Source organism: uncultured Sunxiuqinia sp. (assembly GCF_947495665.1).
Taxonomy (GTDB): Bacteria; Bacteroidota; Bacteroidia; order Bacteroidales; family Prolixibacteraceae; genus Sunxiuqinia; species Sunxiuqinia rutila.
In genome coordinates this window covers 1-57,671 of sequence record NZ_CANLZV010000016.1, presented here as the reverse complement: position 1 = coordinate 57,671, position 57,671 = coordinate 1, and the positions used below count along the sequence as shown (strand labels likewise).

Here is a 57,671-nt window from a genome sequence, read left to right as displayed (position 1 = left end):
TCGAAGGAAAGGTTACGTTGAGTAACAACCATCCGAGTTCAGTTTCTGATGTCAGCATGATTGGTTCCATTGCTCGTCAGAGCGGTTACATCGATTATGTTTTGACTTCGCAGGCTGCGATTGATCAATTTACACCCGCCAAGGATACCATTGGTAACCTGACCATCCGAGGAATTGATATTGGTTACATCGGCTCGATTGCACAAAAAGTGAAGGTGGTTAAGGGAACAATTACCATTCAAAATACTTCGGTACCAACAACAGAAGGCTTCTTTGATGTTGTTCGGGCAGATAGTAGTGTTTACCTGTTGGACAACCCGGAACTGAACAACCCGAATGGCTTTAAAAATACCACGCGAATTAATGGAGATTTGGTGGTGGATAATTGTCCTAAACTGCCGTTTGCATGGGCTCCTGATGCCTTTACAAAAATCGATTCAGTTTACGGAGACCTGATTATCCGCGACTGTCCTCAGTTTATTTCCGGAGCTATTGGTTTGCAAAGCTTGGTTTATGTGGCTGGCGATTTTGAAATTTCTGGCAGTGGGGGTGATCTTTGGAACTTAGGCTCCATGAATCCTGGAATTAAATACATTGGTGGCGACCTGACTTTCTCAGGAAACCAAGTGGTGAATAGCCTTGATGGATTCCAAAATCTGGAGTATTTGGGCGGTGATAGCATTACCATTGTGGACAATGGCGGTATTCCTAATTACTCCGGTGATGATGGCCCCGGTTTCTGCCTGTTGCGAGAAAAGTGGGCTGAAGGCAAGATTGCGGCTTCGGTTATTCAACTGAAACGCTCGGGTGAAGAGAATTACATCGATTTTAATGCCTTGCAAATGTGTGATGGGAGTGATGTGCCTCAGTTTACTTCGTATAGTTTGAGTAGTCAGGGAGAAGTTGATCTGTTTCAGCCAGCCAACGATACCATTCAGGATTTGTTCATCCAGGGAGGAAGCATTGACTACATTGGCTCAATCGCCGAGAAAGTAAAAGTGGTGATGGGGGATGTTCGGATTGAGAATACCGCACTCACAACCACTGAAAATTTCTTTGAGTTAATAGAATTTAAAGGGAATATTAAATTGCGTAACAATGCAAGTATGAATAATCCCAATGGTTTTAAACACATGGAAGTGATCCATGGTGACCTGGTTCTTGAAAATTTACCACAAATGCCTTTCAACTGGGCACCTGATGCCTTGACTAAAATTGATTCCGTTTACGGAAGTGTCGTTGTCAAGGACTGTCCTCAGTTTATTGACGGGGGAATTGGTTTGCAAAGCCTGGTTTATGTCGGTGGTGATTTTCATGTTGAAAACAGCGGAAGTGAAGGCAATAAGCTGTGGAATTTTACGACAATGAATCCGGGACTGGATTACATTGGAGGAAACTTGATAATCAAGTACAATCCGTTTGTCAATAGCCTTGGAGGATTGGATCAGCTGAGCTTTATTGGAGGCGACCGGATTGAGATTGTAGAGAATGGATGGATTGCCAATGAAACAAATGGCAATGGGCCTGGAATGTGTAGAATAAGAGAATACTATGATGATGGCGTAATTCAGAATGACGAAGTGGTAATTGTATTAAAACGAAGCAACGAAGATGCCGTTGATTTCGAAAGCTTAGTTCGTTGTAACTGATGAAGTCATTTTCTTTCGATTTTAATGAAAGAGTAGCGTAGTCGATTATGCACCAACACATCTGGTTTGGTGCATAATCTTTAACAAAGACTTGTGGCAGAAGCAAGTCTCAAATGAAAGGTATTTATGAAAAAACATTGGAAATATTTACTGTTGCTGTTATTGGTTCCTGGATTCCTGGCTTGTGGTGACGATCCAAGTCCGCTGCCCGATGATCCGGATGATGAAAATCCAACAACTTTTGAACGAAGCTATGCCTTTTCCGAAAGTATGCCCGAGAATGTGCTTCGAAGTTATTTAAGTCGTTCGATCACCATGGCGGAGTTCCTCACAGCTGATGAGTTTATCTACGACTCTGCAATTCCCCAGCGGGAAGACGATGAACGCATGCTTATTGACATGGGCGCTAAGTTTGTTGGGCGGTCAATATTTATGTGGGGCTCGGAGGATAAAGCAGCCAATCCGGATTTTTTTGCGAAAGCCAAACAGCGTTTGGAGCAGATGCATGCATTGGATGGTGATTTGATTTTCCAGGCTTGTATCTTCGAAATTATTACCACAAAGGTGAATGAAATTGCCATTCCGGCGTGGGTTTTTGAAGCCTTCAATTTGGATGTTGAGGATCGCATGTTTGATTATTCAAAGATGATCAACACATCGGGCAAGTTTGTGAATCAATGGGCTGATGGGGCTAGCGTCCCGGATGTGAGTCGGTTGGAAACCCGGATGTGGTTCTATTTTTTAGCGAAAAATTACATCGATATCGGAATAGAAGCCATTCACTGGGGGCAAGTTGAACTGGATGCCATGGCTGACAAAAATAACAACTATGAAGGTTGGAACGATGTGCTGACCCGAGTGCGTGATTACGCATCGGAAAATGCACGTCGAAAGTTTATTCTTTCTGATGGGCATGTGCCGAGTGGTGGGCTTGTTGTAGATGGAAACTTGCTGTTGGACTTTCACAGTTTCCCACTTCGGATGCGGGAGATCTACGGAAAGCCGCAGGAGGCCGAGCTGGTGCTTTACTACGAAGATGCTTTTTATCGCCGAAGCAAAGGAGGAACAACTCCAAGTGGTTGGGAGAGTGAAAACTTGCCCTATTTGGTGGAGTTCGATAATTTTGGAATTTCCAGCTTTCCGGGAGAGGCAAAGTTAAGTTCTACCTGGGTGTGGGGCTACGATGAAATTACCTGGTTTAGCCTCCAGCCAGAAGATTACCGAAATGAATTCTTAAAGTATGCCTGGGATTGGATTGAAGAATATGATCCCATCGGCAACCTGCAAATGCCTGGAAACCGAAAGGTGGTTCCTTATGCCGGTTCATGGAATGAACGTTATCGTGCCAATAGGAAGACGGCCGGTTTTGAGCATGGTTACAGTCAGGAGGAAACAATCAAACAAATTTGGAGTGACGATGAATAAGTTGGTAGGATTGCTGGCGATTTTGCTGTTGATGGGCTGCGCAGGAGCTGAAAAACAGGCTGATCCCTATTTTTTTGAAGGAAGTATTTCTGAACCTGTTCTGCGAAACTACTTAGCCAAAGCAGTAACCATGTCTGAATTTTGTGTAAAAGCAGAACTGGCACAAGATGGTTACAATCCCTGTAAAAACGATGATGTCCGGTTTTTGGAGAGTATTGGCGCGAAGTTCGTCGGACGGGCTGCTTTTCGCTGGGGAAACGAGGATCAACTAAACAAGTCCGAGTTTCAGAATTACATGAAGGAGACGATTGAGCGGGTTCACGAGAAGGATGGTGATGTCATTTTTCAGGCAGCTATTTTTGAGGCTGTATCCAGGCAAGTGAACCAGGTGCCAATTCCAGCCCGTGTGTTTGAAGCTTTTGGGCATGAAGTTGTGCATCGAAATTTCAACTATGGTGCAATGTTGGACGATTCCGGACGTTATGTCGATTTATGGGGAGCAGGCTGCAGTGTCCCTGATTTAACCAAATTGGAAACTCAATATTGGTTTTACTTTTTAGCAACCATGTATATCGATGCCGGATTTGAAGCGATTCATTGGGGGCAGATTGCCTTGATTGGAATGAATGATACGAATCATGCTCAGTTTCAGCAATTGTTGGATCAGGTTCGAACCTATGCGTCGACCCATGCCCGAAGAAAATACCTGTTGTTTGATGCGCACACTCCCAATAAGGGGGTAGTGGTTGATGGTCATTTGTTATTGGACTTCCATTCTTTTCCGTTACGGGTGAAGGAGCTTGCAGGAAAGCCCATGGAAGGCATTTTGGAAGTAGGGCATTTAGATGCTTTGTACACCAAAAGCAAAGGGGGAATAGCGCCCAGTGGTTGGCACTCTGAGAGCTTGCCTTACCTGGTTGAGTTCGATAATTTTGGAATTAGCCAGGCGCCCGGAATTGCCGATACCACGTCGCACTTTGTGTGGGGCTACGACGAAATTACCTGGTTTAGCATGCTGCCGCCTGAAGATCAGTCAGCGTGGATGGCTTATGCTTATCAGTGGCTTCAGGAGAATGCTCCCAATGGTTATTTACAGATGCCCGGCGTTCGAGTGTTGACGCCAGGAGATGGTTCCCGACGAATTTTTAAAGCAAATGATCGGGAGTTTTGCCCAAAAGGTGCTAATTTGGAAGCTTCAATCAAGCAAGTCTGGAATAACTAAGCCAAAAAATTAAACCGATGAGAAAAATTTTTAACCTTATAGCCTTGGCCGTTTTGGCCCTTGGAGTGTCGTGTTCAATTCCGAACAATGGGGATGAGTCAGAAAATTCCCCCGTTGACTATGTCAATCCGTACATGGGGAATATCAGTCACCTGTTGGTGCCTACCTTCCCAACCATTCATTTGCCCAACAGTATGCTGTGTGTGTATCCTGAACGTCGTGATTACACCGAAATCAGGCTGAAGGGATTGCCTTTGGTGGTGACCAGCCATCGGGGCAGTTCGGCGTTTAACCTGAGCCCTTTTCAGGGAGAGGAGAAGGATTTAGCTCCGGTGATCAACTTTAGTTACGATCAGGAAAAGCTGACTCCTTATTCTTATTCAGTTTTTTTGGATGAACAGCAAGTACAAGTTGACTTTGGCTTGTCACATCAGTCGGCGGCCTACGAGTTCAAGTTTATGCAGGATGCACCGGCTTACCTGATTCTGAACTCGGGCAATGGAGTCATGAGCTGGGATGGAAAAGCTTTAAGCGGCTATCAGCTTATCGAGAATAATACAAAAGTGTATCTCTATTTAGAGCCGGAGGTTATGCCTCAAATAGTGGGATCGTTGGTTGATGGCAGCTTGCATGCCGGGAAAGAGGTGGAAGGCCGGGATGCTTGTTTGGTGCTGAAGTACCCTCGAGGAACCAAGCAGCTTCGAATGCATTATGGAATTTCGTTTATTGATGAAGCGCAGGCTAAGGCCAATTTAACCCGTGAGGTGGCCGGCAAAACGGTTGCTCAATTGCAGGAGCAAGGACGCGACGTTTGGAACAAAGCTCTAGGTAAAATACAGGTTTCCGGAGGCACAGAAGATGACCGGACTGTCTTTTACACGTCGTTGTATCGTTGCTACGAGCGTCCGGTGTGTATTTCAGAAGATGGCCGTTACTACAGTGCTTTTGATGGAGAGGTGCATGCTGATGCCGGTCGGCCATTTTATACTGACGACTGGATTTGGGACTCGTATCGGGCACACCATCCTTTGCGGATCTTGCTTGATCCGAAAGTGGAAGAAGATATTTTGCATTCTTTTGTGTTGATGTCGGAGCAGATGGATAATTTTTGGTGGCCTACTTTCCCTGAGATTACGGGTGATAGCCGTCGGATGAATTCAAATCATGGCGTTGCTTCGGTAATTGATGCCTATCAAAAGGGATTGCGGAACTTCGATTTAGAGAAAGCTTACCAGGCCTGCAAAGGAGCAATAACCGAGAAGACCTTGGCTCCGTGGTCGGGCATGCCGGGCGGAGAACTCGACCAATTTTATAAAGATCATGGCTATATTCCAGCCTTGTACGAAGGGGAGGAGGAAACAATTCCGGAGGTACATGACTTTGAGAGTCGTCAGCCGGTTGCGGTTACCCTGGGAACTTCGTATGATGAATGGTGTTTGTCTGAGATCGCCCGGATCCTGGGAAAAGAAGAAGATGCCCAAAAGTTTAAAGCAGCTTCCTTCAACTACCGTAACCTGTTCAATTCTCAAACTGACTTCTTTCACCCGAAAGACAAGGATGGGAAGTTTATTGAGCCATTTGATTATAAATTTTCGGGGGGTATGGGAGCCCGGAAGTATTATGGCGAGAATAATGCCTGGGTTTATCGCTGGGATGTTCAGCACAATATCCCCGACTTGATTGAGTTGATGGGCGGAAAGACGAATTTCATCAATCGTTTGGATGAAATGTTTACTGAGCCTTTAGGACGAAGTAAGTATGCATTTTATGCGCAATTGCCCGATCATACCGGGAATGTTGGACAGTTTTCGATGGCGAATGAGCCTTCGCTGCATGTTCCTTACCTGTACAACTATGCCGGTCAACCTTGGAAAACCCAAAAGCGCTTGCGTAAGCTGTTGCACGAGTGGTTTCGCAACGACCTAATGGGCGTTCCGGGCGATGAAGATGGGGGAGGCATGTCGGCCTTTGTTGTATTCTCAGCCATGGGCTTTTATCCGGTAACCCCCGGATTGACTACTTACTCGATTGGCAGCCCGGTGTTTGAGCAGGTGACAATTGATTTAGGAAATGGAAAAACATTTGAGATAAGTGCTCCTCAAGCATCATCGGAGAATAAGTATATTCAGTCAGCCAGTTTGGACGGACAGCCCTTGGTGAAGCCCGAAATTTTACACGAGGCTATTTTGAATGGAGGGAAGTTGGTCTTTGAAATGGGCCCCAAAGCGAACCGTTCGTGGAGAGTTGAATAAACGATTTTATGTCCTTCTGAAGTGTTTTAAATGATAATGCTTTTTAAAGTGGCATGCTTTAAATTTTAAAGAGACCGCCTTTCGCGGTCTTTTTACATTTTATGCCTTCCTGCTATTCCGGAACCATCCAGGAGTCGGTTAGGCCAGGCTTTTGGATCCAGGAAGTTGGTATTGGAATATTAACCGAATATAATTAGTTGCTGGCGAGGAGAAGTCATATTCGGTTAATATTTGTTTTAAAATGAGTAAAATACATGGAGTTTTTTTGGGTCGTATATCCTTGTTTTGTTAGTATGAGTGATAAAGACATTTGACACGATTAAAAACTAACGACACCATCTATGAAAAGGCTTAACTCTTTTTTTGGGCATCTTCTTATTGCCGGACTTATAACTTGGGGATTGTTTTCTTGTTCCAGTCCGGACCATCCCCTTACTTCCAAAGTTGAAAACCTCAATGCTAACTGGACCATGCAGTCTAGCGAAAAGTTGACAGAAGCAGATGAAAGCCTGATTTCTCAAAACAACTACGATGACGACAATTGGCTGGAAGCTATTGTGCCAGGAACGGTTTTAGGAAGCATGGCCACAATCGGGAAAATTAAAGATCCTTATTTTGGAATTAATATGCAACAGGTTGATCCGGCGCAGTTTCAAAAACCGTGGTGGTTTCGAACTTCCTTTGAACTGAACGGCGATGATTTGGAAAAGCAGGTTTCACTTCGGTTTAACGGAATCAATTACCGGGCTGATCTTTGGGTGAACGGGCAGAAGGTGGCTGGGAAGGATGAATTTGCTGGCACTTACCGCATGTTTACTTTCAACATAAATGACTATGTGCAGCCGGGAAAAAATACGCTTGCCTTGAAAATGTGGCAACATGCTGATGGTGAATATTCAATTGGCTTTGTTGATTGGAATCCTTTGCCACGCGATCGGAACCTGGGAATTTTTCGCGAGGTTTTTCTGGAAGTAAATGAAGGCGTGAAAATTCGCAGTCCTTTTGTGTATGCCAAGGTTGATAAGAAAAGCTTGGATGCAGCCGATCTTTTCATCCAAGTGGAGCTGGAAAATGGCTCGGAGAAGGATCAGCAAGGCGTTTTGCGGGTTGATTATGAGCTGGGAGTCGTTGAGCAGGCGGTCACGGTTAAGGCGGGTGAAAGTCGTTCGTGTCGTTTTAGCCCGGGAGACTTTCAGCAGCTGGCTGTTCAAGATGTAAAGTTGTGGTGGCCCAATGGCATGGGCGATCCCAATTTGTATCGGTTGAAAGTTGATTTTATCTCCGACAAGTCCTTGATGGATCAAGTGAGCAGCCGTTACGGCATTCGGGAAATTGAGAGCTATTTGAATGATGATCAGAACCGGGTGTTTGAGGTGAACGGAAAGTTTGTGTTGCCCAAAGGGGGCGGTTGGGTCGATGACCTTCTGCTGCAAGATACGAAAGAGTCGGTGGAAGCTCAGCTTAAGTATGTTCACCATATGAACCTGAACAGCATTCGTTGCGAAGGTTTCTGGGGAAAGACCGAAGGGCTTTATGACCTATGTGATGAGTATGGTATTTTGGTGATGATTGGCTGGAATTGCCATTGGGAGTGGGAGGAGTACTTGCTTAAACCAACACACGAGAAGTATGGCGGAGCAGTGTCGGATGAGGATATTGAATTGATGGCGGCCATGTGGAAAGATCAACTACTGTGGTTGCGCAATCATCCAAGTATATACGTGTGGATGTTGGGAAGCGACAAGCTACCAGCGCCTAAACTGGAGCATAAATACATTGAGTTATTCAAGAAATATGATCCTTCGCGGACGTATGTCACTTCGGCTGGAGGGGCCGGAACCGAGGACAACAACATTGTTGCTGAAGTCCCCTTGGTGAGTGACATCAGCGGTCCCACAGGCATGAAGATGTTGGGCCCCTATGCGTATACGCCTCCTGTTTACTGGTTTACCGATAGCTTGCTGGGTGGTGGTTACGGGTTCAATACCGAAACCTGCCCCGGGCCAAGTATTCCGCCTTTGTCTTCTTTAAAAAGAATGTTGCCAGAGGAAAGTTTGTGGCCCATTGACACAACGTATTGGGAATACCATACCGGACGAAATGCGTTTAAAACGCTGGATCGTTTCCGCAAGGCCATGAACGAGCGCTATGGCGAGTCGCACAGTGTTGAGGAATTCGCATTTAAATCGCAGGTAAGTAACTATGAATTGATGCGGCCGATGTTTGAAGCTTTTATTGCGCACAAACCTAAAAGTACCGGCTTGGTACAGTGGATGTTGAATTCGGCCTGGCCGGAGCTGTACTGGCAATTGTATGATACCTATTTGCAGCCAAATGGTTCGTTTTATGGTGTGCGGAAAGCTTGTAATCCGCTGCATGCCATTTACCGCTATGGTTTCGACGATATTTACCTGGCAAACGAGCAGCTGAATGCCGCTGAAGAGGTGACCGTAAAAATACGCGCCTTTGATATTCAGTCGAAGGAGATTTTCTCCGATAGCTGGACCGGATCCATTGCGACCAATACGTCGAAGCAGATTTACCAGTTGCCGGAAATTAAAAGCCGGACGGACGTTTGGTTCCTTGATCTGCGAGTTTACAACAAGGATCAGGAGGAAGTGGATAACAACTTGTATTGGTTGTCGCTCAAAGAAGATGAGCTGGATTATGAGGCGGCCAAAAAGTTGGAATGGCCTTACTACACGCCTCCCAAAGGCTACGCCGACTTCACTGCGCTTGACCAGCTGGGAAAGGTGCAGCTGAAGTACGATTACCTGTACACTAAAGAGGGTGAAAACGGTGTGGTGAAGCTAACCCTTAAAAATCCGGGCAACACAATTGCTTTCTTTACTTATTTCGATCTGTTGGATCCGCAGTCGGAGCAACCAATATTGCCTGTGTACTGGAGCGACAATTATTGCACCTTGCTTCCGGGAGAAGAACGTACCTACACGGCTCGCTATTCACTGAGCAATTCCAATGCGGGCAAGCCCAATTTAAAGGTGAAGGCGTGGAATGTCGATGAAGTAAGTCTCTAACGCCTTCGGTCTGGAAAGAATGTAAATGGATGAAAATCGAATGTTCGACAAGCTGATAGCTGAAATTCTAACAATCCAATAATAAATGGTAAAACCCAAATATTGAAAGATCATGGAACAAAATAGAGCGTATAAAAAGTGGATGTTTATTCTATTGCCGGCCTTGGCCATGTCGCTGGGATGGGGCCTGCGCGGACATATTGGTGGTGGCCCTTATGGAGCAATGATTCCCGGGGCTATGGTAGCCCTCAGCATTTGTTTGCTGCTTGAACTGCCCAGAACCTTTTCGGCGTTGGTGGTCGTGTTTGGCGTGGCTGGCGTGGGGATTGGTGGCGAGATGACTTATGGTCAAACACTCGGTTTTTTGCGAAACATGGACACGGTTTGGTGGGGGACCTTCGGCACCACGGTGAAAGGGGCTACCTGGGGATTCCTTGGCGGTATGATCCTTTCCTTGGGGTTTTTACACCGGCAAATTCCCTTGAAAACTCTGCTTTATGCCTACCTGTGGCTGTTTGTCGGAATGGTAATTGGCTTTAAACTGATTAACGATCCCATGGTTTTGTATTTCTCTTATCCGGAGAAACCACGCCCCGAGTCGTGGGCTGCCCTGTTGGTGGGTGGAATCGCCATGCTTACCTACCTGCGTTTCAAGTTACCAACGGTAAGCCGTCAGTTAGTGACCCGCTTTAGTTTGTGGGGACTCCTGGGTGGTGGTTTAGGTTTTGGCCTTGGAGGTTTCTGGTTTGTTGTTGGTGGCAAATTGGGAGACGCTGTGATTTACCGCGATTGGTGGAAAGCCATGGAGTTTTCGTTTGGCGCTTTGCTTGGGGCAGCTTTGGGCTTTGCAGCTTGGCTAAGCCGCACGACGATTCAGGAGCTTGCCCAGGGAAAGTCAACCTTTGAAAACCAACATGGACGGGTTTACCAGGAGCTGTTGATTGGCTTGGGGGCTGGTTTGCTAATTTATTGGCTGGTGCCTTATTCCCTGGAACCTTTTGCAGATGGAGCTTCCAGCACAGATTCTTTTGTGATGGTTGGTTTGAGAACCATCGCCACGATTTTGGTCAACTATGCTTTCTTTGGATTGATTCTGATTCTTATTGCTTTAAAGTTCCCGTGGGCAGCTTGGCAACTCGGAATTACCTTGACCTTTTGCCATGCCGCAATCGACTTGATACGGGACTTTTACCCGGATACCAATAGGTGGACGCCATTCACCATGTACTTCTTGTTTGTATTTTTACTGACTGCCAATGTTGGTTTGTTGGTGAGCTATTACAAGCAAAACGAACGGCTTGTTCGCAACCTGTTGCTGCTGTTGATCTGGGCGTGTATGCTGATTTCATTTGGACGGTGGGCACTTCATCCTGAACGCTTAAATATTGACGGATTATCCTTTATGCAGGTTGTATTTGGGCGATTTGCCGTTGACCTGATTTTCTTTTCGGAGGCCGTGATTCTGACCCTTTTATTGAAAAGGTGGTTTCGTGATACCAAGCCTGAGCACGCCAAGGTAGCGAGCTATTCCTAGCGATGACTTTGCTTTTAATTCTTCTTTAATGATTACGCCAAAAACAGGGGTTAACCCTCGCTTTTTATTATTCGTATATCGAATTGGTGTTTAATCGACTCCTTTTTTGGCATGAAGAATTTTTGGGTAAAACGGATGTTTAAGGTGGTACTTACGCTGGTGCTGCTGTTTGTTTTCATGATGAGTTCACCGCGTTTGTTGGGCTGGCTGTATCCTGATAGAGCGCCGGTTGGTTATCATTTTGAACGACTCGACTACCTGGCCGTAGGAGTTGGTTTGGAAAGTTTGGTTGAACGAAAACCGACGGTGCCCCATGCCGTTCACGAAATCAAAAACATTGAATACAAGCGGGTGGGAGAGCGCTCATTGCAACTCGACCTGTACTTGCCCAAACAGCTGAACGAGCAAGCTCCGCTCTTGGTGTTTATTCATGGCGGGGGATGGCGCACCGGAAAACGAGCCGATTATTTGCCTTACCTGATCGACTTCGCCGAGAAAGGTTACGCCACGGCAAGCGTTTCTTACCGCTTGGTGAAAGACAGCATTTATCCGGCCTGCGTTGAAGATATTCAGGATGCCATGCAGTGGGTTTTTCAGAATGGGGAAAGCTACGGGTACGATACTTCGCGGGTGGCCTTGATTGGCGGATCGGCTGGTGCCCACCTGGCTATGCTGGCGGCTTATGGCTGGCATCGGGAAGGGGACAAGCCGGCTAAATTTCCGATCAAAGCAGTGGTTGACATCTATGGGCCTGTCGACTTCCGGATTGAGTATGCCCAAACGCAGCCCTTAGTAACCGGTTTTATCGGGCACGCTTATGCCGACAAGCCCGAACTGTATTGGGAGGCATCGCCAGCACGCTACCTGAGTGCCGACGACCCGCCAACGCTAATTTTGCAAGGAACCTCTGATCAGTTGTTACCACCCAGCCAGTCAGACATGCTGAAAGAAGAGCTTGATCGCTTGGGGGTGCCTTGCGAGTACTACCGCTTTCCGCTTTGGCCGCACGCCATGGATGTGGTCCAACGCGTGAATGACTATGCGCAACTAAAAATGGACACCTTCTTTGAGAAATACTTGCTTTGAAAAGTTAATGATCTGGCTATTGAGCCTCCAGTCCAGCTGTTTGAATGACTTTAGATTATGCCATCAGTGGATGGATGGATGGATGGATGGATGGATGGATGGATGGATGGAAAATACGGCTGTTAACCTCTTCCAATTTTCGTGTTGAAATTACCACAGCCTTCTCCTCGTTTCCGCTGCGCCTAAACAAAAGGTAGGCCGGGGGCTGATTTTTATCGGCACAGGCACAAACAACAAAAGCACCCAGCCCGAAGGAAGGATGCTTCTGTTAACCTTTTAAAACAAAATTTAGAAATGAAATCATTTTCAATCCACTTCTGATGAGATCGGTTCTTCTTTTTCGCTATCGGCTCTACCTTCACGGGTAGCCAAAGTATGCTCCATGGTTTTAATTTTTTGGTTAAGCTCTTTAATGAAATTCTCAATTTCAGGCGTTTGCATGTTCAAGCTTACCAAGGCGTTTACCCGTTCAACCATCAGTTTATACAGCGGATCAATTTCGAGACGAATTAACTTGGCGCTTCCACTGCTTTTATAGGCCAGCTCCGTATCGCGTTCATTTTGTTTCGCCTTAAAAGCTCCATTTAATTCGTTTAAGCGTGTCACCCAAGTGTCGAGCCCACAGGTGGTCACAAAACCGGCATTTCCCGGCTTGGCCAAATCGCCCAGCAAATTGGTTAAACCTGCTGTTTCTTCGTTATACGAAATGCGGCGAAGGTCGCCATACAGATCAAACAGGCGCCTTAGGCGCTTGGCAGCCTCCACTTCCTCAGCAATGGTGCACAACAAGGTCGCATTGATGCGCATATCGATGGCCCGCCAGATATTGTCGCGGTCCTGATCTATGTTTTGTAATTCTTTGGTTAAAACGCTGCCCTGGTCCACCCGCAATTCTTCGTCGAGTTTGGTAAAGGCCGTGTTAAAGTCAGTAAATTCGGCCTCCGAATGGATGGCTGCGGGGCTAAGTTTCAGGAGCAACTTTTTAAAGTCGCTCATAAATTGAAAGTATTCTCCGTTGCGGAGTTTGTACAATAAAAGTGTTAGAATTTTAGCCATGTGGTTTAATTAAAGGATGAATAGATGGGTTTTAAAAGGTTGTTTAAATTTTGGTGTTGGAAAGCGTTTTGCTAATTCCGGTTTTGTTAAATAAAATTACGGCAAATGGCTACCTGAGTCAATACCTAAAATTATGCTACACAGCATTTTGCTTTACGACTCCTTTTAGGCGCTATTTGGCATGCTGTACGATTTACACGCAGTAGCACTGCGGGAGGCAATCCAACAAGTTTGAAAGGGTGTTACACGGCTGCGGCAGGCCAGCCACAACATTCTTTCCTTGTCGCAGTACTGCGGGAAGCTATCCAACAAGTTTGAAAGGCTGTCGCAGGGCTGCACCAAGCCATCCACAACATTTGTTCCCTTGTCGCACGGCTGCGGCAAGCCAGCCAACAGGTTTGAGAGGTTGTCGCACAGCTGTGGGAGGCGTTCAAATTAGTCAGTTATGAGTATTTGCCCATGGAGCTGGCTGCGACAAGCCGCTGTTTACGAGGCTTGCAGGCGAAAGCCCTCGATTGGATTCTCTCCGTTTAAGCGTTAGCGGAGACCAGGAGTAGCACGATTCAATCCAATCCGAAATTCAGCGGATCAAATGCCTGCTTTAAAACAATAAATTCCTACATTTAAACAAAATGTATTTATAAACCGACAAACCAAGGAAAAATGAAAGAACCGGTCTACACGCATCAACCACCCCTAAGCAGTCTATTAACCAACAAAAATACATCCAGCTAATGCGAATAGATCCACAAGACTGTGGGGATATAAGTGTTATGCAAAATATTAAACAAACCAAGAATTAGCTAAAACATATGAGTCAATTAAAAATCTTTCTTAGTTCTACTTGTTATGATTTAAAACAGATTAGGGCAGATTTGTTTGATTATTTCTATAACCAAGGATACACACCTTATTTGTCAGAAAATCACGATTTTCCAATCAATCCACAAAAAGATACTATTGAGAATTGTATTGAAAATGTTAAAAAGAATACAGATATTTTCGTTTTAGTAGTCGGTAATCGTTATGGCTATCAAATTGAAAATGGGAAATCCATAACAAATACTGAATATTTATATGCCAAAAAACTTGGAATACCAATCTATATTTTCATTTACAGACAAATAATTTCAATCTTACCAATTTGGAAAAAGAATCAAAATGGAGATTTTTCTGATAGTGTAGATTCAACCAAAATATTTGAATTTGTTCAAGACTTAAGGGAAACAGATAATAATTGGTGCTTTGAGTTTGAAAAAGCCCAAGATATTATTAAAGTCCTCAAAACACAGTTCTCTTATCTTTTTAAAGAAGCTCTTAATCTAAAGACTCAATTTAAATCTAATCTTCCTGATTTTTATAAAAAGCTATCCACAGATGCTATAAATATTCTTCTAAATCGTGAAGATATGTTTGAAGTTTTATTCTTTGCACAAGCATTGGAGGATGAACTTACAAAATTTGAAGAATTAAAATATGACCTAGAATATCACATTCTATTTAAATCTAAAACTAGAATTGATAATGACATTGAACTTCAGAAGTGGTTAACTCAAAACTTACAGTCCCTAGACAACATTATTGATTCTGGGAATAATCTTTTTAATAAAGCATTTAAAACATATTATGGAGAACCTGGTGTACCATCAGATTTAAAAGGACTATTTTATGTTGCAGGAGCTTTAGCCAGACTATACGGCGAGATGATAAACTGGTACAATGACATAAAATCAACCTCAGTTGAAGACGAATATAAAATACTACGAGACAGTTTTGCTCAATATACAATAAAGGCTGCCGAACAAATATGGAAATATCCAAAAAAAATAAAAGATGACATTCATAATGGACTTGAAAGAATTAAAAATGGAGAAGAATCTGTAAATGTTGAGTCAATATTAAAATTGGAAATAGATGATGATTCGATGGAAATCTTTCATAGAGAAATGGACAAACTAACAAGAAAATACAATTAAAATACTTTGCATAACAAATTGTAAATTGCATTGCGGGGTTCGTGCGGTGTCGTTCGCTGGATTCTCGCAACGACAACTTACAAGTGACCGTTGTGTGGCATATGGAATAACTGCAAATCATAATAATTCAAGCAATTTCCCAAAAAAATGTGAGACAAAATAATCTAAGCATAATGCATGATAAATACGCGCCATATTGGGCAATAGCCCTAATTCTTTTGTTGGGAACTGGTCTATCAACAATTTGGTTTGACCTTGGTGCTTTTTGGAAAGGATATGTACTGGATATGGTAGGCCCTGCTTGGGCATATGTTTTATTTAGGGGTTTATATACAACAACAGTAGATAACATATGGACACGTTTTTTCACACCAAATAGAACTTTGATAATTTTTTTTATCGTATGTTTTGGAATTGAAACCTTGCAGTATTTTAAGATATATGATTCAACCTTTGACTTTTGGGATTTACTGGCCTATATCTCGATTCTTACTCCATTGTTTGTAATTGACAGCAGAATAATTCGAAAAATTAAAAATACGCCACAGAATAATTAAGTGTTCGGCCAGTGCGCAGCATAGTGGCTGAACGCGGTGTTGACGTAACCCCACCTATCCCTCGTCTGAGCGTTAACGGTGGCGAGGGATAAGCTGGCAGTCGTTTTAAACGACAATACTCCAGGGTATGGCATTGAACAAGAATTCTGAATGTCTTCTCCATTAAAAAAATAGCTGCCGGTAATTCATTCATCACCGAGTAAAGCCCTGCTTTTCGGAGTTATAGGGGGTGATAGGGCTGCAAGGGGGCCTATTGATCGGATGACTTCGAGTCATCTGATCAGTAGGTCAAAGAGAAAATTCAATTCTACTCTGGGCTGACGTAGGTTGGATCTACGGCGCTACGGTAGTAGTCACGAAACCCCTGCACCGCACCGGCTAGCTCTGGAACGCCAAGCATGACATCACCCTCAGTATAGTAGTCCCGGGAGTAATAAGTTTGTGTCGTACCTTCAACAAACTTCACGATTGACATACCTGGAGCGCTAAAAGGAGCTCCGTTAAATTCACCGGACATGGTCCATGTCGCCATATAAATATCGTCTACGATGGTCTCGTCCTCAACCGTGGTGTACAAGTCCGACGATCCGGCAAACAGACGACCCAGAAACTCGGCCATGGTTTCGGGACCAAAGATGTCGACAATGGGGTCGTGATACTCGTAGTTGCTTGCCAGGAAGGGGAGCACGCTTGTCCAGTTTTCCGCATTGATCTCGACCAGTTGACGACCGACGACCAGCTGATCACTGCTTAGCTTACTTTGCGAACGCAGTTGGGAATTTTCTGAGTTTTGAGGGGCAGGGGGGAATGGACATTCGAAGGTTGGATCCACAGAGCACCTGTAGTACGTTCTGAAGCCCCCGATTGCCTGATCCAAGCCGGGGATGGTGGCCATGATGTCGCCCTCGGAGTAATAGTCCCGCTGGTAGTACACCTGGGAAGAGTTGGGCAGGAACTTGAGAATCGAGATGCCCTTGGCCTGATACGGAACGCCGAGGAAATCCCCGGCCATGATCCAGGTTGCCGAATAGATGTCGTCAATGAGGGTCTCGTCTTCAACAGTTGTGACAAGATTGGGTGAGGCACCGATGATAAGCTGATTGAGGAAGGCAGTCATATCCTGAATTCCGTTGATGTCAACGATCGGATCATGGTATTCAATGTCGTCGGTATAGTAGGGCAGAATTTCGGCTACGTTAGGCGCCTGTACTTCAAGCAGGGCACGTCCAATCTCGAGTCGCTCCTGGTGGAGTCGGGCCCAATGGTCCTTTGAATCGTCTTTTGAACAAGATTGAGTAATCAGGATGATGATGCCGGCGAGAACCGCAAATGCATGGATAAACTTCTTCATGTGTGACCTCCTTAATCGTTTAGTTAAAGTATAGCAAACTACAAGGTGTTGACTACTAAGACTCTGTTGGTTGCTTTTCCTATGTAATTTAGCACAAATGCTAATCAATTAAAACAGTATCAGTGCCTATTTTTTTAATTCAAGCCCAAATTGGTGGATTTACTTAGAGAGCACATAAGATTAGATCCTGATCGTATCAGAACAAAAAAGAGATATTGCTGCTATTGGATGGAATAGTTTGTTTATGACTTCGAGAATAAGGACTCTTCAGTGCCCCGGCCTGTCTAGCTCGCTCCTGGGTGTTAGCGGAGATAAGGACTAAACCCGAAGCAGTTTTATCCTGCATAGTGGCGGGATTGAAGGATTGACGGATGGAACGGGGCTTAAAAGCAAGCCTTATTTTACGGCTACCAGGCGAATGACATGAGCTGTTCCCTGGTGAAATTCGCCTTCGTCCAGCTCCACTTCGGCTTCGCTGATTTTCAGGCTTGAAAACCCGGCAAAATCGGCTTGCAGTTCTTCTTTCGAGAAGAGCATATCCACATTTTTAGGGCCGCCGGTGTTGTTCTGAATTTGGGCCTTGGAGAAGCCTTCCAGAATCAGGGTGCCACCTTTTTTGAGATACGAGCTTAGCTTGTGGTGGTAGGCCTGCCGGTTAGCCGGAGGCATGTGGGTATAAATCAGGGCCAGGCAATCGAAGGATTCGGTCTGCAGCTCAATGCTGTCATACGAATCAATCCGGTAATCCAGTTCAACCTGTTGGCGGGCCGCCAGCTGTTCCGCCTTCTTTTGGCCTTCACTGCTCGAATCAAAGGCGGTTACCTGCCAGCCCATTTGCGCGGCAAAAACAGCGTTTCGGCCTTCGCCCTCACCCGGGAGTACCAATTTCCCGGGTGAAAGCTTTTTCAGTTCCTCACTGAAAAATTGATTGGGCGCAGTGCCGTAAACATATTCCTTGGTTGCAAAACGTTCGTTCCAAAAATTACTCATACGCTTGTTTTGGCTATTCAAACAGGGGAGGAGCGCAAAAGTTTAGTAACGCCATTTGTTGGCCAGAGCCACCAGGGAAAGCATTACCGGAACTTCGACCAAAACACCGACCACGGTAACTAAAGCTGCTGGCGACTGCAGCCCAAACAGCGCAATGGCTACCGCCACGGCCAGCTCGAAAAAGTTGCTGGCACCAATCATGGCAGCCGGCGAACAGATGGCGTGAGGCAGCTTTAACTTGCGTCCGCCAAGCCAGGCCACAAAAAAGATAAAGTACGTTTGAATGATCAGCGGAATGGCGACCAGCAAAATGATTAGCGGGTTAGCCGTAATGGTTTCTCCCTGAAAAGCAAAAAGCAAAATCAAGGTGAGCAGTAAGGCCACAATGGAAACCGGTTTGAACTGAGGCAGAAGCACCGATTTAAACCAGGCTTCTCCTTTCCGGCGGATGAGAACCTTGTGCGTAAGATAACCGGCAAGCAGTGGAATAACCACAAAGATGAGGACACTGGCCACCAATGTGTCGTAGGGAACCTGCACATTGGTAATGCCCAGCAAAAAGCCCACAATCGGGACAAAGGCCACCAAAATAATCAGGTCGTTGACCGATACCTGTACCAGGGTGTAGTTGGGATCGCCATCGGTGAGGTAGCTCCACACAAAAACCATGGCGGTACATGGTGCAGCACCCAGCAAAATGGCTCCGGCAATGTACTCGCCGGCCAGCTCGGGACTGATAAAGGCTGCATAGATTTTGGAAAAGAAAATCCAGGCAAAAAAGGCCATAGTAAAAGGCTTAATCAGCCAGTTGATCACCAATGTCAGCAGCAGGCCTTTGGGGCGTCTCCCCACATTTTTGATACTCGAAAAGTCCACCTGCAGCATCATGGGGTAAATCATCAGCCAAACCAGGATAGCTACCGGAATATTCACTTTAAACACTTCCCACCGGCTTAAAACAGCCACACTTTCGCCTGCAAAATTTCCAATAAGAATGCCGGCTCCGATGCATAAGGCCACCCAGATGGTGAGGTATTTTTCGAAGAAGCCGATTTGTTTTTTCGTTTGCGTCATGAATGTTGATCTTGTGCTTTATTTTGAAGCGTTTAGGGTAATGCTGAATATTCCATGGTTGTCCGATTGGTAGTCTTCCAACTCCTCCTTGCTGAGGTATTTCAACAGGACGTCTTCCGGAATTTCAATTTTCTTTTGTTTTTTCACCTCCGGCTGGCTAAAACCTTGCTGGCGGATGATGGTCAGGTAATCGTCGAATGGCAAAGCGCCAGCAACGCAGCCGGCATAAAGCTCAGCGGCTTCCTTTAACTTGTCGGGCAGCGTGCCGGTGATCACCACATCTGAAATGCAAAAATGACCTCCGGGCTTTAAAACCCGGTAAATTTCGGAGAAGGCTTTAAACTTGTCCGGCACCAGGTTCAGCACACAGTTGCTGATGACCACATCGAAGGTATTGGCTTCCAGTGGCATGTTTTCGATATCGCCCAGGATGAAGTCAATGTTTTTAAATCCGGTTTTGGCCAGGTTCTGACGGGCCTTTTGGATCATGGCTTCCGTGAAGTCGATTCCGGTAACCGTACCTTCTTCGCCCACCAGGCTGCGGGCAACAAAGCAGTCGTTTCCTGCTCCGGAACCCAGGTCGAGCACCCGGTTGCCTTTTTCGATACCGGCAAATTCCGTTGGAAGACCACATCCCAGGCCCAGGTCTGCCTCCTGGTTGTAGCCGGAAACGTTTTGGTATTCATCGCCAATCATGCTAAATTCGAGTTCGCCACAGCAGCTTGTTCCGCTACAGCAACCCGTTTGAGTGGTCAGAAGGCTTTGGTTGGCAATGCTGCCATACTTTTCCTTCACCACGCGTTTTAAATCTTCGGCTTTCATAACTGAGGTTTAACTTCTTCGGTATAAAATTTCCAAAAACGTTCTTTGATCTCATCCCGCACCCGGATAAATTCGCTCCAAATAAATTCGTCGGTGCCCACCGCGTGCGAAGGGTCGTCGAAGCCAATGTGCAAACGATGCTTGACTTTGCCGGTAAAGGCCGGGCAGCTTTCGTTGGCGCCACCGCAAACGGTAATGACATAGTCCCACTCATCATTCAGGTATTTTTCAACCGAATCGGACGTGTGGTGACTGATGTCCAGTCCGATCTCTTTCATGGCGGCTACGGCCTGCTGGTTCAGTTTTCCGGAAGCTTCAGTTCCTGCAGAACATACTGTCAGTTCGGGGTTAAACGATTGTAAAAAGCCATGAGCCATTTGGCTCCGGCAGCTATTGCCTGTGCACAGAATTAATACTTTCATACCTTTAAAATTGGACCCTGGATTTATGCGTCAGACCTTGCATTGGGGTTTATCGGCTACGCTTTTGTCCGGGTATTCTACTATTTATCTTTATTGATGTTCGTTTACTTGTTGTATGTTTTTTGTTTTTGGCCCTTCCATTGGTGTCGGTTCCTTTGGTTGGCAATTGGGAGCCGAGCAACTGCCAAGTTCGTCAAGAAAGCCATTGAGCTTTTCTCGTACATGTTGAATTTTTTTGGTATTCAGGCAGTAACTGGTTTTTACGCCGTGAATTTCACCTTGAATGAGCCCCAGCTTTTTCAGCTCCTTTAAATGCTGATGAACGGTGGTGCGGCTTAGGGGCAGTTCATCCGAAATATCGCCGGAGATGCATTGCCTCGTTTCGGCCAGATAGTTTAAAATGGCCAAGCGGGCAGGGTGTCCCAGCGCCTTATAGATGGCTGCTGTTTCCTGAAGTTCCTGATCAAACAAAGTAACTTTTGTCATTGCTGCATGATTTTAATGACGCAAATATACGACGTAATGAAGTTGGTCGTATTTTTACGTCATTAAGTTTCGATTAAACTTTTTGGCTTCAGGATTTGATCTTTTCAAACAACCCCATGAGTTTGGTTTGATACATCGATTTGATTGCGGCTTCGTGCTCGCCAAGCGGTTTCACCGGAATCAGATCCATCACTTCTTCGGGCGTCAATCCGGCATCGAAATACAAGCGGAGCGCCTTTTTCAACGAAGCGCGAATAGCCCGGTTGGCTTCCTCTTTCGACAGGCCGGTTTGTTCGGCGATGTCCTGCATGGTTTGCCATTGAAACCAGAAGTAGGTGGGCAGCATGGCCGAAACTACGGCATAACTTTCGAGCTTGCTTTCTTCGGTTATAAAGGTTTTTCCGAGGATATTCAGAAACCGCTTGATCTTTTTGCGGTCTGCTTTTTCAAGGGTTTCCTCAAAGGCGATGGGGTTAAACCCATCGTTGTTGTAGGAGGTGGCATTGGGAATCATCCGCGCCAGCAGCCGGGTATTCAGCTTTGAAGCCAGTTGGGCAAGGGTGATTTTGGGAGCCAGCGAAATGACTACCGTGTTCTTGCCAACAACTTCTTTGATTTGCTCCAGGGTTTCCATAATTGCCGGGGGATGAAGGGCGATAAAAACAATGGGCTGGCTTGCCGCCTGCAGTAAATCGCCGTCATGAACAAAGTGAAATTGTTCTCTCAATTTCTCGACCGCTTCCGGTTGGGTGTCATAAACGACCACCTCGTCAAAAACTTCGTCGAAATTGGTAAAGGCTTTCAGGATAATGTTGGTGATCCGGCCACCACCGATAAAACCCAATGACTTCGTTTTCATGATGAATTGATTTTATGGTTTTTAAATAACTTACAAAATCCAGTTAAACAGATAGCCAAGTGCAATAATGAATACGGTAATTGTTCCGAAGAAGATGCCAATAAGCTTCCACTTCATGACTTTTTTGAGCAAGGTGGCTTCGGGCAGCGACAGGCCAACCACAGCCATCATAAAGGCAATGCCGGTTCCCAGCGGAACACCTTTGGCCACAAACACCTGAATGACCGGAACAATGCCAGCCGCATTGGCATACATGGGCACCGCAAATATAACGGCTAAGGGCACCGCATACCACTTGTCGGCCGACAGAAATTCGGTGAAGAAATTCTCCGGCACATAACCATGCATGCCGGCTCCAATGGCAATACCAATCAGGACATACACCAGCACCTTGCGCACAATGTCCCAGCCTTCGCGGATAATGCTTGGCAGCCTGTCGATGAAAGGTGTTTGGTCTTCTTCCCACTGGGCTGCTTCCTGCTCCGAAGTGGCTTGAATCTCTTTCACCCAGTCGCTGAGGTAAGCATCCAGCTTCAGTTTGCCCAGGATAAAACCGCCAACCGTTCCCAACAGAATCCCACTGATGGCATAAATCAGGGTGGCTTTAATGCCGAACAGCCCCAAAAACATCGCTACAGCAACTTCATTAACCAACGGTGAAGTAATTAAAAAGGCCAGGGTAACGCCCAGCGGAATACCTCCCTTTACAAATCCGATGAACAGCGGGATGGAAGAGCAGGAGCAAAAGGGCGTGATGGCTCCAAAAACAGAGGCCAGCAGGTATTGAAGCCCATATAGCTTTTTGGTCGTCAAATAATCGCGCAGGCGTTCGATGGGGAAATAGGCATTGACTAAGCCCATAAGGGAACTGATCAGAAATAGGAGGATCAGTATTTTGATGGTGTCGTAAATGAAAAAGTTGATGGCTGCCCCAAGGTGCGTTTCAGCCTGCAAGCCGAATAAATCGTAAGTCAGGTAATTGACAAGGGGTTGAAGAAAGTAATACAGCCCTCCCAGCAACGGCAGGATGAGTACGATAGCAGCAATCAGCTTTATTTTTTTATTTGTTTGCATTGAAATTAACGTATAAGTAGTTCGCCGATCTACGAACAATAGATTCAAATTTTTTTATAGAAACAGTGCCCAGGTATAGTAGCTACCCACGCCAATGAATAAGACGGCTACCAAGCGGCGAAACCAGGTCTCAACGATCTTCATTCTGTTGTAAACACTTCCGAGCGAGCCTATGGAAAAGGCAATGAGCCAGGCAAAGATAATGACCGGAATCCCTGTGCCCAGAGCAAATATTAATGGCAGATACAGCCCGGAGGCACTGCTGATGGTCATGGGAATAAGCATGCCGAAATAAAGCACGCCACTGTAAGGACAAAAAGCCAAGGCAAAGACCATTCCGAGTAGTAAAACGCTCCAAAAACTTTTGTGCACCTTGGCTTCCATACGGTCAGAAAGTGCTCCAAGCCCCGGAATGCGGATAAAGTTGAACACACCAAGCATCACTAAGCCAATAAGAACGAGCAGGGGCCCCAGTAGCTTTTCGCCCCAGCTCTGAAAGAAGCCTTCCAGCTGAAACTGTTCGGCACCAATGAATAAAAGCAGTCCAAGGGCGGAGTAGGAGATGGCTCGTCCAAGGGTGTAGATGAGCCCGTTGTAAAAAACGGTTTTCCGGTTCTCCAAATCCTTGCTGATATACCCAATGGCTGTAATGTTTGTCGCCAAAGGGCAGGGGCTGATGGCTGTCATCAGTCCCAACAGAAAGGCCGACAGCAAGGGGAATTGTGCGTTTTCCAGCAGATTTTGCAATAATTCCATGAGCTTAATTCATTGAGTCGATGGTCTCCTTGAGTTTGGCTTTCAGTTTCTCCGGCTTGGTGCGCGCATTCAGAAAAGCCGTGTTGGTCAGGTTTTCTACCTGGTCGCCTTTCACGATCAGCAAGGTTTGTCCGCTTATCTTGTATTTTTTGAGTAAGGGGTTTTTGCTGTCTTTCTCGCGATCGATGGATTGAAGTTTCACCTGGTCGCCATAATAGGCTTTCAATGCTTCCCGGGTAACTTTTTCAACCGCTTCGCAGGTGGCGCATCGCCGGGTAGCATGAAAGTAATAGGCTTTCACTTCGCTTTTGTCGGCTTGTGGTGTCACTGCCGTTTGCTGATTGGCTTTTTCAGCCAGTTGAGGTTTGCAACATTGCGCATTGGCGACCAGCAGTCCGCCTCCCAGGGTGATAAGTAAAATAAGGGCTAGTTGTTTCATTTTGTTTGTATTTGTTGTTCCAATAAGGTTTTTAGTTCAGAAACACCGGGCACCTTTCCTTTGATTTTGACGATACCATTAATCATTAGAGCAGGGGTTCTCATGACACCCAGATTCATGATCTCTACAATATCTTCTACTTTGGTTACCGTAGCGTTGATGCCGCTTTCAGCAACGGCTTCGCGGGTTGCTTTTTCCAGGGCTCTGCACTTAGCGCAACCTGTTCCCAGCACTTTAATTTCCAGTTGAACTGGTTTTAAACTTTGAAAATCCATTTGTTCTAATTGTTAATGTCTGGTGTTCGTGGAAATACGAACGATCAGACTAAATTTTTTATCGATTCATTAATTTTTGAAACAAATCCTGCGCTTTGAGCCAGTTTTCCCGGTTGATGCAATACTTCACCTTGGGTGCTTCGGTTTCGCCTTGAATGAGGCCGGCCTCTTTCAGCTCTTTCAAATGTTGCGAAAGGGTTGATTTGGCAATGGGCAACACTTCGGATAAATCGCCACTGTAACAACAGGCTTGGCTGTTCAGCAATTCCAGTACATAAAGTCTTACCGGATGCCCCATGGCTTTGGCAAAGCGGGCAAGTTGCACTTGCTCATCGGTAAATACCTGGTTCTCTTTCATGATTTCATGTTCGTAGATTGACGAACAAAGGTAATGTGTTTGCTTGAAACGGAAAACCGTTAGACCAAAAAAATCATTGTCGCATCAACTTTTTTGTTATTTGTCAGGTAGCTAGCGTTTGATGTTTTGTCCCACAAAGGGAACGAGGAAACAAGTGATTATGGGTTTGCCAGGCGCAGGAGCGATAGCTGGCAACAGGCTATGACTTTAACCGGACCCTAAAGAATAGCTCTTTCTTTTTTACTCTGAATAATTGTAATATTTTTGTCGATGGCTTTTCTCGGATTAAAATTCTGTTCAAGAGAATTGGACGCTGGGAATTTTGAACGCGATTAAAGCCTGAAAACCAAAAAGAACTCTAATTTTTAGCAGATAATTAAAATGGAAACAAGAAAACTTATTACAAGTGTTGAGATTGCGGTGGGCAGTCTACTGCTTATTTTTATTGCTTATGGGTATTACCTGGGGCACTTTGTTAGTCATGAAGCTTTCTGGGACTTTGTTCGGGAAGATGGCCCGGTAGAGTATCCTACGGCAATATTTTTGCTTTTCTGCAGCTTCATTGGCATTTACCGCGTTTATCAGTACCGCACGCTGAAAAAACCACTTTGGCTGTTAACCTGGGGAGCAATGGCTTTCTTATTTTTCTTTGCAGCGGGTGAAGAGATTAGCTGGGGACAGCGTATTTTCGGCATTGAAAGCAGCGAGTTCTTTTTAGAGCACAACAAACAGGCAGAAACCAACTTGCACAACCTGATTGTTGGCGGACAAAATATTAACATCCTGATTTTCTCGCGCTTGATGTTTGTGGTGCTGATCGTTTACTTTGTTTTCTCGCACTTGTTGGTCAAAAAAGTGGCCTTTGTCAGAAGACTGGTCAACCAGTTTCGTGTACCGCTACCTAAAACACAGCACCTTGTTTTGATGGCTGTATCAACGGTAATGGTTCTTTTAATTGCGCTGAAGAAGGAAAGTGAGTTGCATGAATTGTCGTTCGCTTTTGTATTTTTCCTGATTTTCCTGAATCCGTATAAAGTGAAAGAAGACTAAGAATAGTCAGGAATGTGTAAGCATCCTTACAATACTATATCATGCGAAAGCACCTCACAACGAGGTGCTTTTGTGTTTTTAGCAGGTTTGACCCAGCGCTTCAGGCTTTGCGTCTGATCTAAGTGAAGCTTTATCATTCGATTAGGAAGATGCCTTTTCCAGCTGGCGAATAATCTTGTTGATGCAAGCCAGGCACAAGCAACCGTCAAAGCTGGCTGCAATAAAGTCCTGCGCAGGCTCCGGAATCGTTATTTGCTGACACTGGCACGAGATGCTTCGGGTGCATTCAATCAGCTGCCCACAGTTGGCACATGCGTGTTTTTCGTACTTATTGTTCATGTTGAGTGTTTCAATGACTATTCGGCCGCAAAAATGCATTAAAAAGGAATAGAATGGAAATAAGTTTTCAATTCCGAAAGTGGAAGAAACAAAAAGGCCGGCTCCTTTCGGAATTCCGGCCTTTGTTGTTATTTAATGAAGTTTGAATCGTAGTCCGAAATAGGTTTTCCGGCCAAAGATGGGCCCCCAGACCAGTGAGCTGTCAAAGTACGGACTGAAGGGTTGATCGCTTGCCAGAATCGGGTTGGGCTGTTTGTAGCCCGCCAGATTTTCCATACCCACATAAAGCTCGAATCGCTCATTCCAGGTTTTGCTTATCTGAGCATTCATCAGGAAGAAATCAGGCGAATGGCCCGCCAGCCGGTAGTTTTCAGGATTTGAACCGGTGTAGGGAATCCGCTTTTCCCCTTGCCAATTCAGCGTGTAATCCAGCTTCCAGTGGTTTTGGGTTTCATAGCCAAAATTCAGAAAAGCCCGGTGTGTGGCTTGCAAAGGCTTCTGAAGCAACTGATCGCCATAGGTGGTTTTCACATCGAACCAGCGGTAAGCCAGTCGCATATCGAGGCGCCTGAGCACTTCATAGTCCAGTTGTGCCTGAAAACTGTTGGAGTAGGACTCCCCATTCAGCTCGTAAAACAAGGCTTGTTGGGGGCTTTGCTCCAGGTCAAGAATCACCTGCTTGCTAAAGTCAGTCCGGTAAAAGTCAATGCTGACGGCGCCTTCGCGGTAATCCAGCATAAATTTTTGGGTAAGATTAAGCCCCAAATTCCAGGCTACCTCTGGTCCAAAACCGTAAGGGTTTCCGTTGTTTTGCCCTTGGAAAATCAACTGACGTGAGCTGGCTAAAACCCCGGTATTTTCAGCCAGGATGCTTGCGGTGCGTTGCCCGCGCCCTGCAGCCAAACGAATAACCGTTTGCTCAAACGGAGCATAGCGAATGTGCAGGCGAGGGGTGACAAAAACGCCGAACAGGTTGTGGTAATCGGCGCGCAGTCCGGCCACCACCGTAAGTTGTTCCGAAGGAAGGTAGCTGTATTCAAAATAGGCTCCGGGCACCGTTTCTTCACGATTGAAGGTGGTATCATTCAGCTGCTCATCAAAGTGATCGTACTGAAAGGATAGGCCGGTTTTAAACTCATGCCTGGTGTTTCCCAGAATGCTTTGATACACGAAATTCGCATAGCCTGATTGCTGTCTGGCATCGTAGCGGTTTAAGCCAAAGTAGCTGTCTTGCTTGTGCGTGCTTCCCGCCAGCTGCAAGCCCACTGACCGCCAGGGATAGGCTTCAAAAACCTTTCCCAGTTTGGCCCAGCCTTCCAGCCGACGTATTTTCATGTCCATGCCCCAGGCGTTGGTGGTCAGGGCATCTTCCGGACGAAACTCCATCTGACCGCCCTGGTTGTTCATCGTGGTTCCTTTTACCCCGGCCTGAAAGCGCAATCCGTCATCCCCGAAATATTTCCACCGGTTCAAAAGGGTGTAGGTGTCGCTAATGGGCATATCCATAAACCCATCGTGGTTATGATCCAGCTTGCTGGAATTGTCTTTGCCATGCAAGAGCAAGGCCGTTGACCATTTCTCGTTTTTAAACCGGTGCGCCAGGTTCAGGTTGGCTTCCAGCCGGCTTTCGGTGTTGGCAAACAAGTTTAGGTACAGGCGCTCGGCCTCTTCCGGCTTGCGCAACTCTACGTTAATTTGTCCGGCAATGCTTTCATAACCATTCACCACCGATCCGGTTCCCTTATTCAGCTGAATGCTTTCAATCCAGGTTCCCGGAATGAACTGCAAACCATACAAGGATGACAAACCCCGCATATCGGGGATGTTCTCGCGGGTCATTTGCACGTAAGGGCCTGCCAGACCCAACATTTGAATTTGACGGGTGCCGGTTACCGCATCGGTAAACGAAACATCAATGCTTGGGCTGGTTTCAAAGCTCTCGCTGAGGTTGCAGCAAGCCGCTTTCAGCAACTCTTTTTCGCCAACTTGCTCTACTTTTATGGAGTTAAGCATGCTAACTGTGGTGGTCTTTTGGCGTTTCACCACATCCACACCAGCCAGCTCCACCGAGGCGCTCAAAACAACCACCGGCTCTTCTCCCGGCACAATGGTCAGGGTATCGTTTTGGTAACCCACATAGCTAAACACCAATTGGTTGGTTTGCGCGGTGCGTTCGAGCTGAAAGCGTCCCGCTGCATTCGAACTGGTGCCCATCGTGGTTCCGGCCCAGTATACATTCACACCAACAAGCGGTTCTTTTTTTCCGTCTTCACTGTTTTCCACTACCTGCCCGCTTACCTGGTTGGGGGCCGCTTGTGCCCATCCCCAGTAAGGAGCGAAAAGTAGCAGAAAAAGCAACCATTTTCTCTGCTTCATGTCCTTCGTTGTTAGTGAATTGCTTGTCCTTCACGATATTTACAGCAATCATGCAGCTTTTGGTAAGCTTCGTCAGTTGCCTTTACCTTTTGGGTGTCGTGTCCCGCTTTGGCAATGGCTTTATGAATGCTTAACTCATCGGTTTTATCCGGACGATAAATGACTTTAATTTTTTGCTTTTTCTTGTCCCACTGGGCTAGCTTTACCCCTTTGATTAAGGCGGCTTCTTCAATGCGCTTTTCGCACATCTGGCATACGCCGGAAACCTTAAATTCCAGGGTGGTTACCTTCTTTTTGGCGGTTTCGTTGGCGGATAAGCTGAGGGTGCACAAAACGGCAACAACGAATAAGGATGTTTTTATGATCTGTTTCATTTAGTTGAATTTGAACCAAGGTATAGACCATCAATTTATCCGATATCTGGGGGCTTTTCAGCAGGGGTGTTACCCGTTTAAAAGCGCCGGCTCGGCTACTTGGTAACAGTCAGTTCTGCCTGAAAAAATACCCAATAATTGGATGTTCGATGCCTTGGTTGTTTGTAATACGATTAATTTGAATCCGCTGTCAATCCTTCCGGATGACAGCGCGTTGAAGGGTTCAGTTTCGAACTACCCGTAGTAAATGAGTGAGCAAAAGAGCAGCCAGGCTGGTTGCTCCAAAGGGGGAGTGGGCGTGAGTGCCCGACTGTGGGTTGGGGCTGGTGCGGTCGTCAATGCCTGATCGGTCTCTTCCGCAGGCAACAGGCTCAATACCAGCGGCTGCATGTCTAATCGCGGGCTGGAAACAAGCCGGAGCTCATTGTCGAGCTTTAAAAATTGGGCCTCGTCCTGGCAGCACGATTGATCGGGGCCGGTATCGCCACAGCAGCACGAATCGTTGGCGGCATATAAATCGACTGATTCCAACGCTCCCTGGCAATAATGCATATTGACCGCCAGCCCTATGGTCAGCGTCAAATAGAAGATGGAGAATACGATGGATACCAGTTTTTTCATGCAATCGCTTTTAGCCTCTAATAACAGAAACTTGCTTTTTATGTTCGCCAAATATATAAAAAACACCTCTTTATTCAAGCTTCCCGGAAAGGGGGAATGCTCCGCAGGTATAGAATTGGAGAACCCGAACGGCTCACGTGTTGTTATAGTCAGATAAAAAATACAAATGCCCTTTTGGACATACCCTGTGGTTTGATTTTACTGGTATAGTTTTGGGTGAAGCCGGAAAGGGCGTGTACGATTAGTTTGAAAGAAGCGATTAATGAGAAATATATATTATCAGTTATCAGATCCCAAAGAGTGGTATGAGCTTTTGGCCCAGAAACTTCCTTCGGTTATCGAGGAAAATCAGATAACCTTGGATCCGAAGATGGGCGATGGCCGGTCAATTTATTTTAAGGTTCAGGAGGGCTTGTGGGCGCAACAAATGGATTTTAAGTTGAATGAAGACCTGCAGTTGAACCGAATTCCTCATCAGAAAAACGAATTGTTTCTGGTTGATTTTTACCTGTCGAACTCACAAATTCAGCATAAATCGAAAGAGCACAACTTTACTTTAGGCTTTGATAACATGAATGTGTTGCTGACTTCGGCAACAACAGAATCGCAAATTCTGGTCAAAGCGCATGAGCCGGTTCGGATTTTCAATTTGCTGTTCACCCATAAATGGTTGAACGAGAATGTTTTGGTCGATGAAACAGGGATGTGCAATTTCTTTGAATGTAACAGCCCCATTTACATCTCCGAAAACCTGGATTACCGTTTTTCAGACCTGATTAAATCAATTGACTTGCGGCATTCTGATCGCTTAACTTCAATTTCGGTCATCCTGCAGATTTTGGATTACCTGTTTGTGAAGTTAAAGCGGAGACGTTTAAATACACCGCCGAAGGCAAACATTCATCACAAAGATTTGGAGCAATTGATGAAAGTGCGTGAGTCGATCGATGCCAACCCGATTACGGAAGTGTCGCTGGAGCAACTTTCGGAGCAGGCCGGCATGAGCCTGACAAAGTTCAAACGACTTTTTAAAGAGGTGTTTGGCACGTCTCCGTATCAATACTACCTGCAAAACAAAATGGCCAAGGCGATGGAAATTTTGACCAAGGGAACTTACACGGTTTCCGAGACCGGGTTCATCTTAGGCTATGCTAATTTAAGTCAGTTTTCCAAAGCGTTTAAAAATCATTTTGGCATCCTCCCAAGCCAGGTTGAGCCTTAGCACAAACTTGATCAACTTTAGCGGGACATCGTTGTTAATCTTCTTTTTAAACAAGGGGTATTCGATGATTTGATCCCTTTGAACGACGAGGAATACGTTAGTCTATGCCATGAAGTATTGGCTCCATTTGAGCTTTTAGGAGTAGCAAGTGGTCTTTCAGGAGTAACAAGATGCATGACCAATGAGGTACTTTTGTTGGGTCGATGAAAGTTCAGTTAATTCGTTAAGCAATGAAAACAATTCAAAACCTATTAGGAACGGCTCCAACACGTAGTGGAGACAACCGGTATACGCCATCCAGATTAGCCAGTAGGCTGTCGGTTAAGCGTACGACGGATTATCAACCGGTGAGGTATAAAAACCGGAATGAGGATCAGAATCGGAAGATACTGGTAATCGGAACAGAAGAGGGGCTTCTGCCCATGCAGAACGGGAAGCAGTTTGAAACCGGAAATCATCCGGTTGAATTATTTGTTCCTTTGTTGCACTGGGAGCAGGCTGGCTTTGGTTTCGACTTGGCGACGCCAACGGGGAAGCCGTTGCAGCTGGAACACTGGGCCATGCCCGAAGAGGATGAGCATGTGATGCGTATCTATCGGCAAAACAAGGCCCAATTGGTCCGTCCGCTTGACCTGCGCGATGTTGTGGAGTCTGGCTTGTTCGAAGATTCGCCTTACCTGGGCGTATTTATTCCCGGAGGACATGGAGCTGTTTTGGGATTGCCGCAAAATACCGATGTCAAACGGGTCATTGAGTGGGCCTTGGCGGAAGATAAATACCTGATCTCCATTTGCCATGGTCCGGCAGCTTTGTTGGCAGCCGGCATGCAGGAGCCTCAGGGAAACTTTGTCTTAAAGGGATACCAATTGGCTGCTTTCCCGGATTCGATGGATAAACTGTTGCCCGCTTTAGGTTATTTGCCGGGAAAAATGCCCTGGTTGTTTGGCGAAAAGTTAAAGGAACGAGGAATGAAGATAGTCAATCGCACGGCCAGCGGAAAGGTCTGTCAGGATCGCAAGTTGCTGACTGGCGATAGCCCGATGGCTGCGAATAAATTGGGGCAATTAACAGCTGAAGTATTCCTTCAGGAAAATCATTCGAAGTAATTCATTTTAAGATACAAAATAGTGTGCTGATAGCGCGTTAATCTCTTGCTGAAGCACCAAAATAGATAGAACAATAGCAATAAATAAAACGATGAAGAATACAGATTTTTTAGACCAATTAAGTACGCGTTATGCTACCAAAGCGATGAACGGGGAGAAAGTAGCAGAAGACAAAATCGAACGCATTTTGGAAGCCGCCCGATTGGCTCCAACTTCCAGCGGATTACAACCCTTTGAGATATTGGTGATCACCAATGAGGAGATGAAGCAGAAGATTCGGGCGATAGCCTTTGATCAGCCTCAAGTTACTTCGGGCTCACACCTGCTGGTTTTTGCCGCCTGGGACAGCTACACACCCGAACGCATCAATCGTATGTTTGACCTGACGAATGAAGTTCGTGGTACACGCAACGAAGGTTGGGAAAATTACCGCCAGTTCTTGCTAAACATGTATGGCCAACAAACCGAGGAGCAGCATTTTACGCATACGGCTCGTCAAACGTACATTGCCTTTATGGCGGCCATTACCCAGGCCAGCTACGAGCAGGTGGACCACACGCCGATGGAAGGTTTTGATCCGGCGGCCTTGGATGAATTGCTTGGGCTGCGCGAAAAAGGCTTGCGAAGCACGCTTATGCTGCCGCTTGGCTATCGCGATGTAGAAAAGGATTGGCTGGTTAACCTGGTGAAAGTCAGAAAACCGCTAACGGAATTGGTAACAGTTATTGATTAAGGAGCTAAGCATGAAACTCTCCGCATTGGATTTATCCGTTGTTCCACCATCGGGTGATCGGCATCAGGCTTTAATGAACACCCTGGATACGGCAAAGAAGGTGGATGAATGGGGGTACACCCGTTTTTGGATGGCCGAACATCATGCGACAGGGACAGCAGCCGGAAGAAGCCCGGAAGTGCTGATTCCACTTGTTGCGTCACAAACCAGCCAGCTTAAAGTTGGCTCGGGAGCGGTGCTGTTGAACCATTACAGTCCTTTTAAAGTGGCTGAAGTGTTCAATACCCTGGAGGATTTATTTCCCGGGCGTATTGACATGGGAATTGGCCGGGCAACCACCGGTCCCGTGAGCGATTTGGCTTTGCAGCGACATCGGTCAGCTTACCGGCCCAGTGCCGATGACTCGGCAGAGCAGCTTCAGGAATTAGTGCAATGGATGAACAACAGTTTTGAGGGGGATAGCCCGTTTTCCCAAATTCAGTCGTACAACAATGGGAGCAGCCCGAACTTTTGGCTGCTGGGCTCGAGTTCGTGGAGTGCCATGGCTGCCGCTAAGCTGGGCTTACGCTATGCCTTCTCGGGCTTCATCAATCCCATGCAGTCGTATGGTATTTCACAAATCTACCACCAGCAGTTTACTCCGGCAAAACAGGCTTCGGGCTTGCAAAAGCCGGAATTAATGTTGGCGCTCAATGTGTTTGTGGCGGAAACGGAAGAAGAAGCCAACCGCTTGTCGGCACCTTTTCAGCTGTTTGAGCATCGCCTGCGCAGTACGGGCGATATTCAGAGCTTGCTGGAGGATGAAGATACGGCCATTCGCCTGCTTGGCGGACTTCGCGAACCGGAAATGCTGACTAATCCACAACAGCCGCCGCGTGTTTTAATTGGAACGCCGGATCAAGTGCACGATTGGTTGATGCAGATCGGTGAAGCGTATGAAACAGACGAGCTAATGATACACACCTTAAGCTCGAACCACGAAGCAAGGCTGCGTTCCTACCAATTGCTGGCAGATGCCTTTAAGCTTAAGTAGCTTAGGTATTGCTGATTGCTAAGGATTCGCTAGCCCGGTACTTTTTGCGCTTTTGGCAATAGGCATTGCAAAAACTTCCCCTTAAGATGGACTCAGCTTTCATCTTAAGGGGATTTTTGTTGTCGCTTGTTGACAGCCCGTTCATCGGAGCGGGAAGGGGCTCCTGACTTTTCGGGCCAAAAAAAAGCCCCGTTTCCGGAGCTTTTTACCATGAGTTATCTCAATCCGAGTTACTCTGCCGATTCTTCGGCCTCGGTTTCTTCATCTTCTTCAATGGCTTCCTTCGAGCCGTAGATCACGTAGTCGTTGTAATAGGCCTCGTTTCTTTCTTCCCAAATCTTTTTGCCCACCTCGCAAATCTCGGCTATCTGCGTGTAAATGGCATTGGCTTTCTCTTCGCGCTCAAACGTCTTGGCTTCCCGGTTCGAAATCATTTTCTTTTGCTCATCAATGGCATCGTCCAGCTGCCGGGTGGTCGTATCCAGGTTGGTTAGCATCTCTTCGGTAATGTTTGGGCGGTCCAGTTTATCCAGCATCTGGCGGCAGGTAGTACTTACATGGTGTGCAAAAATAATCAGGTCTTGCTCCTTCATGGTTTGGATTTTGCCAAAGCGCAGCGCCCGGTAATCCACCGATTGCTCTCCCAAAGCCAGTTTGGCCCGGAAACGCAGGTTAATCAACTGGTCGGTCAGGCTTTCCAGGGCTTTCTTCTTGGCCTCGGTTTGCAGCATTTGCTGCCCCAGCCAGTAGTCGTCCGAAGGCAACTGGCGAAAGACGTCTACATTGGCCTTCAGATCGGCACGGTAGCTATCCTCGTAGCCCAGCGCGGCAAATTCGGCGGCATCGCGCAGCAGCAGGCTGTCAATGCGGTCGGCACGTTGTGTCAGTGTGCCAAAGCTAAAATTAAATTTGGTGGTCATCGTTGTACGTTTTAATTGTTTAATCAGGTTGATAATTATGATACAAATTACGGCTCTTCACTTAAAATTAAAAGGCATGATTCAATCCCTGAGCCTGTTATCGAACATATTTTGTGGCGAGGTAGCCGTATTGATAGACTGCCGTTTAGAGCTTGTAGGAAGCAATTTTGATGGGGTAGAAGCCCATTTGAAGGGGGTAGACCCCCAAAATAACCTATAAAACAGCTTTTTTGCTCTTTTTTAGTCAAAAACCTCCTTTTCTGACAAGTTTAGTTGGTAAATGACTCTACCAGACAGGTAAATGACCTTACCAGAGAGGTAAATGAGTCTACCAGAGAGGTAAATGACCTTACCAGAGAAGTAAATGAGGCTACCAGAGAGGTAAACGTGTTTACCAGAGCGGTAGATGACCCAACCGAAGAAGTTGACAAGCCAACCAACAAAGTTGATGCCCTAACCAAGGGGTTTTGATGCTCGAATAATGAAGGTAGTGTTCAATAAACTGGGTCAGTTGTATTTTTGGAGGTTGCTTATTGTGGAGTGAATATCGAGAAGCGCATCCCCGGCTATTTTAGTCGGGATCGTCTACTATATTGGCGGTAGTGTTTTATTTTAACATTTTAAAATCATTGTTGGTTAAGTATGTATAAATTGAACTTACCGTCTCAATATTTATTATTTTATTTAGGGCCAAGTCAACAAGTTTACCTTTAAGCAATTGAGACCAAGATTTTTTTGAGAGTTTATGTTGTAATTTTCGAAGTTCTTCTATTTCATCAAAAATTACTTCTTGTCCTAATCCTATCTTTTCTAAATGCTCGACGATATTATCTAAGCGCTTGTCTAATTGGGTTTTTGTGTAGGTTTTTTGTTTTTGCTTAACTTTTCTTGATATATACAATGAACCTTTTACTGATATTTTACAAAAATCTGTTGAATTATAAAAATTGCTATTTTGTAAGATTACATAACCTCTTTTGCTTAGGTTGCTTGCTATTTCTTTTGATTCATCCTGTCTAAATGGCAAATCATTTAAATCTAATATTGTTTCAATTGAAAAAAACTCATCTCCAAATAAATCATTTAGTTTGCTTAAAATGAAATCGGTTTTTTCATCTAAGTCATTGATTTCGATATTGACAGTAGAATCATACAAAGAGTCGATTATTTTCAAGTATGAAACAGTATTATTAAGGCTTTCGAAGAATCTATCCATTCTATCCAATTCTTTCTCTGCTTCATTTCTATGTTTGGTTATTCCATACACTTTGTCAAGATAATATGAATAACTATCGTCATCTATACGTCTTGTGATAAGTTCGGCGTTATTTGTAATACTATTCGAGATAAAAGCCTTGATGTCGGTTGCTTTTTTATTTATAAATTCTCTAATATCTATAGTTGAAACATCATCCATAGATTTATGAAATGTACAAACATCCTTAACCTCTGAATTTAGAAATTCAAAAAAGTCAAAGGCTGAAATATTTTTTAAGATAAATTTCAAAATATTGTAATATTACTTTACACCCTGTTTGGCAATATTACTGCTAACGGAGAGTATAAGAATAGTAGCTGGTTGCGTGCCATTTTGCTGATAAATCGTTGAGTAGTTTTAGCGGGTAACTGACATTGATATTTAGCACTTGCCAGCCATTACTTATACATAGTTTTAGCATTGGGGCTTAATTAATTGTCATTTTTAATATCATATCATTCACTAGATTTATCATTTGCGTTATGAGTGGTTCTATATTTTCTTCAGGTAATTTTCCATGATATATATTATTCCTGATTCTTATAAGACTTACAAAGTCTATATCATATGATTTCGGTTCTAACTCGAGGTAGGTTAAAAGACTATCAAATTGGTCTTTTAATCCTGTTTTTCTTATGAATGTTACTTTGTCACTAGCCTTGTTCTCAAATCCTTCGACATCGGCATCAGCTACAATTTCTCTTATTTCCTTGATTTTATTTTTAATGAATTGATTTGTCTTTTTCTTACTCACTTTAAAATCGAATTCCTCCTTAATTGTAAATTGTTTTCCGTCAAATGGAGTTGTAAGGAAATAATTCCTGATTTTTTCAATAATGTTATATAATACCATAAATGAAGAGATCTCATCAACATTCTTCGTTTTTAAAATTCGAGGTATTATTTCGGATAATATGTCAGAGTTTGCTGAAAATTTTCCATAATCAACACTTTCTGCAAAGTCATAAAATGTTTTAAATTTTTTCTTCAAGAGAAAGTCTTGGGAATCATCTATGAAATGGTCGGAATATTTTAGAATTTTTCTGGTTTTATAATTTTTAATATTATTAACACGTATATTGGCAATAAAGAAATCAATGGGCTTATTCCAATAAAATGACATTAATAAACAAAGAGATTTTCCAATTTGAATAAGTTCATTATCTGTTAGTCTTTTCGTACCATCTGAAAGAGTCAAATAAGCATCTCTAAGAATATTAATATTTTGTTTCGAATATGTTTGCTCGTAAAAATGTTCAAATGATAAAATAAAATTTATTGGTCCGAAGGTTGTTTTTCGATTCACATCTTTCTCAATAAATTTGTCATCCCATCTATGTCTTCCTAAACCACCATAAGTAATGTATTCGTCAAGATGTTGGAATACGTTTTTTGTTAGTTGAAATCTTCCGTCTCCCACGTAGCTTCCATTAACTAATATTGTTGCATTGTCAACTGTGATAATAACAGGTTTTTTGTTGTGCTCCCAATAGTGGCTTTCCTGAATATCAATTATAGTACTTTGCGAAAAATCTAAAATATCTGGATACTCCCATTGGCGAGTGGTTATTTTTGGCTTAATGAGGCTGAGTATGGAAATCCCATTTTTCTTTAATAGTTCAAACTTTTCAAATAAATAATCTGATTGATTGTAGTATATGGTTAATTGTAAATATTCTGGATTTCGTTGGTTATAGATCAATCTGGAATCATAGTTACTATTTGACAAAGCCTCTCCAAAAGTTTCTCTTAGGACATCTTTATGGGGTTCTATGTCTAAACTAATAGTTATATCGTCTCGAAAGTAATCTTTCATTATTTGCTGTTCGTTTTTAACTCATTGCTAATGGTCATTTTTATGTGTTCGTGCGGAATTTCGAAAAGAAATCCAGTCAGAGCCGCTGGAGAGTGGGCAAAAGGTCTGACTTGTCAGACCGCTAAAACCCCCGCCTGCCATAAACAATTTGTTATGGGTAGCTATTTAACATTTCAAATTCTCCAATGTCATTTATTAGGCCGATGGTAATTCTTATGAACTCATTTTTGTATTTATTAGACTGTCTTGTGATTATGTCGTCTATATATTCTGATGAAAAGTCTGAGGACATTCCAACAATAATTAATCTAAAGCAGTTAAAGCGCCCACTTGAAACATCATAATATGCTTTGTGAAATTGCTCGGTAAATCTTGGTAAAAGTTGAAAACTTCTACCGCTTCTGACTACTAAGATTTTAATCCCTTCTGTTTTCTCATTATCTTTGAGTATCAAGTTGGGATATCCATTATTCCTAATAATTTCACTTTGCGGTTCAGTATCAACAAGCCATTTGGTTACTAATTCCTCTGCTTTTCGGATAAAGACACGATAATCTCCCCAAAATACAGTTGACGTTCGTTCTTTTATTTCTACTTCCTTAACTGCAGATTCATCAGCTTCAAAACTTGTCAATAATTGTGACAGTTTAATTATATGAAATGATTTATTATCAGTCTTGGTTTTGAATTCAGTTAGCAATTCAAATCTTGGATATAAAGATTGATTCTCACTTCGGTGAAACCAATCGTTTTTTTCATCTCCTGAAACAAATACAATGTGTTTATTTTTTTCAATGGATATTTCTAAAATTGATAGCCAAATTAATAAGTCTCCAATGCCCTCATCTGGTTTATTTTTGTCTTGAAACCCTGGTGGTATTGAGTATTTGTTTCTTCTTTCAAGTTCTTTAGCAATTGCTTCTTTGTCTATTTCTAGCTCGAAAATTGTATCTGGACTAAATAATTGATTATAAACTTGAGAAATAGGGTCATTCCACCGCCATTCTTTTATTTTATCCAATATTTCCCCAATTTTTTTAGAATACTTTTTCTGCACTTCTGTAACTTCTTCTTCCAGAGTTACAGCTTCATTATATTCATCAAGCTTTTCAAGTAAAGGATATTGTCCAGTTGTAGGTTTTTCTACTTTATTGCGAATTCTGCTTAGTTGCTGAAATAACGTTTTTATTTTCTCAGGTCTATTTTTCGCAAATTCTCGTGCTACTTGCCCCGGAATTAGGAGTTTATTATTTTTTATAAGCTTAGTAAACGTTTTTTTGATTTCATCAAATCCAGCAGAACTTGTCGAATATGGAATTAATAGTGCATTGGTATCCAAAACATAAATGCAATCATCCTTTATGTTTTCAAAAGGCAACAATTCGATATTGAAAATATCTGCTGCATTGGGGTAAATGGAGTGATGTATAAAAATATGTTCTTTATCCATGTTTATTTGGTTTTAGTTTATTTCATTTTTAATCCAATTATAATGACCCTTAACTAATGAGCATCAACTATGCCTGTTATATTTCATTTAAACAAATTTACCACTCCGAATATATAAAATATGTTTATCAATAGAAATGATTTGAAAATACAAGTTAAACCTTTCGCCGGTTCTGAGGCGGGTAGAAGGGGAGCGAGCTTGTTTCGGGTTAACTAAACTCAGCCCTGAGTCGTTTTTTTCCTATGGTCTATTGCTTGCCGGAAGCTTGTCTGCCAATGGCTTCCAGCACTGGACTGCGAGGCGGAGAACGGAACTTTTTAGAAAAGGGCGCATATTTTTTTAGTTGTTGGATTGATGACGCTTCATGATTTCTCGCCAGGTGGTAAGCACAATGCCGTGATCTTTAAAAAACCGGATGACCTCCGGATCGGAAAACATCTTGGCTTCCCAAACCCGCTGTTGCCACGAGCCGGTAATGCTTTTAAGGTGGTCGGTTTCAATGGACGGATGAAAGATGATCTCGGTAAGCCCGGGATCGAGCGCGTTGACCAGTTGAAAGAAGTTGGCCTTCTTTTCTTCGTAGCTTGAGCCTTTGGGGACACTGGTAAAGTTGTCGAGCTTCGGAAGTTGGTAGGCGGCCAGCTGGGCAATGGTTTCCGCTGAAATGGGATAGCCGGCTTGCTTGTAGTAGGCGGCTACCTTGGGGTTGGAGAGGTCGATGGCATTTGCCGGAATCTGGTATTCCTGCGCCACTTTCAAGAATACGGTTAAAAATTCGGCCGAGCCATAGAGCGTTCCCATATGCGTATCGATATGCGTTGGTTGGTACCCAAGCTCAAGCATGCGGTCAATCTGGGCGCGAATCTCTTGTTCTACTTCTTCGGGGCTGGCATGGCGAACCACATCAATGACTTCGGGCCAAAGTTTTCCCTGGGGATCAATCAATCCGGGAACATCAGCAGCCGGAGCCAAGGGGGGCCAGCGATAGCTTTTCCACTCACTGGTCAGCGTCAGGTGAACACCGATGTCGGCTTGCGGATGTTTCTTGGCCCAGGCCACCATTTCTTCTGCGTTGGGGCAGGGCATCATCACGGCCGCCGATTGAACGTGGTTCTTCAGGGAATAGGCCATCACCGAAAGGTTGGCTTCTTCACACATCCCGGCATCGTCGGAGTGCAGCAGCAGGATCTTTTGGCCCTTGGGGAACCCCAGCTTTTCGGCATTGGTTGGGGCTGAATTTTGGGCGGTCGAGGTTTTGCCTGTAGCAACTGTACCCAACAGGAATACACCAGCTAAAAGCATTCGACCCGTTTGTTGTAAGGAGTTGGCTCGTTTCATGATGCGCTTATTTTTGTTGGTTGTTTTGATGTGGATTTTCGAGGTAGTAAAAATGCCCGTCTTCCGCTCCAATTAAAAGATCGGGGATGCCATTCTTGTCCCAATCAACAAGGGTCGGCGAAGTGGTGTGTCCGGCTAGCCGGTGCTTGGAGACCGAGCCCATATCTTCTAGAACTGTCCGGCCATTGTGAGTGCCTTTGTTCCGCAGGAAATTAACGTTTATGCTATTGACCAAAAGGTCGGGCAAACCATCGCTATCCCAGTCGGTGATGCAGAATTTCCTGCGTCCCGAGCCTCCGGCCTCCCTGGTGTTGAGGCGTAGTAAACCGTCTTTGTCATTGGTGAATTTATCATTGAAAGCTTGTCCTTCAGCAGCGGTGAACAGGCGTTGCCCGGGTTTCAGGTGAAGCTGGCCGTTTTCTTCAAAACGCTCCCAAAAGCAAAGGTAACCTTCGTGATCCAACATGATGAGATCCATCAGTCCGTCCTGGTTCCAATCGTAGCCAAGCGGTGTCGTTCGCCATTGCGTTGCCAGGGTGTTTCCTTCCGGACTCCACCAGTTCCAAGCCGGTTTGGGATTGTCGCCTGGCCAGGCAACTTCCAGCGGTTGAGAAGCCGCCAAAACCGGTTTGCCGGGAACGCCAATGTTTTTGAACCAGCCAACTTTCCCCCAAATGGAGTTGTAAAGAATATCAAGCAGCCCATCGTTGTCCCAGTCCACCACGGACAGTGTTGTATAGCCCCATTTCTTTTCGGCAGGCCCTTGGATGGAGCCGTTTTCTCCGGCTTGAATAAGAATGGTTTTGCCATCGGCCTGAAGGTATTTGGGCTCGGCCCATTGCGGCGGATTTCCGCCATCGAGGTTTTCGATGAAGCCAATGTGGCCGGCAGTGTTCCCGCAAATTAAGTCCTCATCGCCATCCTGATCCCAATCTACGCTATAGGGCGTAACCAGTGCGCCGAATTTCAGGTGTTGCGCTTCCTGGCGCAGGTATTTCGGCTTTTGAAAGATCGGGCCATCGGAATTGGTTTTTCCGGTATTTCGAAGATAGACCACGCGCCCGTCCTCAATGCCTACAATCAAATCCATGTGTCCGTCTTGATCCATATCAGCAGCAGTGGGCACGATCATTTCCAAATCCAGGTGAAGCACTTCTCCCTCGATTTTCAGAAACTCAGGCGTGGCATAGTTCGGATGCTTGCGTGTTCCCGTATTTTCAATCCAGCTTAATCGATCGACAAATTCCCCAAGAATCAGGTCCAGATCACCATCACCATCAAAGTCTTCGAAAAGCGCCCCTGAAATGCTGTAATTGTCAATCGGCTGGCCTCCCGCTAAAACCGGAACGGGCTTTTTATACGTATTGGCGGCTTCCTGCTCGATGAGGTAAACGGTTCCATGCAGCGGGCCGTTGGTCCAAACACCTGCTTCGTTGAAGGCATTGTCCCAGCCATAGTCCGTCCAATCGTCAATAGCAAGGATTAAATCCAGGTCGCCATCCAGGTCATAATCAACCTGACGCCAGAGGTTAAAACGGGCCTTCTTGACAAGGTGCTTGTAAAAGCTTTCCGAAATGATGGTATCCGGCTTTTGAAAGAAGGAATGCTTAAAATCGCGGTAAACAACCCCGGGAGTCATGGCCATGATTTCATTGTCGATCACCGATAGTTGCAGGTTTCGTTTGCTCTCAGCCAACCAAACAGGGGCTTTAAACAACAGCTCGTTTGGGGCGTTCCCATTGTTCTCAAAATACCAAAGCCCGTTGAAAGGCTTATCGGGGCAATTGACCAGTAAGTCGAGGTCTCCGTCGTTGTCAAAATCAACCGGAAAAGGCCAGGCCCACAGCCCGACTCCAAGGTCGGCATGCAGGCCTGTATGGTTGTATTGAACTCTAGTAAGCTGATTGGACTCATTGAGTTGAGCCCCGCAAATGAGAGTCAGCACAACACAGCTTAGGAGAAAAAATCCTTTGAGAATAATCGGTTTATTGGTTTTCATTGCGTCGGTTCTAAGCGGATTTTAACGATTGGGCCATTGTCCGTTTTTAATGGGTTTGGTGCTTAATTTTTTGGGATCGACCACCACATGCTTGATTAGCTTTCGGTTCCAGGTGTAGGTGATGTGAATCATGCCATCCCGGGTTTGAATGACGGCTGGATAGGAATATTCAGAATCCGGATCGGAATCGTTTTCAAGCAGAACCGCTGCTTCCCAGTTGATGCCATCTTTGGATACAGCCAGGTTGAGGATGTTGCGATCGCCCCATGATTCAGCAGGTTTGACGTGGTTGTAGATCAACACATGTGTGCCATCGTTTAAGGTAACGCCATCAATGCCTGAGTTGGGGTTGGGCAGCTCAATGGGAGTTAAGGAGGTCCAACTGCGGCCGTTATCTTCCGACCAGGTCGATAATATCTGTTTATTTTGACTGCGGCACAAAGCCTGCAGTTTGCCATTCGGATGAATCAAGATGGTTGGCTGGATAGCACCAACATCTTTACCGTCATTTAAGGATTTGGTCCGCTCCCAGGTTTTTCCCATATCCGAAGTAATTTCCATGTGCACCTGCCAGCCGGTAAGCTCAGTGCTTGAAGGACAGAGCAGATCGCCATTGGCCAGGCGTACCGGCTTGTTTTTGATGGGCCCCCAGATTTCTTCGGGCAGGCGCTCGGGTGTCGACCAGCTTTTCCCATTATCCGTTGAGCTAATTACTTCTCCCCACCAGTCAGAACAGTTGGGGCCTTCTTTGTAAAAAAGCTCGATGGAATTACCCGTATTGAATAAAACCGGGTTCCAGGTAGGATAACGCAGGTCTTTGTGCTGAATGCCATTGGCCACTTCCTTGGGATTAGTCCATTTGCCGTTCGTCCAGCGGCTCACCCAAATCCCCACATCGGGATCTTTCTCGGCAGTGCCTCCAAACCAGGCAGCAATGAGTCCTTCATCGGTTTGTTCAATGGTGGAAGCATGACAACTTGGAAAAGGAACGTCAGCGGACTGGTAGATAAATTCTGATTTTACGATGGCTTGATCGCTATTGAACAGGTTTTGCGCGATGCCCGAAAATGTCGTCAGCAACAGGACTAGGATTAGCAGGTGTTTCATTGTTCAGTTTATTAATCAGTTAAACAGGTTGAGTTTGTTTCTTGTTGAATAGCTTCATACTCAGAAAGCCAACAAGAAAAATAACGAGTGTTCCAATAACAATGGTCAGGTTACTATGGAAAGGGCTTCGAAAAGCCAGGAGATCTTCATCATTGAAATAGAGGGGCGACAGGCTCATCCAAACGATGATCAGGACTCCCAGAATAACCCCAATGAGTGCGTCAATATTGCGTACTTTTTTCGACATAAATGCCAGTAAAAACAGGCCGAGCATGCCGCCGCTAAAAATGGAGGCCAATGACCACCAGGCATCCAGAACACTTTCAACACCAACAAGTGTCAAGGAGATAATGACCCCAAGGCTTCCAAAAACGATCGATGAAATGTAAAGCACAGTCATCGATGATTTCTCAGAGGCTTGCTTGTTGATGTAGCGTTGGTAGTAGTCGGATAAAACAATGGTGGCGGTGCTGTTCAAGCTGGTTGATACCGTACTCATTCCAGCCGCAAAAATAGAGGCAATGAGCAAGCCGGTAATCCCGCGTGGAAGCCCATTTACAATGAAATAAGGAAATACCTTGTCGCCGGCACTGGGATCCTGCAGTTCGGCGGGTAACAGGTTGGGCTGGGCAGTATAGTATGAATACAAGGCGGTTCCGATGTAGAAGAAGACCAGCGAAACAGGAACATACAGTAGGGCGCCAAATAAAGCCGATGATTGGGCTTTCTTATTGGAGCTGGTAGTCATGTAGCGCTGAACAAAGTTTTGGTCGATGCCGTAGTTTTGCAGGTTGATAAACAGCCCGTAAATGAGCACAACCCAAAAGGTGGAGTCGGCCAGACTGGAGCCAAAACTGCCCAGACTAAATTTATCGTTGGCTGCAGCAATTTCAAATACCTGTGCCGGCCCTTCCGGCATGGAAAAGGTTAAAACAGCTGCACAAACCAAAGCACCAATAATCAGGATGATTCCCTGAATGGCATCGGTCCAGATCACCGCCTGAATTCCTCCCATCATGGAATAAACCGTAACCGCGATACCGGTGACAATAATGATGGTTTTGATGTTCCAGCCAAATAAGGCGTTGAGGGGGAGGGCCAGGAGCAGCAGAATGGCCCCGGTTCGCATCATTTGCGTTAAAATGTAACAGGTTGAAGCATAAATACGAGCCCAGCTACCGAAGCGTACTTCCAGGTAGTTGTAGGCTGAAATGCTCCCAAGACCGCGGTACAGCGGAACAAAAAAGCGGGACGCAAGAATCGCAGCCACCGGGATGGCAAAGCTAAAAACCAAAGCATTCCAGTTGGATATATAAGCTTTGCCGGGCAGTGCCAAAAAACTGATGCTGCTCACAAAAGTGGCAAATATGGACATGCCCACCACCCAGGCCGGCAACTTGCCTCCGCCGGAAGTAAACTGATCCGAGGTTTTGTTTCTCAGGAAGAAGCTGGCTCCAAAAATGACGTTTCCAAGGGTTATAATGATAAAGACGATCAGGTCGATAACCGGTAAGTTCATAAGTCGTTTTTTAGTTTAGTTGGTTTGTACCGTTTAGTTTTTACTGACCATTTCCTGTAGGTTGGCTGCCAACTGCTTTTGTTGTTCGGGGCCAAATTGCCGGAAAGGCATGGCAACAAACCCATTGCAGATTCCCATGATGGAAAGGGCACATTTAATACTCTTAATGTACTTTGAACCTTCATGCCCGACATTGTAAACCTTGTCTTCAATTTGAATGATTTTTTCGCGGAAAGCAGCAATTGCTCTCGGATCCTTCTTTTTGCTGGCATCATATAAATCAACAAAAAGCTTGGGAAAGAGGTTGGCTCCTCCCGGAACAGCGCCATGTCCGCCATTAATCATTGTTTCAGGAATGAATAGTTCAGTTCCTACAATGATAGAAAATTCAGGAGAATCTTTAAACTCTTCAATGAGTGCGTACAGGTAGGCCAAATCGCCTGAACTGTCCTTGATTCCTATAGCTCCCAGCTCTTTGGCTTTTCTTACTGTGTTTAACGACATATGCATTTTAGTACAGGAAGGCATATTGTATAACATAAAAGGTAGCGGAAGTTGTGGAACCAGGTATTCCAGGTAGGCTGCCATCTCTTCCTGCGACATGGGGAGGTAGTAAGGAGCAGAAATAACAAGGGCATCAGCGCCTGCTTCGTGCGCTGTTGCAGCTATTGCCAGCGATCCGGTAATGGAGGTATCCGTAATTCCTACAACTACCGGAATTCGGTTGTTGATTAGCTTACAGGCCTTTTTGATAAAGGTTTTTCTTAGCTCGTAGCTCAGGTTGGGGGCTTCCCCGGTTGTGCCCAAAAGAAACACGCCATGAACACCACCAGCAATGAGGTGTTCAATCAATTTTTCCAATCCTGCTTCATCCAGTTTGGTATTACTAAGTAAAGGGGTTACAATAGGAGGGATCACTCCGGTTAATGGTAATTTCATCTCAGTATAGTTGTTCGTTTTCATAGGTTGTTGGTGGGATTTACTTGTACTGTTTTTTCGGCATGCATTTGTGTTTATATGCTCATTTCAAATTGATTGAAAAAGGTGTTCATGCTTCCGTTCAATTAAATTGGATGCTTGTCCCATCTTTACAAAGGAACTGCAATCGGCAACCAATTGCTTAGTGTATCTTGTTCGTTTTGCATTGAATTTTAACCTGAACCTTTCCAATAATTGCCTATATTTGTTAGGAACGGTTAAAAAAGTGTATTATGGAATTTGTCTATGAAAAGATCTTTGTTCCCCACAAACACTCCTTCATCACCCGGCGTCTTCAGATGGATCCCAACTCGGATCAGATGCATTCCCATAAAAATTTTGAGCTGAATTTGATTACAGAAGGGGCAGGCCGACGGATCATCGGAAATCATATTTCGAGTTATACACCTGGTGATTTAGTCTTGCTGGGTCCCAATCTTTCGCATTGCTGGGAGGTATTGGAAACCGAAAAAGGGAAGGAGCCGGAGTGCATTGTAACACACTTTTATGAGAACATCATCAGTTCGGATTTTTTCAATATCCCGGAATTGGAAGAGGTCATTGAATTGCTGAAAAAGGCAGATAGTGGGATTTTATTCAAAGGCCCCAAAACAGAACGGGTAGCGGCAACCTTAAAGCGAATGGTTGACTTGAAAGGGCTGGAGCGCTACATCGGGCTGTTGAAGGTGTTTAATCTTTTGCTGAAGATTGAAGACCGTGAATTTCTGGCTTTACCTTCTTCGTTGCCCAGTTCGTATGATAAGGATCGGGATCAGATCAATAAGATCTACGAATATGTTTTTCAGAACATTCAGGAAGGGATAAACCTGAAAGAGGCTTCGAAACTGGTTTTCATGGAGCCCAGCTCGTTTTGCCGTTATTTTAAAAAGAAAACCAATCAAACTTTTATGGAGTATGTGAAAAGTGTGCGGATTGGTATTGCTGCCAAGCTTTTGGCTGAGACGGATAAGCCCATTACCCAGATTTGTTATGAATGTGGCTACAATAACCTGGCAAATTTCAACCATTATTTTAAAGTTATTATGCAAAAAACACCTTCTGAATACCGAAAGGACTTTAAGTAGTTGAGAAAATCAACAGTTTAGTTATTGGCTCTCTTTAACGGCTTTGACGTTATTGCACCAATTGTTGTTTGTCGTTTGTCTGAATTTATTTCTTAATTTATTCTGTTAATGAGCACGTTGGTGACAGGTTTGCTTTTCTACTTAATCCGGCTTAACTTCCTCAAGTTAATATTGTATTGAAAACAGCTAACAAATGTGAGGTTTAGGAACGTAATCTTTTGTTTTTTTGATTGTTCCCGATTTGCTGGCTATTTTTTAAAGTAAAAGAAAACAGCTTAATTTTTATCGATATGATTTCAGCAAAAGCCATAATTTTTGATATGGATGGGGTATTGGTTGATAGTGAACCGCATCATATCCGGTCGGAAAGACGGATGTTTGAAAAAATGCAAATCCCAATCTCGCAGGAAGAGCATGCTCTTTTTATGGGAACAGCCACCGATGTGATGTGGTCCAGGATAATTGAGAATAAGCAACTTGATCTGGAGTTGGAGGAAATGGTGGCTATGCAAAACCGGGAGACCCATTTGTACTTTTCGGGACTGCCATACATGGAACCGATGTCCGGCTTAGTATCGCTTCTAAAACAGATCAAGAAACAAGGGATACCGATGGCTGTGGCTTCATCATCCAGCGTGGGAACCATTGATATTGTTATGGAGAAATCCGGTTTGCGGAGTTTCTTCGAGCATGTTGTAAGTAGCAGTGTTGTTGGAAAAAGTAAACCGGCGCCTGATGTATTTTTATATGCTGCACAGTTGCTGCAAACACCACCGGAAGACTGCATGGTGATCGAGGATTCAACAAATGGTGTTCGAGCCGCAAAAGCCGCAGGCATGTATTGTGTGGCTTATGCCGGTGCCAGCAGCGAAGGACAAGATCATTCCTTAGCTGACCGGATTATTTACGATTATGCTGAACTTGAGGAACTCGTGACGACTGTAATCGATGGAGGATCCTAAGCGGAGAATTGACTACCTAACCATAACTAAATGAAACAGCTATTCTCAAATTTTTACTGGATCAACCCGCCTGATGAGTTTTCGATTGAGGAGCAAGAGGTTTGCTGGCACACAAAACCGCAGACTGATTTGTGGCAACGTACGGGCTATGGATTTCGTCACGATAGTGCTTCGCTTTTTGTAACGGAGGTCACTGGCGACTTTTCATTCCAGTTAAAAACAGCTTATCCTAATGCGGAGTCTTTGTACGATCAGTGTGGGATCGTGATGTATCAAAATAGCGAGCAATGGCTGAAAGCTTCGGTTGAGCTCATTTCCCGGGATCATGCTCATTTGGGAGCCGTATTGACGCAACAGGGGTATTCGGATTGGAGCAGTACTGATATTCCCGCTTCGGTGAGGGAGATGTGGTACCGCTTGAGTCGGCGCGGCAATGATTTTTATCTTGAAAATTCGGAGGATGGAAAGTTGTTCAAACAAATGCGTCTGTTCCATTTTAAGTTGGAAACAACAAAAGCCCGAATTGGTGTTTATGCTTGCAGTCCCACATCCGGAAGTTTTCAAGCTTCCTTTTCAGAATTTGAGCTCGGCCCATGTACTTGGAACCTGAAATAGATCAAACGAATACCTAAACTTCAATACCATGAATCGAACGAACTGGTTAAAACAAAGAGGCATGATCATTCTTTTAGCATTAATAACAGGTGCTGGACAGCAATTGAAAGCGCAGGACAATTTGTTGTGTCAAGGACGTCATTGGACCGAAGATGAAGGAGCAGAAATGATGGCTGTATTTCAGCAGGAGTGGCATGATCAGGCTTCGTGGGAAAAGCGGGCAAATCGCATTAAGCAAGGACTTATTGAAGGCATGCAGCTGGATCAAATGCCTCCAAGAAGTACGGAGTTTAACGTTCGAATAAGCCATGCACGGAAAATGGATGGCTATTGGGTTGAAAATATTGTACTGGAGAGCTTTCCTGGCTTTTACATTACCGGTAATTTGTACCGACCAGTTGACTTGAATGGAAAATGTGCAGCTATTCTTTGTCCGCATGGACATTTACCTGATAAACGATTAAAAGAGGATGTACAAACCCGGGCGACAGCATTCGCGCGGATGGGTGCGGTGGTGTTTGCTTACGATATGGTTGGTTTTGCCGATTCGAAACAGGTCACACACGATATTCCGATTGCCTTGGTTTTGCAAACATACAATAGCCAGCGAGTGTTGGACTACCTTTTATCGCGAGCGGACGTGGATGCCGAGCGTGTAGGGATAACCGGAGGCTCTGGTGGTGGAACGCAGACTTTTATGTTGACCGCTATTGACGATCGCATAACAGTGGCTGCTCCGGTGGTTCAGGTGTCAGCCCATTTCTTTGGCGGTTGTGTCTGCGAAAGTGGAATGCCGGTACACAAAAGTGCTGATCATCAGACCAACAATGTGGAGATTGCTGCTCTGTGCGCTCCTCGTCCCTTGTTGCTCATCTCCAATGGAGCCGACTGGACCCGAAATACGCCAGCTATTGAATTTCCTTACGTCAAACGTGTTTATGAGGCGTATGGTGTTCCTCATCGGGTGGAGCATGTACACCTGCCGCTCGAGAAACACGACTATGGCCCCTCGAAACGTGCTGCTGCCTATAACTTCTTTGCGCACCACCTTAAGCTGAATTTGAACAAGCTACCCTATAAGAATGGTTTTGATGAACGTTTCGTTCATGTCTTTCAACCTGAGGAATTACAGGTTTATTCCGATGAAAATCCACTGCCAGCAAATGCACTGAAAGGCAATCAGACGGTGATGGATTACCTGGGAATTTGGGGTGCTGATTCGAAATAATGAATCGAAAGCTAATCAACTAAACGGATTATGGAAAATTCAACGTATTACCTGGGAATTGATATTGGAGGAACCAAATGTGCGGTGGTGGTTGGCAATGCCAAATTTGAAGTGTTGAAGAAGGTGCAGTTTCCAACGCGAACCCAAGAGCGAGGTTATGAGGAAGTATTGCAGGAGTTTCATCGTCATATTACAGAACTGTTCTTGATATTCCCGAAAGAACAATTTGAGAGCATTGGAATCAGTTGTGGTGGCCCTTTAGACTCGGTTCAAGGGGTGATTCAATCGCCGCCCAATTTGCCAGGATGGGATGAGGTTCCCATTACCGATTGGTTTCGCAAGCAATATGGTATTCCGACAGCCTTGCAAAATGACGCGAATGCTGGCGCACTGGCTGAGTGGATGATGGGAGCGGGGCAGGGGACACGCAACATGGTGTTTCTGACTTTTGGGACAGGAATGGGCGCAGGCTTAATTTTGAATGGGCAGCTTTACGCCGGAACCAATGACTTGGGAGGTGAAGTTGGACATATTCGCTTGGCTGATCAAGGCCCTGTTGGCTTTGGAAAGGCTGGATCGTTTGAAGGTTTTTGCAGTGGCGGAGGAATTGCCCAGCTGGCTCAAAAGATGGTGCGCGACAGCTGGGAACAAGGCAAGGATATTGCCTTTTGTCGGAATGAAGAAGAATGGGAAAGTCTAAGTGCTAAAACAGTGGCCCTGGCTGCGGTTGACGGAGATGCTTTGGCTTTGGAAATCATCCGGATTTCAGGAGAATTCCTGGGGAGAGGATTGGCTGTATTGGTTGATATTCTGAACCCGGAGTGTATTGTTATTGGCAGCATTTATGCGCGAAATGAATCGCTGTTCAAGCCCTTTGTTGATCGAATTTTGCAGGAAGAGGCCATCCCTGGAGCTTGGCGTGTTTGCCAAGTGAAGCCTGCCGCTTTGGGTGAAGCTATTGGCGATTTTGCGGCTTTGTGTGTGGCTATTTACTCCAATCAGCAAATGTCAGCCGAATGAACGATCATCCTGCCTTAAAAGAGCTGATAAACCGTTATCCGGAGTTGGAATCACAGGTCCCTGCTATTTCCGAGGCAGCTTCTTTGTTGATCCGTTCCTTTCGCCAAGGAAACAAGCTGTTGTTGTGTGGGAATGGCGGAAGTGCTTCGGACTCCAATCATCTGGTTGGTGAATTGGTCAAAAGTTTTGAGGCAAAACGGCCGCTTCCGACTTCCTTTCAGCATAAATTGAAAAGAATGGATGAGCAGCGGGGGGCATTTTTAGCTAAAACGTTGCAGCAAGGCGTGTCAGCAATTTCATTAGCCAGCAACACGGCTTTGTTGACGGCCATTAGCAATGACCTGTCCGGAGACCTGATCTTTGCCCAACAAATTATGGGATACGGACAAGCCAACGATGTGCTGCTGGCGATCAGTAGCTCCGGTAACTCCCAAAATGTGCTTGATGCCTTGCTGGTCGCTCGTGCCAAGTCGTTAAAAACAATTGGACTGACTGGTGAAACAGGGGGCCAAATGGCTGCATATTGCGATGTACTCATTCGCGTTCCTGCCACTTCAACACGCCTGGTTCAGGAATATCACTTGCCTGTTTATCATACCATTTGCCTGCTTATTGAAAGCGAACTATTTGACTCTGAAGTTGGATAGGAGCCCGTTGGTGGAATCCGTAAACCTTAGCGCATAAAAAAAGGCCTTCAAGTGAAGGCCTTTTTTTATATTATAAACGTAGATCTTAGAATCTTCTTTCTTTGATTCTCGCTTTCTTACCAGTACGCTCGCGTTGGTAAAAAATACGTGCGCGACGTACGCTACCTTTTTTGTTAATTTCAATGCTCTCAATGAAAGGTGAAGTCATTGGGAAGATACGCTCAACACCAATGTTTCCTGACATTTTACGAACAGTAAATGTTTTGTTTGTTCCACTACCTTTCACCTGAATAACTACACCGCGGAAAGCCTGAATACGCTCTTTACTTCCCTCTTTAATTTTGTAGTTTACAGTGATGGTATCTCCTGCGCCAAATTGTGGCAGGTTGTTCTCAACCTCAAAAGCTTGTTCGGCTACTTTAATTAAATCCATCGTTTCTAAAGTTTAAAGCAATGTTACACATCTTGAGTGTAAGAGATTGCATAATTTGGCGCAAAATTAACAATATTTATTGGCTTACAAAACAATTCAGGCCTTTTTTAATGGGTTGGGCCATCAATTACTTTCAAGTGATCGCCGGTACTTTCGATAATCGCTTTGTACCACCATTCCGGGTATCCCGGGAATTCAGGAGAGGCTGGATCTCCATGCTCATTGCGCAGGAATTCACCATCTTTCTCTTTCTTCACGTTTCCATCCATGTATTTCACAATAAGATAGTGGGATAACTCTTTCCATTCAGCGGTCATGTTGTTGGCTTCGTTGACAGCGTATTGTGTCAGGAACTCGCGCGCCTTCGTTTCTCCTTGTGTATCGTAAAGCAGTTTGGCCGCCTGGTCAATGGCAGGCGTGTAAGCGATAAACTTGCCTTCAATTTCGGCTTGCTTTGCACGGATGTGCTCAATCATGGCGTCGTAGCGCAGGTAAGCAAAGTTGGTTACGGTATTGAACACCCAGAAAGCCGATGTTTCAGAATAGTTAAGCATGTCGCCGTTACCTACCGCAAACGTCTCCGGAATTTCAGTAATGCTGGAGTACATGGGCGCGTAGCAGGTGCTGTACGTATCGTCAACGCCAAACCACAGGATTCCTCCGATGGCATCGGGCAACCACGAGCGGCTTTGCGAAACAAACGAGAAAGCCGTTTGCTGGGTTGAAATGGCCCGTTCGTTGCAGTACTCCACCGAGTCTACTTCCCAGGTCAAACCACGCCAGCGGTAGGGCAGTTTATAGGGGCCGGCACCAATGTCCTGTGTCATATCCAGCGGTGTGCCTTCGTAGTGGTCACGCATCATTTCCATGACATCTTTTACCGATAATTTCTGGTCGGGTTTAATCCACAAGGGCATCCGGTTGGTGGCATAGTTGGTTAAAGTATCGTACTCCACCAGTCCTTTGGCATAGTTGGTATATTGCTCCATGCCCTCGGCTACTTTGTTGAATCCGGCCCACACACGGGCTTCGCAAAAGCGGGCTGCGCCGAAGTCAACGGGTGCATACACATCCGAAAAGCTAAAGTCTTTGTTTTTACCGTCGAACCAGCCTTTTTCGCGGGCAAAAGAAATGACATCTTTCGAATACAGGCAGTTTTGAGGATCATTCAAAGGGAAGGTCGTGATGCGGGCCTGGTTGGCGTGTCCGCTGATGTAGCCGTCAGGTACGCGTAGTGCTACCCAAACAGCTCCTTTTTCATTCTTCCCTTTACCAATCATTTCCAGAATCCACACTTCATCTTTATCGGCAATTGAAAACGACTCGCCGGAGCTGTAATAACCATGTTCTTCCACCAGGTCAGTCATTACCTGAATGGCCTCGCGGGCACTTTTTGAGCGCTGCAGAGCTACATAAATCAAGCTGCCGTAATCCATAATGGCGCCATCCTGGCTCGACAGTTCTTTGCGGCCTCCAAAGGTTGTTTCGGCAATGGCTACCTGAAATTCATTCATGTTTCCCACCACACTGTAGGTGTGCGGAACCTGAGGAATAACTCCCAGGAACTTGCCTGTGTCCCACTCGTAAATCTCGCGGGTGGCCCCTTCGGGGTAATCAGTGGCTGGTTGAAAGTACAATTCACCATACAGGTTGTGCGAATCAGCGGCATAGGTTACCATGGTAGACCCGTCCGTTGATGCCCCTTTGGTAATCAGAAAGTTGGTGCATGCCCAGCTGTATGCCGAGCCTGCAACAATGAGGAAAGCAATTAAACTACTTTTTTTTATCATTTGGTATCAATTTAAATTTTCCTTTTAGGGTTTGAATTCGAATCAGCTAAAAAAGTGAAAAAAAGCCTCATTAAAAAATGAGGAATCTCAAATCGCCCGATTTTTAACGATTTGTTTGAGACGGCACACCGCAGCCGTTGGGCGACTGGGGTGTTTTTGCGGGCTTAAGGAAGTCTGCCGGAAGTGATAAAAGGCGAATTTGAATCGGGTTTTCTGTGGAATTCTGCAAAAATATCTTCATTTTTATGTAATTAAAGCCTTATGCTGAAGGCCGATTCATTAACCCAACAATAAACGTTAAACCGATAAGAAGATGAAATACAAAGCTTTTCATAAGATGTCCTACGGCATGTACCTGGTGGCTTCCGAGCTGGATGGCAAAAAATCAGGCTACATTGCCAACACAGCCTTTCAGGTAACCAATTCGCCGGAACAGGTGGCTATTTCGTGCCACAAAAAGAATCAGACCACCGATGTTATTCGCCAGGCCGGTGCTTTTTCCGTGTCTGTTTTGAAGCAAAACCTCGATGTTAAACTGATTGGAAACTTTGGGTTTATGTCGGGACGGGACTTGGATAAATTTCAGGATGTGCAAACACAAACGGCCAAAACCGGCATGCCAATCGTTTTGGATGAGTGTGTGGCCTGGCTGGATTGCGAGGTGCGGCAAACCCTTGATGTGGGATCGCACTGGCTGATCATTGGCGAGGTGGTGGACAGTGCAGTGGTATTGGATGAGGAGCCTTTAACCTATCAGGTGTACCGCGAGAAATACAAAATGTTCTCACCCAAAAATTCGCCGACCTACATTGAGCAGGAAACGCTGCAGCAGGAGGAAGCCGAAGCGAAAGCGAAAACACCGGAGCCTGACGCGCCTGAGGAAAGTGCCCCTGCCGAGGAGGCTTCAGCCCATGTGTGTGTGATTTGTGGTTACCATTATAACCCGGAGCAGGGAGATCCTACCCGCGGAATTCCGCCCGGAACCCCCTTTGAAGATTTGCCCGACGACTACCGGTGCCCGATTTGCAACGCCACCAAAGACTATTTCAAAGAAGTCTAAAAACATGCCGGAGGCACAAGAATCATTATAAGGAATAACAGTTGCCTAAAAGAAAGACTATTAATTTAGCTTGATTTTTTTGTGAAGTTGATCGGCCTATTTTTATCAAAGCCGGAATCAAACTGAAAGCTTAGTGTAAACGAGAAGTTCCGACGAAGGAGGAAATCACTCGTTGAACTTAGCTTTTAGAAAGATGGAGGATGAAGATAAAAATCAGCCTTGAATTTTCTGTTTACTCTTTGTTTCAAGACAAAGAGTAAAATCCGTCTGATAAGACTTTACTGCAAAGTAATTGTCAATATTTGGCGCAATGTGTCATCGATTTCTGAATAAACACAAAGCCTTAAAAACAAAATGCCGGACTGAAAAATCAGCCCGGCATTTTTATATGATCGTTGCCTGTTGCAATTACATGTTGGTATCTTTCAGAATAACGTCGTGTGCGCCACCTTCAACAATACTGGTTGCCGAAACCAGGGTAATCCGGGCTTCTTCCTTCAGTTGCTGAATGGATGTTGATCCACAGCTGCACATGGTCGACTTCATTTTACCCAGGGTAATGTCCAGGTTGTCTTTCAATTTTCCGGCATAAGGAACATAGCTGTCCACACCTTCTTCAAATTTCAGACCGGTGCTGCCACCCATGTCGTAACGTTGCCAGTTACGGGCACGGTTCGAACCTTCGCCCCAGTATTCTTTCACATAGCGGTTGTTGACCATCAGCTTGCGGGTTGGGCTCTCATCAAAACGGGCAAAATAGCGGCCCATCATCAAAAAGTCGGCTCCCATAGCCAGTGCCAGTACCATGTGGTAGTCCTGTACAATACCACCATCCGAGCAAATCGGGATGTAAACACCTGTTTTTTCAAAATATTCGTCGCGGGCTGCAGCCACTTCAATGATGGAAGTTGCCTGACCACGTCCAATGCCTTTTTGTTCGCGGGTAATACAAATCGATCCGCCGCCAATACCCACTTTAATGAAGTCGGCTCCGGCTTCGGCCAGGTATAAAAAGCCATCTTTATCAACTACGTTTCCGGCGCCGATTCGCACTTGGCCGTTGTATTCTTTTTTCACGTACTCGATGGTTTCGCGCTGCCAGGCCGAGAAACCGTCCGAAGAGTCGACGCAAAGCACGTCAACACCGGCAGCAACCAGCGCAGGAACACGCTCTTTGTAGTCGCGGCTGTTGATTCCGGCACCTACCATCAGTTTTTTATTCGAGTCCGAAAGCTCATTGGGGTGTTCTTTGTGGCTTTCGTAGTCTTTGCGGAACACAAAGTACTGCAGATTCTGATTTTGATCAATAATGGGCAGGCTGTTCAGTTTGTGATCCCAGATCACATCGTTGGCATCGTTCAGTGTCATGCCCAGCTGGCCGGTAATCAGCTTGTCAAAAGGGGTCATAAATTCTTTGACCTTCTTGTCCAGCGGATCTCTGGTCACGCGGAAATCACGCCCGGTAACAATGCCCAGCAGTTTGCCGTTGGGTGAGCCGTCTTCTGTAACGCCCAGCGTTGAGTGTCCTGTGTTTTCAATTAATTCAATGACATCGGCTAAGGTATGCTCCGGTGTCAGGTTGGAGTCGCTTACCACAAAACCGGCTTTAAATTTCTTCACTTTGCGCACCATTTCAGCTTGCGTGTCAATGGGCTGTGAACCGAAAATAAAAGAAAGTCCGCCATTTCGAGCCAGGGCAATGGCCATGTTGTCATCGGATACCGACTGCATAATGGCCGAAACAAATGGAATGTTTAACTCCATGCTTGGCTTTTCACCTTTCTTAAAACTCACCAAAGGAGCTCTTAAAGAAACATTATCAGGTAAACAGTTTTTGTCGGTCAGTCCGGGAATCAGCAGATATTCACTAAAGGTTCTGGAAACTTCGTTTGAGTACTTGGCCATAATCTGTCAGCTTTTAAATGAAAAATTGCGCAAAACTACAATTAATTTTTGAATGCGTGAGTTTGGTTGGTAAAAATATGGATTTTTCGGGAGATAGCGGGCAAAGGCGGTGCCTGAAAAACCAATTTTCCGGAATCTACCCGCCGGGCACTCAAAGCCTGCCGGATTGCCGGTCAACGGGAGGGGAGGGTTTCCAAATCGCGACTTTGCCGCTGCACGCTTGCAGGAGCCAAGCCAATGGAGTAAGGGCCTGGCCGCAAGCGTGCGGCAACCCAGCCACCAAAATTTTTCGCTTGTTGCACGGCTGCGACAGCCCAGCCACAAAAATTTCTTGCCTGTTGCAGCGCTGCAGGAGCCAAGCAAATAAGTTTGCTGGCTTGCCGCAGCTGTGCGAGAGGTGAGCCAATTTATTTTTTGCTTGCCGCAGCCGTACGGGAAGCAAGCCAAGAAGTTTGCGAGCCTGTTGCAGCGCTGCAGCAAGCTAGCCAGAACATTTTTTTGCTTGCTGCAATACTGCGGCAAGCGAGCCAACAGATTTTCTGGCTTGCCGCACGGCTGCAGGGACGCAAATATCAGGTAGTTACAGCGTCTTGTAATTCTATTAAGTGCTGAAAGTCACTGATTCCGGGCAAGTGCCGGCCTGTGTCCTGTATCTTGCTTTCAAGAAGCAAAAGCTGGCAGGCAGGGCACCTACCAATCGGCTCCAGTATCAGTTGTTTAGAACGAAAATAAAATAAGTTTACGTAGTTATATCTTTTGTAAAGTTTTGTAAATTGATCAGCGAAAACTAAAAAACGAAAACCAATGACTATACTACCCTACATGCATCAACCACCCCTCAGCAGTATTTTAACCAACAAAACTACATCCAACTAAAGCGAATAGATCCACAGGACTGTGGATATACATGTGTTGAACTAAACCCCGCGATGCGGGCTGGGCTTTGATTGTGCAGGAAATGGGCTTAACTTGAGTACTCATATTTA

Annotated in this window: 52 protein-coding genes (1 of these 52 running past the window's edge); 22 read left to right on the top strand and 30 right to left on the bottom strand. The window is 45.2% G+C overall.

Features of this window, described 5'->3' with window-relative positions:
- The 8 genes from Q1A18_RS16245 to Q1A18_RS16210 all read left to right on the top strand — a co-directional run.
- Positions 1-1,649, top strand: partial view of a hypothetical protein gene (locus Q1A18_RS16245; protein ID WP_299583007.1) — the 3' portion only. Its footprint begins 526 nt before the window's first position; 1,649 of the gene's 2,175 nt are visible here — the last part of the coding sequence; its start codon lies off the left edge, out of view; the stop codon is at positions 1,647-1,649.
- A 126-nt stretch (positions 1,650-1,775) separates the two neighbouring features.
- A complete protein-coding gene (locus Q1A18_RS16240; RefSeq protein ID WP_299583003.1) occupies positions 1,776-3,074 on the top strand; it encodes a hypothetical protein in 1,299 nt (432 codons plus the stop codon).
- Positions 3,067-4,296 (top strand): hypothetical protein, encoded by a 1,230-nt coding sequence (locus tag Q1A18_RS16235; RefSeq protein WP_299583000.1) that lies wholly within the window; start codon positions 3,067-3,069, stop codon positions 4,294-4,296. Before Q1A18_RS16240 ends, Q1A18_RS16235 begins: the two co-directional genes overlap by 8 nt.
- Before the next feature lie 17 nt (positions 4,297-4,313).
- Positions 4,314-6,548: a GH92 family glycosyl hydrolase gene (locus tag Q1A18_RS16230; RefSeq protein ID WP_299582997.1), complete on the top strand. Its 2,235-nt coding sequence runs from the start codon at positions 4,314-4,316 to the stop codon at positions 6,546-6,548.
- 341 nt (positions 6,549-6,889) lie between these two features.
- Positions 6,890-9,586 carry a sugar-binding domain-containing protein gene (locus Q1A18_RS16225; protein ID WP_299582994.1) on the top strand — a complete coding sequence of 899 codons (2,697 nt, stop codon included), beginning with the start codon at positions 6,890-6,892 and terminating at the stop codon, positions 9,584-9,586.
- Positions 9,587-9,698: 112 nt separating this feature from the next.
- Complete coding sequence (locus Q1A18_RS16220; protein ID WP_299582991.1) at positions 9,699-11,120, top strand: hypothetical protein; 1,422 nt, start codon at positions 9,699-9,701, stop codon at positions 11,118-11,120.
- 111 nt (positions 11,121-11,231) lie between these two features.
- Positions 11,232-12,206, top strand: a complete 975-nt coding sequence (locus tag Q1A18_RS16215) for an alpha/beta hydrolase (RefSeq protein WP_299582988.1) — start codon at positions 11,232-11,234, stop codon at positions 12,204-12,206.
- Between the two features lie 44 nt (positions 12,207-12,250).
- Positions 12,251-12,403, top strand: a complete 153-nt coding sequence (locus tag Q1A18_RS16210; RefSeq protein ID WP_299582985.1) for a hypothetical protein — start codon at positions 12,251-12,253, stop codon at positions 12,401-12,403.
- Between the two features lie 109 nt (positions 12,404-12,512).
- On the opposite strand, the gene Q1A18_RS16205 is transcribed toward Q1A18_RS16210, so the two are convergent.
- Entirely contained in the window at positions 12,513-13,262 is a 750-nt protein-coding gene (locus Q1A18_RS16205) for a DUF6261 family protein (RefSeq protein WP_299582982.1), read from the bottom strand.
- 812 nt (positions 13,263-14,074) lie between these two features.
- Here Q1A18_RS16205 and Q1A18_RS16200 point away from each other — a divergent pair.
- A complete protein-coding gene (locus tag Q1A18_RS16200) occupies positions 14,075-15,238 on the top strand; it encodes a DUF4062 domain-containing protein (RefSeq protein ID WP_299582979.1) in 1,164 nt (387 codons plus the stop codon).
- A gap of 173 nt (positions 15,239-15,411) precedes the next feature.
- Entirely contained in the window at positions 15,412-15,795 is a 384-nt protein-coding gene (locus Q1A18_RS16195; protein ID WP_299582976.1) for a hypothetical protein, read from the top strand.
- 307 nt (positions 15,796-16,102) lie between these two features.
- On the opposite strand, the gene Q1A18_RS16190 is transcribed toward Q1A18_RS16195, so the two are convergent.
- From Q1A18_RS16190 to Q1A18_RS16135, 12 genes are all read right to left on the bottom strand, one after another.
- On the bottom strand, positions 16,103-17,146 hold the full coding sequence (locus Q1A18_RS16190; protein ID WP_299582973.1) for a nuclear transport factor 2 family protein: 1,044 nt from the start codon (positions 17,144-17,146) through the stop codon (positions 16,103-16,105).
- Positions 17,147-17,542: 396 nt separating this feature from the next.
- Positions 17,543-18,136, bottom strand: a complete 594-nt coding sequence (locus Q1A18_RS16185; RefSeq protein WP_299582970.1) for a class I SAM-dependent methyltransferase — start codon at positions 18,134-18,136, stop codon at positions 17,543-17,545.
- 42 nt (positions 18,137-18,178) lie between these two features.
- Positions 18,179-19,210, bottom strand: a complete 1,032-nt coding sequence (gene arsB, locus Q1A18_RS16180) for an ACR3 family arsenite efflux transporter (RefSeq protein ID WP_299582967.1) — start codon at positions 19,208-19,210, stop codon at positions 18,179-18,181.
- 18 nt (positions 19,211-19,228) lie between these two features.
- Positions 19,229-20,032 carry an arsenite methyltransferase gene (gene arsM, locus Q1A18_RS16175; protein ID WP_299582964.1) on the bottom strand — a complete coding sequence of 268 codons (804 nt, stop codon included), beginning with the start codon at positions 20,030-20,032 and terminating at the stop codon, positions 19,229-19,231.
- Positions 20,029-20,454 (bottom strand): arsenate reductase ArsC, encoded by a 426-nt coding sequence (locus tag Q1A18_RS16170; RefSeq protein ID WP_299582961.1) that lies wholly within the window; start codon positions 20,452-20,454, stop codon positions 20,029-20,031. The genes arsM and Q1A18_RS16170 overlap by 4 nt, the downstream gene beginning before the upstream one ends.
- A gap of 90 nt (positions 20,455-20,544) precedes the next feature.
- Positions 20,545-20,940: a winged helix-turn-helix domain-containing protein gene (locus Q1A18_RS16165; protein WP_299582958.1), complete on the bottom strand. Its 396-nt coding sequence runs from the start codon at positions 20,938-20,940 to the stop codon at positions 20,545-20,547.
- An 88-nt stretch (positions 20,941-21,028) separates the two neighbouring features.
- Complete coding sequence (locus tag Q1A18_RS16160; RefSeq protein WP_299582955.1) at positions 21,029-21,799, bottom strand: NAD(P)-binding domain-containing protein; 771 nt, start codon at positions 21,797-21,799, stop codon at positions 21,029-21,031.
- 30 nt (positions 21,800-21,829) lie between these two features.
- Positions 21,830-22,873: a permease gene (locus tag Q1A18_RS16155; protein ID WP_299582952.1), complete on the bottom strand. Its 1,044-nt coding sequence runs from the start codon at positions 22,871-22,873 to the stop codon at positions 21,830-21,832.
- A 54-nt stretch (positions 22,874-22,927) separates the two neighbouring features.
- Complete coding sequence (locus Q1A18_RS16150; protein ID WP_299582949.1) at positions 22,928-23,629, bottom strand: aromatic aminobenezylarsenical efflux permease ArsG family transporter; 702 nt, start codon at positions 23,627-23,629, stop codon at positions 22,928-22,930.
- A gap of 4 nt (positions 23,630-23,633) precedes the next feature.
- A complete protein-coding gene (locus Q1A18_RS16145) occupies positions 23,634-24,068 on the bottom strand; it encodes a nitrophenyl compound nitroreductase subunit ArsF family protein (RefSeq protein WP_299582946.1) in 435 nt (144 codons plus the stop codon).
- A complete protein-coding gene (locus Q1A18_RS16140) occupies positions 24,065-24,343 on the bottom strand; it encodes a thioredoxin family protein (RefSeq protein ID WP_299582943.1) in 279 nt (92 codons plus the stop codon). The genes Q1A18_RS16145 and Q1A18_RS16140 overlap by 4 nt, the downstream gene beginning before the upstream one ends.
- A 58-nt stretch (positions 24,344-24,401) precedes the next feature.
- Positions 24,402-24,701, bottom strand: coding sequence for a metalloregulator ArsR/SmtB family transcription factor (locus tag Q1A18_RS16135; RefSeq protein WP_299582940.1), 300 nt, complete (start codon positions 24,699-24,701; stop codon positions 24,402-24,404).
- Between the two features lie 381 nt (positions 24,702-25,082).
- On the opposite strand from Q1A18_RS16135, the gene Q1A18_RS16130 reads away from it, so the two are divergent.
- Entirely contained in the window at positions 25,083-25,751 is a 669-nt protein-coding gene (locus Q1A18_RS16130) for a hypothetical protein (protein WP_299582937.1), read from the top strand.
- A gap of 141 nt (positions 25,752-25,892) precedes the next feature.
- Here Q1A18_RS16130 and Q1A18_RS16125 read toward each other — a convergent pair whose 3' ends face one another.
- From Q1A18_RS16125 to Q1A18_RS16110, 4 genes are all read right to left on the bottom strand, one after another.
- Entirely contained in the window at positions 25,893-26,090 is a 198-nt protein-coding gene (locus Q1A18_RS16125; RefSeq protein WP_299582934.1) for a cysteine-rich CWC family protein, read from the bottom strand.
- A gap of 132 nt (positions 26,091-26,222) precedes the next feature.
- Positions 26,223-28,466: a TonB-dependent receptor gene (locus Q1A18_RS16120; RefSeq protein ID WP_299582931.1), complete on the bottom strand. Its 2,244-nt coding sequence runs from the start codon at positions 28,464-28,466 to the stop codon at positions 26,223-26,225.
- A gap of 11 nt (positions 28,467-28,477) precedes the next feature.
- The gene (locus Q1A18_RS16115) at positions 28,478-28,840 is read right to left on the bottom strand and encodes a heavy-metal-associated domain-containing protein (RefSeq protein ID WP_299582928.1); all 363 of its coding nucleotides are present in this window, start codon (positions 28,838-28,840) and stop codon (positions 28,478-28,480) included.
- A 234-nt stretch (positions 28,841-29,074) separates the two neighbouring features.
- A complete protein-coding gene (locus tag Q1A18_RS16110; protein WP_299582925.1) occupies positions 29,075-29,527 on the bottom strand; it encodes a hypothetical protein in 453 nt (150 codons plus the stop codon).
- Positions 29,528-29,723: 196 nt separating this feature from the next.
- Here Q1A18_RS16110 and Q1A18_RS16105 point away from each other — a divergent pair, with 196 nt between their 5' ends.
- The 4 genes from Q1A18_RS16105 to Q1A18_RS16090 all read left to right on the top strand — a co-directional run bounded on the left by Q1A18_RS16105 (position 29,724) and on the right by Q1A18_RS16090 (position 33,555).
- The gene (locus Q1A18_RS16105) at positions 29,724-30,683 is read left to right on the top strand and encodes an AraC family transcriptional regulator (protein ID WP_299582922.1); all 960 of its coding nucleotides are present in this window, start codon (positions 29,724-29,726) and stop codon (positions 30,681-30,683) included.
- 230 nt (positions 30,684-30,913) lie between these two features.
- A complete protein-coding gene (locus Q1A18_RS16100) occupies positions 30,914-31,789 on the top strand; it encodes a DJ-1/PfpI family protein (protein WP_299582919.1) in 876 nt (291 codons plus the stop codon).
- Positions 31,790-31,880: 91 nt separating this feature from the next.
- Positions 31,881-32,522, top strand: coding sequence for an NAD(P)H-dependent oxidoreductase (locus tag Q1A18_RS16095; protein WP_299582916.1), 642 nt, complete (start codon positions 31,881-31,883; stop codon positions 32,520-32,522).
- A gap of 10 nt (positions 32,523-32,532) precedes the next feature.
- A complete protein-coding gene (locus tag Q1A18_RS16090; RefSeq protein ID WP_299582913.1) occupies positions 32,533-33,555 on the top strand; it encodes an MsnO8 family LLM class oxidoreductase in 1,023 nt (340 codons plus the stop codon).
- A 230-nt stretch (positions 33,556-33,785) separates the two neighbouring features.
- On the opposite strand, the gene Q1A18_RS16085 is transcribed toward Q1A18_RS16090, so the two are convergent.
- From Q1A18_RS16085 to Q1A18_RS16045, 9 genes are all read right to left on the bottom strand, one after another.
- Positions 33,786-34,475, bottom strand: coding sequence for a hypothetical protein (locus tag Q1A18_RS16085; protein WP_299582910.1), 690 nt, complete (start codon positions 34,473-34,475; stop codon positions 33,786-33,788).
- Between the two features lie 607 nt (positions 34,476-35,082).
- On the bottom strand, positions 35,083-35,982 hold the full coding sequence (locus tag Q1A18_RS16080; RefSeq protein WP_299582907.1) for a hypothetical protein: 900 nt from the start codon (positions 35,980-35,982) through the stop codon (positions 35,083-35,085).
- Positions 35,983-36,160: 178 nt separating this feature from the next.
- On the bottom strand, positions 36,161-37,549 hold the full coding sequence (locus Q1A18_RS16075; protein WP_299582904.1) for a hypothetical protein: 1,389 nt from the start codon (positions 37,547-37,549) through the stop codon (positions 36,161-36,163).
- Positions 37,550-37,700: 151 nt separating this feature from the next.
- Positions 37,701-38,999, bottom strand: a complete 1,299-nt coding sequence (locus Q1A18_RS16070) for a PIN domain-containing protein (RefSeq protein WP_299582901.1) — start codon at positions 38,997-38,999, stop codon at positions 37,701-37,703.
- Positions 39,000-39,338: 339 nt separating this feature from the next.
- Positions 39,339-40,337 carry a polysaccharide deacetylase family protein gene (locus tag Q1A18_RS16065; protein ID WP_299582898.1) on the bottom strand — a complete coding sequence of 333 codons (999 nt, stop codon included), beginning with the start codon at positions 40,335-40,337 and terminating at the stop codon, positions 39,339-39,341.
- A gap of 7 nt (positions 40,338-40,344) precedes the next feature.
- The gene (locus Q1A18_RS16060; RefSeq protein WP_299582895.1) at positions 40,345-42,336 is read right to left on the bottom strand and encodes a VCBS repeat-containing protein; all 1,992 of its coding nucleotides are present in this window, start codon (positions 42,334-42,336) and stop codon (positions 40,345-40,347) included.
- A 21-nt stretch (positions 42,337-42,357) separates the two neighbouring features.
- Positions 42,358-43,443: a sialidase family protein gene (locus Q1A18_RS16055; protein ID WP_299582892.1), complete on the bottom strand. Its 1,086-nt coding sequence runs from the start codon at positions 43,441-43,443 to the stop codon at positions 42,358-42,360.
- 19 nt (positions 43,444-43,462) lie between these two features.
- Positions 43,463-44,962 carry a sodium:solute symporter gene (locus Q1A18_RS16050; RefSeq protein WP_299582889.1) on the bottom strand — a complete coding sequence of 500 codons (1,500 nt, stop codon included), beginning with the start codon at positions 44,960-44,962 and terminating at the stop codon, positions 43,463-43,465.
- A gap of 33 nt (positions 44,963-44,995) precedes the next feature.
- Complete coding sequence (locus tag Q1A18_RS16045) at positions 44,996-45,901, bottom strand: dihydrodipicolinate synthase family protein (RefSeq protein WP_299582886.1); 906 nt, start codon at positions 45,899-45,901, stop codon at positions 44,996-44,998.
- 272 nt (positions 45,902-46,173) lie between these two features.
- Here Q1A18_RS16045 and Q1A18_RS16040 point away from each other — a divergent pair, with 272 nt between their 5' ends.
- The 6 genes from Q1A18_RS16040 (at position 46,174) to Q1A18_RS16015 (ending at position 51,497) form a co-directional block, all read left to right on the top strand.
- Positions 46,174-47,025 carry an AraC family transcriptional regulator gene (locus Q1A18_RS16040; RefSeq protein ID WP_299582883.1) on the top strand — a complete coding sequence of 284 codons (852 nt, stop codon included), beginning with the start codon at positions 46,174-46,176 and terminating at the stop codon, positions 47,023-47,025.
- Between the two features lie 290 nt (positions 47,026-47,315).
- Positions 47,316-47,987 carry an HAD family phosphatase gene (locus Q1A18_RS16035; RefSeq protein WP_133466252.1) on the top strand — a complete coding sequence of 224 codons (672 nt, stop codon included), beginning with the start codon at positions 47,316-47,318 and terminating at the stop codon, positions 47,985-47,987.
- A 30-nt stretch (positions 47,988-48,017) separates the two neighbouring features.
- Positions 48,018-48,602, top strand: a complete 585-nt coding sequence (locus tag Q1A18_RS16030) for a DUF1349 domain-containing protein (protein WP_133466251.1) — start codon at positions 48,018-48,020, stop codon at positions 48,600-48,602.
- A 28-nt stretch (positions 48,603-48,630) separates the two neighbouring features.
- Positions 48,631-49,830: a hypothetical protein gene (locus Q1A18_RS16025; protein ID WP_299582870.1), complete on the top strand. Its 1,200-nt coding sequence runs from the start codon at positions 48,631-48,633 to the stop codon at positions 49,828-49,830.
- Between the two features lie 30 nt (positions 49,831-49,860).
- Entirely contained in the window at positions 49,861-50,850 is a 990-nt protein-coding gene (locus tag Q1A18_RS16020) for an ROK family protein (protein WP_299582867.1), read from the top strand.
- On the top strand, positions 50,847-51,497 hold the full coding sequence (locus tag Q1A18_RS16015; protein ID WP_299582864.1) for an SIS domain-containing protein: 651 nt from the start codon (positions 50,847-50,849) through the stop codon (positions 51,495-51,497). Before Q1A18_RS16020 ends, Q1A18_RS16015 begins: the two co-directional genes overlap by 4 nt.
- Before the next feature lie 85 nt (positions 51,498-51,582).
- On the opposite strand, the gene rplS is transcribed toward Q1A18_RS16015, so the two are convergent.
- Together rplS and Q1A18_RS16005 are read right to left on the bottom strand one after the other, a co-directional pair.
- The gene (gene rplS / locus Q1A18_RS16010; protein ID WP_299582861.1) at positions 51,583-51,930 is read right to left on the bottom strand and encodes a 50S ribosomal protein L19; all 348 of its coding nucleotides are present in this window, start codon (positions 51,928-51,930) and stop codon (positions 51,583-51,585) included.
- A 107-nt stretch (positions 51,931-52,037) separates the two neighbouring features.
- Positions 52,038-53,720: a C69 family dipeptidase gene (locus Q1A18_RS16005; RefSeq protein WP_299582858.1), complete on the bottom strand. Its 1,683-nt coding sequence runs from the start codon at positions 53,718-53,720 to the stop codon at positions 52,038-52,040.
- 313 nt (positions 53,721-54,033) lie between these two features.
- On the opposite strand from Q1A18_RS16005, the gene Q1A18_RS19135 reads away from it, so the two are divergent.
- The gene (locus Q1A18_RS19135; protein ID WP_363322896.1) at positions 54,034-54,780 is read left to right on the top strand and encodes a flavin reductase; all 747 of its coding nucleotides are present in this window, start codon (positions 54,034-54,036) and stop codon (positions 54,778-54,780) included.
- Between the two features lie 408 nt (positions 54,781-55,188).
- On the opposite strand, the gene Q1A18_RS15990 is transcribed toward Q1A18_RS19135, so the two are convergent.
- A complete protein-coding gene (locus Q1A18_RS15990) occupies positions 55,189-56,685 on the bottom strand; it encodes an IMP dehydrogenase (protein ID WP_299582855.1) in 1,497 nt (498 codons plus the stop codon).
- 6 nt (positions 56,686-56,691) lie between these two features.
- Entirely contained in the window at positions 56,692-57,207 is a 516-nt protein-coding gene (locus tag Q1A18_RS15985) for a hypothetical protein (protein WP_299582852.1), read from the bottom strand.
- Positions 57,208-57,671 lie beyond the last annotated feature (464 nt).

What these genes read in the sequence shown, in the direction of transcription:
- Q1A18_RS16120 (WP_299582931.1), bottom strand. Translation starts at nt 28,466, where the DNA reads ATGAAGCAGAGAAAATGGTTGCTTTTTCTGCTACTTTTCGCTCCTTAC.
- Q1A18_RS16090 (WP_299582913.1), top strand. Translation starts at nt 32,533, where the DNA reads ATGAAACTCTCCGCATTGGATTTATCCGTTGTTCCACCATCGGGTGAT.
- Q1A18_RS15990 (WP_299582855.1), bottom strand. Translation starts at nt 56,685, where the DNA reads ATGGCCAAGTACTCAAACGAAGTTTCCAGAACCTTTAGTGAATATCTG.
- Q1A18_RS16210 (WP_299582985.1), top strand. Translation starts at nt 12,251, where the DNA reads ATGACTTTAGATTATGCCATCAGTGGATGGATGGATGGATGGATGGAT.
- Q1A18_RS16060 (WP_299582895.1), bottom strand. Translation starts at nt 42,336, where the DNA reads ATGAAAACCAATAAACCGATTATTCTCAAAGGATTTTTTCTCCTAAGC.
- Q1A18_RS16045 (WP_299582886.1), bottom strand. Translation starts at nt 45,901, where the DNA reads ATGAAATTACCATTAACCGGAGTGATCCCTCCTATTGTAACCCCTTTA.
- Q1A18_RS16155 (WP_299582952.1), bottom strand. Translation starts at nt 22,873, where the DNA reads ATGCAAACAAATAAAAAAATAAAGCTGATTGCTGCTATCGTACTCATC.
- Q1A18_RS16085 (WP_299582910.1), bottom strand. Translation starts at nt 34,475, where the DNA reads ATGACCACCAAATTTAATTTTAGCTTTGGCACACTGACACAACGTGCC.
- rplS (WP_299582861.1), bottom strand. Translation starts at nt 51,930, where the DNA reads ATGGATTTAATTAAAGTAGCCGAACAAGCTTTTGAGGTTGAGAACAAC.
- Q1A18_RS16015 (WP_299582864.1), top strand. Translation starts at nt 50,847, where the DNA reads ATGAACGATCATCCTGCCTTAAAAGAGCTGATAAACCGTTATCCGGAG.
- Q1A18_RS16230 (WP_299582997.1), top strand. Translation starts at nt 4,314, where the DNA reads ATGAGAAAAATTTTTAACCTTATAGCCTTGGCCGTTTTGGCCCTTGGA.
- Q1A18_RS16185 (WP_299582970.1), bottom strand. Translation starts at nt 18,136, where the DNA reads ATGAGTAATTTTTGGAACGAACGTTTTGCAACCAAGGAATATGTTTAC.
- Q1A18_RS16200 (WP_299582979.1), top strand. Translation starts at nt 14,075, where the DNA reads ATGAGTCAATTAAAAATCTTTCTTAGTTCTACTTGTTATGATTTAAAA.
- Q1A18_RS16215 (WP_299582988.1), top strand. Translation starts at nt 11,232, where the DNA reads ATGAAGAATTTTTGGGTAAAACGGATGTTTAAGGTGGTACTTACGCTG.
- Q1A18_RS16055 (WP_299582892.1), bottom strand. Translation starts at nt 43,443, where the DNA reads ATGAAACACCTGCTAATCCTAGTCCTGTTGCTGACGACATTTTCGGGC.
- Q1A18_RS16240 (WP_299583003.1), top strand. Translation starts at nt 1,776, where the DNA reads ATGAAAAAACATTGGAAATATTTACTGTTGCTGTTATTGGTTCCTGGA.
- Q1A18_RS16190 (WP_299582973.1), bottom strand. Translation starts at nt 17,146, where the DNA reads ATGAAGAAGTTTATCCATGCATTTGCGGTTCTCGCCGGCATCATCATC.
- Q1A18_RS16205 (WP_299582982.1), bottom strand. Translation starts at nt 13,262, where the DNA reads ATGGCTAAAATTCTAACACTTTTATTGTACAAACTCCGCAACGGAGAA.
- Q1A18_RS16025 (WP_299582870.1), top strand. Translation starts at nt 48,631, where the DNA reads ATGAATCGAACGAACTGGTTAAAACAAAGAGGCATGATCATTCTTTTA.
- Q1A18_RS16160 (WP_299582955.1), bottom strand. Translation starts at nt 21,799, where the DNA reads ATGAAAACGAAGTCATTGGGTTTTATCGGTGGTGGCCGGATCACCAAC.
- arsB (WP_299582967.1), bottom strand. Translation starts at nt 19,210, where the DNA reads ATGACGCAAACGAAAAAACAAATCGGCTTCTTCGAAAAATACCTCACC.
- Q1A18_RS16070 (WP_299582901.1), bottom strand. Translation starts at nt 38,999, where the DNA reads ATGGATAAAGAACATATTTTTATACATCACTCCATTTACCCCAATGCA.
- Q1A18_RS16115 (WP_299582928.1), bottom strand. Translation starts at nt 28,840, where the DNA reads ATGAAACAGATCATAAAAACATCCTTATTCGTTGTTGCCGTTTTGTGC.
- Q1A18_RS16005 (WP_299582858.1), bottom strand. Translation starts at nt 53,720, where the DNA reads ATGATAAAAAAAAGTAGTTTAATTGCTTTCCTCATTGTTGCAGGCTCG.
- Q1A18_RS16135 (WP_299582940.1), bottom strand. Translation starts at nt 24,701, where the DNA reads ATGAAAGAGAACCAGGTATTTACCGATGAGCAAGTGCAACTTGCCCGC.
- Q1A18_RS16050 (WP_299582889.1), bottom strand. Translation starts at nt 44,962, where the DNA reads ATGAACTTACCGGTTATCGACCTGATCGTCTTTATCATTATAACCCTT.
- Q1A18_RS16105 (WP_299582922.1), top strand. Translation starts at nt 29,724, where the DNA reads ATGAGAAATATATATTATCAGTTATCAGATCCCAAAGAGTGGTATGAG.
- Q1A18_RS16020 (WP_299582867.1), top strand. Translation starts at nt 49,861, where the DNA reads ATGGAAAATTCAACGTATTACCTGGGAATTGATATTGGAGGAACCAAA.
- Q1A18_RS16150 (WP_299582949.1), bottom strand. Translation starts at nt 23,629, where the DNA reads ATGGAATTATTGCAAAATCTGCTGGAAAACGCACAATTCCCCTTGCTG.
- Q1A18_RS16040 (WP_299582883.1), top strand. Translation starts at nt 46,174, where the DNA reads ATGGAATTTGTCTATGAAAAGATCTTTGTTCCCCACAAACACTCCTTC.
- Q1A18_RS16165 (WP_299582958.1), bottom strand. Translation starts at nt 20,940, where the DNA reads ATGACAAAAGTTACTTTGTTTGATCAGGAACTTCAGGAAACAGCAGCC.
- Q1A18_RS16145 (WP_299582946.1), bottom strand. Translation starts at nt 24,068, where the DNA reads ATGAAACAACTAGCCCTTATTTTACTTATCACCCTGGGAGGCGGACTG.
- Q1A18_RS19135 (WP_363322896.1), top strand. Translation starts at nt 54,034, where the DNA reads ATGAAATACAAAGCTTTTCATAAGATGTCCTACGGCATGTACCTGGTG.
- arsM (WP_299582964.1), bottom strand. Translation starts at nt 20,032, where the DNA reads ATGAAAGCCGAAGATTTAAAACGCGTGGTGAAGGAAAAGTATGGCAGC.
- Q1A18_RS16065 (WP_299582898.1), bottom strand. Translation starts at nt 40,337, where the DNA reads ATGAAACGAGCCAACTCCTTACAACAAACGGGTCGAATGCTTTTAGCT.
- Q1A18_RS16100 (WP_299582919.1), top strand. Translation starts at nt 30,914, where the DNA reads ATGAAAACAATTCAAAACCTATTAGGAACGGCTCCAACACGTAGTGGA.
- Q1A18_RS16235 (WP_299583000.1), top strand. Translation starts at nt 3,067, where the DNA reads ATGAATAAGTTGGTAGGATTGCTGGCGATTTTGCTGTTGATGGGCTGC.
- Q1A18_RS16075 (WP_299582904.1), bottom strand. Translation starts at nt 37,549, where the DNA reads ATGAAAGATTACTTTCGAGACGATATAACTATTAGTTTAGACATAGAA.
- Q1A18_RS16130 (WP_299582937.1), top strand. Translation starts at nt 25,083, where the DNA reads ATGGAAACAAGAAAACTTATTACAAGTGTTGAGATTGCGGTGGGCAGT.
- Q1A18_RS16030 (WP_133466251.1), top strand. Translation starts at nt 48,018, where the DNA reads ATGAAACAGCTATTCTCAAATTTTTACTGGATCAACCCGCCTGATGAG.
- Q1A18_RS16225 (WP_299582994.1), top strand. Translation starts at nt 6,890, where the DNA reads ATGAAAAGGCTTAACTCTTTTTTTGGGCATCTTCTTATTGCCGGACTT.
- Q1A18_RS16195 (WP_299582976.1), top strand. Translation starts at nt 15,412, where the DNA reads ATGCATGATAAATACGCGCCATATTGGGCAATAGCCCTAATTCTTTTG.
- Q1A18_RS16140 (WP_299582943.1), bottom strand. Translation starts at nt 24,343, where the DNA reads ATGGATTTTCAAAGTTTAAAACCAGTTCAACTGGAAATTAAAGTGCTG.
- Q1A18_RS16125 (WP_299582934.1), bottom strand. Translation starts at nt 26,090, where the DNA reads ATGAACAATAAGTACGAAAAACACGCATGTGCCAACTGTGGGCAGCTG.
- Q1A18_RS16035 (WP_133466252.1), top strand. Translation starts at nt 47,316, where the DNA reads ATGATTTCAGCAAAAGCCATAATTTTTGATATGGATGGGGTATTGGTT.
- Q1A18_RS16095 (WP_299582916.1), top strand. Translation starts at nt 31,881, where the DNA reads ATGAAGAATACAGATTTTTTAGACCAATTAAGTACGCGTTATGCTACC.
- Q1A18_RS16220 (WP_299582991.1), top strand. Translation starts at nt 9,699, where the DNA reads ATGGAACAAAATAGAGCGTATAAAAAGTGGATGTTTATTCTATTGCCG.
- Q1A18_RS16170 (WP_299582961.1), bottom strand. Translation starts at nt 20,454, where the DNA reads ATGAAAGTATTAATTCTGTGCACAGGCAATAGCTGCCGGAGCCAAATG.